We start from the raw sequence: 50,406 nt of genomic DNA, 5'->3' as shown, positions 1-50,406 counted from the left end.
CCTGTATCGGGATCTGTCTTTAATAAACTCGAAGGATCTTCTTTTACGAGTCGCTGTAATCCCTCAAGCATTTTTGTTTGATCGGCAGAGGACTTGGCTTCGACAACTGTAGAAATCACGGGCTCTGGGAATGTGATCGACTCAAGAACAACTTCCCGAGAGGGGTCTGTGAGAGTATCGCCCGTCACCGTAAATTTGAGACCGATAATCGCGCCGATATCACCGGCTTTGATTTCGTTCACTTCCATGCGGCTGTTGGCATGCATCTTTACGATTTTTTGTACGCGTTCTTTCTTCTTCTCTCGAGGATTGGTGAGAGTCATTCCCGCGGAGATCACTCCGGAATAAACTCGCACATAGCAAAGGTTACCCGCAAAGGCATCAGTGGCGAGTTTAAATGCGAGTGCGGCAGTAGGCTCTTTAAAATCAGGCTTACAAACCACAGACTTCTCTAAATCATGAGCTAACTTAGCTTCGACAACTCCACGATCCAAAGGGCTTGGGAGATAATCGGTAATTGCGTCGAGGAGAGGTTGCACCCCTTTATTCTTAAAAGCAGATCCACAGAGAATGGGGTGGAGTTTTCTTTCCAGTGTGCACTTTCGAATGGATGCTTTTAGTATTTCGGGAGTGATGGTTTCTCCCGAGAGAAACTTATCCGCGAGAGAATCATCATAATCGGCAACGATTTCGATCAAGCGCTCGCGCGCCTTTGTGGCCTCTTCCTTATAGTCGCTGGGAATTTCGGTCGTTTGAAAACTATCGCCTTTGTCGTCTTTGATTCTCCAAACAAAGGCTTGTTCGCGAACTAAGTCGATCATTCCGGTAAATTGATCTTCGCTACCAATGGGCATTTGTATCGGTGCCGCCACCGCATTGAGACGCTCGCGAATGGTCTCGATCGTCATATTGAAGTCCGCACCGGTGCGATCCATTTTATTCACAAAGCAAATCGTCGGTACTTTATATTTATCGGCCTGTCGCCAAACGGTTTCTGTTTGAGATTCAACGCCGCTGACCGCATCGAAAACCGCGACAGCTCCGTCGAGAACGCGAAGGGAGCGCTCAACTTCGATGGTGAAATCCACGTGTCCGGGAGTGTCGATAATATTGATGCGATGGTTATTCCAAGCACAGGTCGTGGCGGCGGCAGTGATCGTGATCCCGCGCTCTTGCTCTTGCTCCATCCAGTCCATGACGGTGTTACCCTCATGAACCTCACCGATCTTGTGACTTTTCCCGGTGTAAAATAGAATACGCTCGGTGGTTGTCGTCTTGCCCGCATCGATATGAGCCATAATCCCGATATTTCGAGTCCAGATTAAGTCTTCAACTTTTTTGGGTTCACCGATGCTCATGCTAAATTCCTGTAAAACCTAAGGTTATAATGATTAATTTGGGGGTTGTCGAGATCCTTCGCTGCGTTCAGGATGACCTATTCGCAGGATGACCGAGTCTCGGGATGACATATGCAAGAGGGGCTCAAATGAAAAAGGCCGTTCGATGACGGCCCTTTTTTGAGATTCTTCGCTTTCGCTCAGAATGACGTTCTAACTCTCAAAGCAATGATATTACCAGTTGTAGTGAGAGAACGCGCGGTTGGCTTCTGCCATTCTGTGCACGTCTTCTTTTTTCTTAATGGAGTTTCCGCGGTTATTGTACGCATCCATTAACTCGTTCGCTAGACGAAGTGACATTTCCTTTTCACCACGCTCACGAGCGTAAGTTACAATCCATGTTAAAGCTAAAGCGATACGACGAGCTGGTCGCACATCCACAGGAACTTGGTAAGTGGCTCCACCGACACGGCGAGAACGAACTTCAAGTTGTGGTTTTACGTTTTCTACAGCTTTTTTGAAAATCTGAAGAGGTTCTTCGTTTGCTACTTTGCCTTTGAGTTCATCAAGAGCTGAATAAAGCATACGATATGCGGTCGATTTTTTTCCACTCAACATGATGCGGTTTGCGAATTTAGCCACCAATGTATCATTGAAGATTGGATCTGGAACTGTTTCTCTTTTTACACTGCCTTTACGACGAGACATTTACTTTTCTCCGTTACCGATTAAGTTTTCTTAGGACGTTTAGTGCCATATTTAGAACGAGATCTGAGACGGTTTTGTACACCTTGTGTATCAAGAACGCCGCGGACGATGTGATAACGACAACCTGGAAGATCCTTTACACGACCTCCACGAATCAAGACCACACTGTGCTCTTGAAGGTTGTGACCGATACCAGGAATGTAAGAGATAACTTCGTATCCGTTAGACAAGCGAACTTTCGCCACTTTTCTAAGAGCTGAGTTTGGCTTCTTTGGTGTTGTCGTATACACGCGAGTACAAACGCCACGACGTTGGGGGCAGCTTGTGAGCGCAGGTGATTTACTACGATATCGTTTATCTTTACGTTCTTTACGAATTAACTGGTTAATTGTAGGCATCAAGTCCTCTGTAAAATTATCGCGACCAAAATCGCGTCTCTAGCTCTTAAAGGCGGTCAAACTAACCGCCTTTTTTTAAACCGTCAAGCCTATATTCCCCCCAAAAAAACTAACTGCAATAAGGGTTTTTAAGGCCTTTCGGTGTGGTTTCTAATAGCTCTGCTGAGTGGTCTGAGTTGGACGTATAAGACCAGGGGCTCCGGCGACGGCTGGCTCCTCGACTTGGACTTTCCACTTCTTATAAGCCGTTAACCCTGTTCCCGCTGGAATCAAGCGACCCATAATAATGTTCTCTTTTAGACCTCTTAAGCTGTCTGTTTTCGAATTAATAGCGGCTTCCGTAAGTACTTTCGTGGTCTCTTGGAACGAAGCTGCTGAAATCCAGCTGTCCGTGCTCAAAGAAACTTTCGTAATACCCAAAAGAAGAGGTTCACTCGTCGCTGGGCGCCCGCCCTCTTTCACGACGCGATCATTTTCTTCCTCTAAGGCGTACTTCTCTGTTTGCTCACCAGCGAGGTAAAGTGTGTCACCCGAATCGGCGATGGTTACTTTTCTTAACATCTGACGAACAATCACTTCGATGTGCTTATCGTTAATACCCACCCCTTGGAGGCGGTACACTTCTTGGATTTCATTCACAAGATAAGCCGCCAACGCTTTTTCACCCAACACTTTTAAGATGTCGTGGGGATTGGTTGGACCGTCCATCAAAGGTTCACCGGCTTTTACAAATTCGCCTTCGCGAACCGCAACGTGTTTCCCTTTAGGAATGAGATATTCTTTCTGCTCACCCACATCCGGAGTTACGATCACGCGCTGTTTGCCTTTAACGTCTTTTCCAAAGGCCACATAACCGTCGATTTCGGAGATGATCGCCGCTTCTTTAGGTTTACGAGCTTCGAACAATTCGGCCACTCGAGGAAGACCCCCAGTGATATCTTTTGTTTTACTCGTCTCTCTATGGATCTTCGCCACGATATCACCGGCGTGAATCTCTTGCCCCTCGTTCACGAGAAGCTGAGCGCCCACAGGAATGACGTAACGAACATCGGCATCGCGGCCCACTTGTTTGAGGGAGTTGCCTTTAGCATCAACGATGTAAACTGTCGGCTTTTTAGCGCCGCCCGAAGATTTGCTGTCGGTGATCACTTTTGTCGAGAAACCTGTCACTGGATCGACTTGTTCCGTGACCGTTACACCTTCTTCGATATCTTCGTACTTAATAACACCAGTGACATCGGCGATGATTGGATTTGAGTAAGGATCCCATTCTGCGAATGTGGCCCCTTTTTCAATCTTTTGACCATCACGAACGGTGAGAACTGAACCGTAATAGAGAGAAAATTTTTCTCTTTCACGACCGTTTTCGTCGAAGACAGACATCGTTCCGCTACGATTCATGATCGTAAGCTTCTTATCTCGGTTTTCTACGAACACGACATTGTTAAACTTAACGGTACCTTCGTAACGAGAAGTATAAACTGACTGCTCTACTGAACGAGATGCTGTTCCACCCAAGTGGAACGTTCTCATCGTTAACTGAGTTCCAGGTTCACCGATCGACTGCGCGGCGATAATACCGACAGTTTCACCGTGGTTCACAAGGTTACCGCGCGATAAATCGCGACCGTAACAAGCGACGCACACGCCACGACGAGTTTTACAAACGAGAGTCGAACGAATCTTAACTCTTTCAACACCCGCTTTATCAATCGCGAGCACATGATCTTCGTTGATCTCTTGTCCCTTACGAACGATCACTGCGTCGGTGTTTGGATCTAGAACTTCTTCAAGAGTAATACGACCGAGAACACGCTCACCCACAGGTTGAATAATTTCACCCGCTTCGATGGTCGCTTCGATCGTAATACCATCTGTCGTTCCGCAATCGTTTTCGGAAATAATCACATCCTGAGCCACGTCGACGAGACGGCGAGTCAGGTATCCTGAGTTTGCAGTCTTAAGAGCGGTATCGGCCAAACCTTTACGAGCTCCGTGAGTCGAAATGAAGTACTGAAGAACTGATAAACCTTCACGGAAGTTGGCCGTAATCGGTGTCTCGATGATCTCGCCTGAAGGTTTCGCCATCAAACCACGCATACCTGCAAGCTGTCTCAACTGAGCCGCGGATCCCCGCGCTCCAGAGTCTGCCATGATGTAAATTGAGTTGAAGGAGCTACCGACGACTTTCTCGCCGTTCACATCAAATTCTTGCTTCTCAAGAGAAGATAACATTTGCTTAGCAAGACGATCCGCAGCCTGAGCCCAGATATCCACAACTTTGTTGTAGCGCTCACCATCAGTAATGAGACCTTCATCATACTGACCTTGAATTTCTTTAACTTGTTTTTCGCAATCTTTGATCAAATCGACCTTAGAAGCTGGAATTTTCATGTCATCAAGACAGATCGAAATCCCCGCTTTTGTCGAATATTCGAATCCAAGATTCTTCACACGATCCGCCATGATGGCAGTGGCTTTAGCACCCGCCAAGCGGAAACAGGTATCGATCATCTTCGCGAGTTCTTTCTTAGTCATGATAACGTTCACGCTTTCGAAAGGAACTTCTTTGGGAATTTGTGCACTTAAGATCGCGCGACCTACAGTGGTCTCACGAGTTTTGCCATCAATACGAACTTTACAAGCTGCTTGAAGGTCGATGCTTCCTGATTCGTAAGCCAGGAGAGCGTCTTCAACGCTACCGAAAGCTTTACCAGACCCTTTGGCACCAGGGCGAAGACGTGTCATCCAGTACAATCCCAAGACGATATCTTGAGTGGGGTTGATGATCGGTTTTCCGTTCGCCGGGCTCAAGATGTTGTTGGTCGACATCATCAGAACGCGCGCTTCCACTTGTGCTTCTACAGAAAGTGGAACGTGAACTGCCATCTGATCTCCATCGAAATCCGCGTTAAACGCAGTACAAACGAGGGGATGGAGTTGAATCGCTTTACCTTCGTGAAGAACAGGTTCGAAAGCCTGAATTCCAAGTCTGTGAAGAGTTGGCGCACGATTGAGAAGAACCGGATGTTCCTTCACCACGTCGGCGAGGATATCCCAGACTTCTACGGTTTCCATTTCTACAGTTTTCTTGGCTTGTTTGATCGTGGATGTAAATCCACGCTCTTCTAATTTGTTATAAATAAATGGCTTAAACAGCTCGAGGGCCATCTTCTTAGGGATACCGCACTGATGAAGTTTAAGATTTGGACCAACAACGATCACAGAACGACCGGAGTAATCCACACGTTTACCGAGGAGATTCTGACGGAAACGACCTTGTTTACCTTTAAGCATATCGCTTAATGAACGAAGAGGACGTTTGTTTGGACCTGTGAAGGTCTTTCCGCGACGACCGTTATCCAAGAGAGCATCAACTGCTTCTTGCAACATCCGTTTTTCGTTACGGATAATGATGTCCGGAGCGTTAAGCTCTTGCAGACGCTTCAAACGGTTGTTTCTGTTGATCACGCGACGATAAAGATCGTTAAGATCTGAAGTTGCGAAACGACCGCCATCGAGAGGAACGAGAGGGCGAAGATCCGGAGGAATCACCGGAAGCGCTTCGAGCATCATCCACTCAGGCTTGTTCGTAGAGCCTTTAAAAGCCTCTACAACTTTAAGTCTTTTCACTAATTTTTTGATCGAAGCGTCGGATTTGGCATCTTTCAAATCCATACGAAGTTTACGAGACAAATACTCTGGATCCACTTTACGAAGAATTTCACGAACGGCTTCGCCGCCCATTCCGCTCTTAAAGTTAGGTCCAAATTCGTCTAATGCATTTTGGTAAGCTTCCTCAGAAAGAACTTGTCCTTCTAAAAGCTTCGTTTCCATAGGATCGATCACGATGTAAGCTTCGCAATAAAGAACTTTTTCAAGTTCCTTAAGGGAAAGATCAAGCATGTTGGCGATACGGCTTGGAAGCGAGCGAAGGAACCAAATGTGAGCGACAGGAGACGACAATTCAATGTGTCCCATGCGTTCACGGCGCACTTTACTCTGCGTGACTTCGACGCCGCACTTTTCGCAGACAACGCCGCGATACTTCATCCGCTTGTACTTACCGCAGAGGCATTCGTAATCTTTAATAGGCCCGAAGATCTTTGCACAGAAAAGACCGTCGCGCTCCGGTTTAAAAGTTCTATAGTTGATGGTTTCTGGTTTTTTAACTTCACCATGAGACCAAGAACGAATCATTTCGGGGGATGCCAAAGAAATTCTTACGGCATCAAACGAAAGTGGATCTTTGGGTTTATCAAAAAAGTTTAATAAATCTTTCAAGGTCTACTCCTTATTGCTCTAGGAAATCTTCGTCTACAGTCATTTCTTCGTTATCGGAATCCGACAACAATCCTGACTCGACGAGTTCTACGTTTAAGCCCAAGCTCTGTAATTCTTTAACGAGAACGTTAAAGGACTCCGGTAACCCTGGCTCGAGGACATTCTCACCCTTAACAATGCTCTCATACATACGTGTTCTTCCAGCGACGTCATCCGACTTCACCGTGAGGAACTCTTGGAGTGAGTAAGCAGCACCGTAAGCTTCAATCGCCCACACTTCCATCTCTCCTAAACGCTGACCACCGAACTGCGCTTTACCACCCAGCGGCTGCTGAGAAACAAGCGAGTATGGACCGATCGAACGTGCGTGAATTTTTTCTTCCACCAAGTGATGCAGTTTGAGCATGTACATGATTCCGACAGTGACCGGATTTTCGAATCTTTCACCGGTACGACCATCGTGAAGGATCATCTGTCCAGTGTCAGGTACATTGGCTTTAGTCAGTAAGCGCTTAACATCAATCTCTCGGGCTCCATCGAATACTGGAGTGGCCAAGTGAACACCGTTAGAGACAGCGCCGATCATTTTCTTTAAAGAAGCTTCATCGGCTCCATCAATCTTTTTAGAGATTTCTGGATCATTCTCGAAAGCGTCTTTGAGAGCTTTACGAGCATCGTCTTCTTTGTACTTTTCGATATGCGTTTGTAATTGAACACCGAGATTTCTCGCCGCCCAACCTAAATGCACTTCCAGAATCTGACCGATGTTCATACGAGAAGGAACCCCAAGTGGGTTCAAAACCATGTCCACAGGTGTACCGTCAGCGAGATAAGGCATGCTCTCGACCGGTAGGATCTTAGAGACAACCCCTTTGTTTCCGTGACGTCCCGCGAACTTATCACCCACTTGAAGGCGACGTTTGATGGCCACATAAACTTTCACCATCTTGATCACGCCTGGAGGAAGTTCATCCCCCTTCTTTAAGCGGTCTGTTTTTTCGTCGAACACGAGTTTTACAGCTTCTAATTGATTGCGTGAACGATCGATAATTTTAGAAACTTGGAATTCGAGTTCCGAATCTAACGGAATATAAGAAAGTAATTCGAAAGGAACTGTTTCGAGATCTTCAGACGTAATCAACGCACCTTTATCAAGGAGCTTCTTAGTTCCATCTTCGTTAAGAAGAGCGCCCGTGGTTTTCTTACCAACGATGATCTTCTTAAGCTCTTCGAGAGCGTTGTTTTTAATAACGTTCTGCTCGACTGAGAAATCTTTTTCGATTTTCTTGCGTTTTTCTTCGAGAATGATTTGTAAACGTTCGTCGCGGTCAGAACCTTCGCGGCTATACACCTGCGCATCGATCACTGTTCCGTAAACGCCGGATGGCACACGGAGAGAGGTGTCTTTCACATCGCCGGCTTTTTCACCGAAGATGGCGCGGAGAAGTTTCTCTTCTGGAGAAAGCTGCGTCTCACCTTTAGGAGTGACTTTACCGACAAGGATTGAACCAGGGCGAACGTCCGCACCAATACGGATAATACCGCTCGTGTCGAGATCTTTGAGGGCTTCCTCGCCCACATTGGCGATATCACGAGTGATTTCTTCTTTACCCAGCTTGGTATCGCGCGCCACGCACTCGAACTCTTCGATATGAATCGAAGTGTAAACATCTTCGCGAAGAAGACGCTCAGAGATCAAGATCGAATCTTCAAAGTTGTATCCCATCCAAGGAGTGAACGCGACCAGGATGTTTTGACCAAGGGCCAATTCACCGTATTCTGTCGATGGACCGTCGGCGATGATATCGCCTTTTTTAACGATGTCGCCAGTGATAACGATGGGCTTTTGGTTAAAACATGTGTTTTGGTTCGTCCGTTGATATTTCGTCAGGTTGTAGATGTCGACGTTAGCTCCGAGCTCACCGGCTTTAGCAAAACGGCGAACCACGATACGAGCCGCATCCACTTCCTCAACGATACCGTCGTTTTGTACAACAACGCTTGTTCCTGAGTCTTGAGCCACGAGTTTTTCAACCCCTGTTCCCACGAGAGGAGCTTTTGATCGTAAGAGTGGAACCGCTTGACGTTGCATGTTCGATCCCATGAGAGCGCGGTTCGCATCATCATGCTCAAGGAAAGGAATCAATGAAGCAGCAATCGATACGAGCTGGCTTGGCGAAACGTCCATCAACGATACTTTTTCGGAATCGATACCGATGTATTCACCATCGATACGTACAGTTGTGTTTTCGTTCAGAGTTTTTACAGGCTCACGGGTCGCCGGAGCGATGTAGTGACCTGCTTCTTCGAGAGCTGATAAATAAACCACATCTTTACTTACCGTCTTCGCGTCGACTTTTAAGTACGGAGTCTCGATGAATCCATAGTTATTGATTCGAGCGTAAGTCGCAAGTGAAGCAATTAGGCCGATGTTTGGTCCTTCCGGAGTTTCAATCGGGCAAATACGACCGTAATGCGTAGGATGTACGTCACGAACTTCGAAACCCGCACGATCACGAGTTAAACCGCCCGGTCCAAGAGCCGAAAGACGACGTTTGTGCGTAATTTCCGAAAGTGGGTTGGTTTGATCCATGAACTGAGAAAGCTGAGAAGCGCCGAAGAATTCTTTAACGACAGCGTTTACAGGTTTCGCGTTGATCAGATCGTGCGGCATCATGGTTTCAACATCTTGAAGACTCATGCGCTCGCGAATCGCTCTTTCCATACGGACAAGACCGATACGATATTGGTTTTCTAACAATTCACCGACAGAACGAACACGACGGTTACCTAAGTGATCGATATCGTCCACTTTACCGTTACCGTTACGAAGATCCATGAGAGTGCGAACCACTTCCATGATGTCTCGTTGAGTGAGTGTGCGGTGAGAAACCGGAGTCTCTTCGAAAGGAATATTGAATCTGTGATTGATCTTAAGACGACCGACCTCAGAGAGATCATAAGTCTCAGGATCGAAGAACAAGCGATTAAAGAAACCTTCAGCCGCTTCTGGCGTTGGTGGCTCACCAGGACGCAAGCGCTTATAGATTTCGAGCTTAGCTTCTTCCATCGTGGTCACTTTATCGATCAACAATGTATTGCGAAGGTAAGGACCGACAGCAAGACCATCAAAGAAGATCAAGTTCATCTCACGGATGCCGGCAGCGATAATACGGTTAACTGAGTCGAGAGAAAGCTCTGCGTTCACATCCGCGATAATTTCGCCAGTGGAATCATCGATGATCGGATTGGCTACGACTTTACCGATCAGATCTTCTTTAGAGAGAGCCACTTCTTTAATTTCGAGCTCTTTCGCGCGCTTAATGGCTGCGCGAGTAATACGACGACCACCCTTAACGATCACTTCACCCGTTTTCGGATCGATGATGTCTGAAAGCGCTCTTTGACCCGACATTTTTTCAACGTCGAAGTCACGGAAGATATCGCCTTTTTTAGTAATGCGAACAGTATCGATGTCATAGAAATAATCTAAGAGTTGCTCGTCGTTATAACCGAGGGCTTTAAGGACGATGGTCGCCGGGAATTTACGACGACGATCGATACGAACGTAGATCAAATCTTTTTGATCGAATTCGAAATCGAGCCAAGATCCACGGTATGGGATCACGCGAGCCGAGAAAAGAATTTTGCCCGAGGTGCTGTTTTTACCACCGTCATCATCAAAGAAGATACCTGGAGAACGATGGAGCTGACTCACGACAACTCGCTCTGTTCCGTTGATGATGAAAGATCCGCTCTTTGTCATCAATGGGATTTCGCCGAGGTAAACCTCTTGCTCTTTCACCGCAGTAATACTGCGTGCGCCTGTTTCCTCTTCGACTTCGAAGACGATCAAGCGAAGAGTGACCTTGATGGGAGCTGCATACGTCATTCCTCTTTGGCGACATTCATCAACGTCGTATTTTGAGGGCTCAAGTACATAGCTCACGAACTCAAGACTTGCAGTGTTGTTAAAGTCGCTGATTGGAAAGACCGACTTGAAAACACCGTTTAATCCATCACTATTTCGTTTGTCTGGATCTGTGTCTTTGAGAAGAAAACTCTCGTAAGATTTTTTTTGTAGTTCAATCAGATTGGGGATTTCGATCGCGACTTTGTTTTTTGCAAAAGTTTTGCGAATTCGAATATTTGAAGCAGTAATCGGAGTGGTAGCCATTCCGTCTCCTTGTCAATAAGAGTGGTGTGTTGACCAATGCAAAATTCTAGGGGCAAACAACCCCTAGAACAACTAATACTAACTAATACTTAACGCGATGTGCGTAGAAACTGCGCGGAGCAATTATTTCACTTCTACTTTAGCGCCCGCTTTTTCTAAAACTTCTTTCATTTTAGCAGCTTCTTCTTTAGTTACGCCGGTCTTAACAGCTTTAGGAGCTCCTTCAACGAGATCCTTCGCTTCTTTAAGGCCAAGACCTGTAAGAGTACGAACTTCTTTGATCACGTTAATTTTTTGAGCGCCGCCATCCATTAACATCACGTCGAACTCAGTCTTTTCTTCAGCAGCAGCTGCAGGAGCTCCGCCGCCACCAGCAACCATTGCAACAGGTGCAGCAGCTGAAACGCCCCATTTTTCTTCGAGTTCTTTTACAAGACCCGCGATTTCAAGGACAGACATGTTAGATAGAAAATCGATTACATCATTTTTACTTAAAGCCATTTTAGCCTCCGAATATTTATTTAAATTAAATTAAAAATTAACCTTTATCTTTTTTTGCATTCATTACGTTCAAGAAACTTCTTGGTGCCGCGCTCATGAGGCGTACCATTTGTGTCGCTGGTGCGTTCATCACACTCAGTAACTGACCACGTAGAGCATCTTTGGATGGAAGAGTCGAAAGATACTTGATCTTTGCTTTATCAAGCTTTTCGCCTTCCATAACACCCGTCTTGAGCTTGAGATTCTCGATCTCGTCGCTCAATTGCGAAAGAGCCTTGGCAGAAGCACTGATGTCTTCGTATACGAAAACGAAAGCGTTCGTACCCACCAACTCATTAGCGATAGCAGTCTCACTTTTGGGGTGGTTTTTAAGGGCTCGGATTGCGAGGGTGTTTCTGACAACTTTCACTTCACACTGAAGTGCCGTCAGTTTTTTTCTGACGTTTGTCACTTGCTCCACATTCATGCCTTTGTAGTCGACAACAAATGTAGCCTTAGCGCGTCCCATTTTATCTGAAAGTGACGAGATTTCTTCGTCCTTTTGGGCGCGTGTAGTTAACATTCTTTTCCTCCTTCTAGCTTGGCCGTGTTTAATAACGCCGAGCTGGATTTCTGCGATCAGTTGTTTTACGGAGGCTTCTTACGAAAAAAGCTTTTACCGTCTCCATAGGCCCTGCGATTTCACCCGCTGGTTTAAACGATCTCCTTAAAAGAGATCGCACCTAATTTCATCGACCGCGCGATTTTTATAAACTTTTATAGATTAAGGTTGAGCGAGTAAGCCCTGAGCTTGTTGCATATCCATGGTCACGCCGGGGCCCATTGTGGAGGACACAGCGATCTTCTTAAGATACACACCTTTGCTCGTAGCAGGTTTAGCTTTTAGAACAGCTCCAAGCAGAGACATAAAATTCTCTTTTAGCTTTTGAGCGCCCATAGATTTTTTGCCAATTCCCGCGTGCACGATGCCAGCCTTATCAATTCTAAAACTCAATTTACCCTTCTTTTCAGAAGAAACAGCTTCACCGACGTTCATCGTTACTGTTCCTACTTTAGGGTTAGGCATAAGGCCACGAGGCCCTAAAACCTTTGCCACTTTAGAAACCGTCGCCATCATGTCTGGAGTGGCAATCGCTTTATCGAATTCCATCCAACCACCGTTGATTTTTTCAACGAGATCATCGGATCCAACAAAGTCGGCACCGGCATCTCTGGCTTCTTTTTCTTTAGGGCCTTTGGCGAACACCACAACGCGAACTGTTTTACCGATACCGTTGGGTACCGCAACAGCGCCACGAACTTGCTGGTCACCCTGTTTTGGGTCAACACCAAGTTGAAAAGCTGCTTCGATGGTCTCATCGAATTTTGCAGTTGAGGTTTTCATCAATAGTTCGAAAGCCGCATCGACAGTATACTTCTTGCCGGCTTCGACTTCTTTTTTCGCATTCTTATATCTTTTTCCTGCTGCCATTTTTTATCCCTGTTCTTAAAATAACAAAATTTAATCGATAACTTCTACGCCCATGCTCTTACAAGTCCCGATGACTTGATTGACGGCGCTTTGAACTTCGAGACAGTTCAAATCTGGAAGTTTTTGCTCAGCGATTTTTTTGATATCAGCCATTTTGATTTTGCCGACTTTATCCTTCTGAGGCATTTTTGATCCACTCGTGAGCTTGATTGCTTTTTTAATCAAGATCGAAACCGGTGGCGTCTTGGTGATAAATGTGAATGAACGATCTTGATAAATCGTAATTAAAACAGGAATAACCGTATCGCCTTCTTTTGCAGTACGAGCGTTAAACTGTTTGCAGAATTCCATGATGTTAACACCATGTTGTCCCAGTGCGGGACCTACTGGAGGTGCTGGGTTTGCTTTTCCTGCAGGGATTTGTAACTTGACCATTCCGGTTACTTTTTTTGCCATGGCCTGGAGCTCCTTAAATAATAATGTAGAACCTGCAGTATATAGACCACTTGACTTAGTGGTGCAAGCTTATTGGCTACGTTTTTTCGTAGTTTTTTCTGAGATTTCGAAGGGTTCCTCGGACGCGGGCTCCTGCCCTCGCCCGTTTCGCTGGGCAGGAGTCCCAGCGAGCGCTTCACGCTAACGGGAGGTCCTCGGAACCCTTCGAAATCTCAGAAAAAACTACGAAAAAATGAGCGGCAATATGTGACCGTGGGTCAGTGGTGCTGGATTGGGGTCGTTTTATTTTTCGTCGAATATATTGGGAAATATTACAGGCTTGGGGCGTGGCGTTGTTTTTGGGATTGGGGGGAATTAGTATTTTGTGGAAGGATTTTTACGTATGTGGGTTGTTCGAATCTATTTCTTTTGTTTGGTTTTGGGCTTTTCGTCTTTGGGACAGGCTCAGCCAGAAACTGTGGATTTGAATCGCGTGGTTTTAATGGGTGGAATCGAGATCACTCTTCCCCTACTGCCCTCCGATCCTGTTGAGCTTGAGGCCTTCCAGGCGCTCACTCCTGAGGAAAAAGCGTCATTCTATTTTAAACGTAAATTCTTGGTCGAAAAGCTCGCTGCGGGCGTGGCGAAAAAAGGGGTGGGAAGCTCCATTCGTTGGACAAAAGATAAGGTAATGACGGCCGTCCATGCGATCAAAAACCTTTCGTCCCATGCCGAAACTGTGACGACTCCCTCAGAGGCGGCCAATTCTCCTCTGGAACTCAACACCCAAGAAACTGAACTTCGCTTTGATCGTGTGCCCGAAAATATGTCGGAGAAATCTAAGGCTTATGTCGAAGCGACGATCACGAGTTTAGTGAACAACATGTGGAGTAACTCGGTCGGAATCGCGAAGTCTTCGGGGGTGGGAATCACTCTCGTGGGGGGCGTGATCTGGAATACCACTCTCGGAAATTACGGTTATATCATTGGACGAAGCTTATCTATAGATATCGGGGTCGATTTTAGTAAAAACACGGGTTATATGAATTTTTATTACGACAAACAATCCAAAGCTCGAGGAGGTTTCTCCATCGATGTGGGATTGATGTTTGATTTTATGATTCATATGACGGAAGCCGAAAGTGTGCGTGGAGAAATTCGCGAAGCCATCCATCAGAAACTTCCATTGATCGGTTGCTTTCGCTCTGGCCCCAACTACAAAGCCTGGGGCGCACAAATAGGGATCCACGTCGTGGAAATGGCAGGCGCGGTCGCTACTGTTTTTGGCTTTCCGGAGATCGGTCTTACCGTGATCCCGGCCATTCGCGCTTTGGGGATGGCGACGATATATAAAACTTCACTCGAACGAAAAGCCTTAGGAAGTGTAACACTTGCTTCTAATAGCTTGATCCTAAGGAAGTTAGGTCTCAGCGAACTCCAACGTGCGGCGACTCGCCCGAACACCTCAGGCGCCTACGGAAGTTGTCTTCAGCTTTTTTCTCGTTAAGCCTGATCTCACTTTATAAATTTACGGAGAGCAGCTTCATCCATTCTCTGTGTGGTCCACCCGTCCATACCGATGGCACCGACTCTTCTATAAAACTTGATGGCGCCTTCGTTCCAATCCAATACCGCCCATTCCAGACGGCCGTAACTTCTCTCCAAACAGAGATTCGCTAGATATTTGAGAAGAGCTTCGCCGATCCCTCGGCTGCGAAACTGAGGTCGCACGTACAGGTCCTCGAGATAAATCCCTGGTTTGGCTAAAAATGTCGAGTAGCTCTTAAAAAACAAGGCATAACCTGCGGGCTGTCCGTCGAATTCGGCGATAATCACCTCTACACCGTTATTCTCTTCGAACAATGTGCGACGAAGTTGAGACTCATCGGCTTGAACCTCGTGGAGAAGCTTCTCAAATTCCGCGAGCTCGCGAATAAATAAAAGTATGGTCGCTACGTCGGATGTAACGGCAGGACGAATTTTTAACATATTTTTCTTTAAATTTAGTTCTTTTCGACTTGGATAAAGTCGAGCTCTACCGGCGTCGGACGGCCGAAAATGCTCACAGAGACTTTAACCTTGGCTTTTTCGTCATTAATCTCTTCAACTGTTCCGTTAAAGTTGCTGAACGGACCGTCCACAACCATCACAGAATCACCGACAGAGAATGTCGCTTTGGCCTTAGGCTTCTCAGCGCCTTGAACCATTTGCTGAGTGACTTTAAGAACTTCGGAATCAGGAACTGGTTTAGGCTTATCGCCCCCAATGAATCCAGTCACCTTTGCAGCACTCTTTACCAAGTGCCAGTTTTTTTCGTTCATGTTCATTTGAACAAAGATGTAGCCAGGGAAAAACTTTTTAGCGCGAGTCGCTTTTTTGCCCTTAACGAGCTCGACAACGTTTTCAGCGGGAATCAAAATTTCACCAAAAGAATCCTGCATGTTTAATGCGTTTATTCTTTCTTGAATGGCTGTTTTAGCAATGGCCTCACAGCTGGTCTGGACGTTGACAATGTACCATTTTTTATCTGCTGACACGTTACACCTATTTAACCCTAAATTATAAATCTAAAATAAAATCTATCACATTGCCCGAAACTACGTCGAAAATCGACAAGATCAGAGCCGCCACGAAAATGATAATACAAACAACGATAGTTAAAGAACGAGTATCCTTGATGGAGGGCCATACGATCTTACTGATTTCTAGTGTAACGTCTGCCGCCCAAGTCCGAATCTTAGGATTTAAAACCATCACGAAAAAGAAAATAGCACCTACACCGATCGGTAATCCGTGCTGAACCCAAGTTTCGTTAGAGATCCGTGCGAACGTTCCCCAAGTGTTGGATAAAACACCGATGATTGTTTTAGTGACGTATGCCGCAAGCAACGCCCCAATAACAAAACTAATCGTGATAACCTTATTATAACTTTTTTCCATAACTCTCACTGTTTCTCAGTTTTCACGTGCAAGACCTCAAGGTCACGCACCAAAAAACAAATGGCAGGGCAGGAGGGACTCGAACCCCCAACCAATCGATTTGGAGTCGATTACTCTACCAATTGAGCCACTGCCCTATGCACGAACCAATCTCTTGGCTCTTCGGCACGTCACTTTCGTCACGCGCCTAAAAACGAATGCGGAGGTCATCATCCTCCGCACATCAAAGTCTAAATTAATCTGGAAGAACGTCGATAACAACACCGGCGCCGACAGTCTTACCGCCCTCGCGAATCGCGAAGCGTAATTCTTTGTCCATCGCTACAGGCACGATGAGTTCAACAGTCAACTCAACGCGATCGCCAGGCATGACCATCTCAGTTCCTTCTTTCAATGAGCAAACACCGGTAACGTCAGTTGTACGGAAGTAAAACTGAGGACGGTAGTTTGTGAAGAAAGGAGTGTGACGTCCGCCTTCCTCTTTAGTGAGGATGTACGCTTCGCACTTGAATTTCTTGTGAGGCTTGATTGTTCCAGGAGCCGCAAGAACTTGTCCGCGCTCAACTTCTTCTTTCTTAGTACCGCGAAGTAAGCAACCGCAGTTGTCGCCGGCCATACCTTCATCAAGAAGTTTACGGAACATTTCGATTCCAGTCACAGTCGTTTTCACAGTAGGACGGATACCCACGATTTCGATATCTTCGCCCACTTTTACCTTACCGCGCTCTACGCGACCAGTAACAACAGTTCCACGACCAGAGATCGAGAACACGTCTTCCACAGGCATAAGGAAAGGCTTGTCGATAGGACGAGGAGGCTCAGGGATGAATGCATCCACTTGCTCCATCAATTTAAGAATAGCTTGGTAACCGAGTTCACCTTTGTCGCCATCAAGAGCTGCTTTTGCAGAACCTGGTACAACTGGGATTTTGTCGCCGTCGAATTCGTACTTGTTCAAAAGATCGCGAATTTCAACTTCAACTAGCTCTAGTAATTCTTTGTCATCCACGAGATCCACTTTGTTCATGAAAACAACGATCTGAGGAACACCAACTTGACGAGCAAGAAGGATGTGTTCACGAGTTTGAGGCATAGGTCCGTCAGCCGCTGAAACCACAAGAATGGCTCCATCCATCTGAGCGGCACCCGTGATCATGTTTTTCACATAATCCGCGTGTCCTGGGCAATCCACGTGAGCGTAGTGACGATTTTTTGTCTCGTACTCAACGTGAGAAGTAGAGATCGTAATACCACGAGCTTTTTCTTCTGGTGCTTTATCGATCTGATCGTAAGCAAGAGCTGTAGCTCCGCCTGCTTCAGCAAGAACTTTTGTGATCGCCGCAGTCAATGATGTTTTACCGTGATCAACGTGACCAATGGTACCGATATTGACGTGAGGTTTACTTCTATTAAACTTCTCTTTTGACATGTCTATCGCCTCCTATAAGAGCTTGTTAATTATCAAATCCGTTACAAAAAAATTCTAAGCCAGCGTTAGGGCCTCTCGCCGTCACCACTTGAAGGTGTGGTGCCGATGGAGAGAATCGAACTCTCGATCTCGCCCTTACCAAGGGCGCGCTCTACCACTGAGCCACATCGGCCTATAAAGCGCCGGCAAAGTGGAGCGGGAGACGGGTCTCGAACCCGCAACCCTCAGCTTGGAAGGCTGATACTCTAGCCAATTGAGCTACTCCCGCTCAAAAAAATTTTTAAAACATCCGTTTTTTTATTTCGGAATACGACTTTAAGCAACAGAAAGGCGAAAAACGCCGTAATGCCGCTAGATGTTAGTGACCGCAATAAACCGTAATGTTCTGTCGAGTTTCTGCAAATTTCCCGGTTTTGAGATCCTTCGCATACGCTCGGGACGACAAAATTGGTGGAGAGAGAAGGATTCGAACCTTCGAAGGCATACGCCAACAGATTTACAGTCTGTCCCCTTTGGCCACTTGGGTATCCCTCCGCTCGGGAATCTTTAATGATGGTGCTGAATGAGGGACTCGAACCCCCAACCTACTGATTACAAATCAGTTGCTCTACCAATTGAGCTAATTCAGCGCGTATGCAAAAAAGACTTTGCTAACTTTAGACAGCAGGATTTACGGAACTTCGTGAAGTGAGTCAACAAACTTTCAATCAAGTCCACGAAGTTATTTTGATTTCTTGGACCAACGCTGCTGCCGCTGAAACTCACCCAACGCTACACCGACCGAAACAGAGACATTGTAGCTCGCATCAGCAGAGGTTTGCGGAATGCTTAAAACTTCGTCACAGGCCGACAAAACGGTGCTGCGAATTCCCTTTTCTTCGCTCCCGAAGACAAAAATGGATTTCTCCGCAAATTCTGTTTGATATAGAGTCTTCGTTCCCTTTTCGGAGAACCCGTAAACCCAATAGCCTTGCTTTTTAACGTCTTCGAGAAAATTCACAAAATGAATTTCTTGCACGGGGACATGCTCGCAACCGCCTGACGCCACTTTGCTTGCGGCCGGGGTGACTTTTGTGGACCGGTGCTCCGTAATTCCCACACCATTAACGCCCATCAGCCACGACGTTCGGATAATCGCACCCAAATTGTGCGGATCTTCGACGCCGTCGAGCAATACAAATGAGGACGTGCCTTCGCGCTCGGTATTCCATTCGGGAGTGGCCGCCACCGACACCGCCACGCCCTGGTGGCCAAAATCAGTGAGACTATTAAAAAATTTGGCTCCTCGAGCCTGCGGTTTCCCTTTAAATTTTTTGAGCAAGTCGCTCCAAGGAGCTTTTTCGGCTTGATCGGTATTGATAAAACAAACCTCGCGCACATCCTGAGGGAACACTCGGAGCGCTTCCGCGCACGCGTGATCGCCGACAACCCATCTCAATTGTTCGGAAGATTGTTTTCTCATAAGGACTTCTTTGTCTGGGAGCTAGGTTTAAAAAAATTCCGACAAGTTTCGACCATAAATGCACCGGCCTGCTCGATGGGAATCATTTTTTGCTCTTTGGTTTTACGAATAGCAAACTCCACGGATCCCGCCTGTTGAGTTTTCTTACCCATGGTCACCCGTAGTGGAGAACCCAAAAGGTCCGCATCTTTAAATTTCACCCCGGGCCGCTCGTCCCGATCGTCAATAAAATAATCGATATGGTTGTCGTCCAAGATCTGAGTGAGCTGATCAACGGTGCTTAGAATGTCTTCGTCCTTATCTAACAAACAGAAATGCACCACAAAGGGCGCAATGCTCGCCGGCCAGATGATGCCATCTTTGTCGTGAGACTGCTCAATAGCGGCCTGTACCGTGCGTGTCACACCGATTCCGTAGCAACCCATTTCTGTGATTTGAGTATTCCCCGCTTGATCGAGAAATTTGACTCCCATGGGCTCGGCGTACTTCTTCCCGAGATAAAAAATGTGGCCGACTTCACTGCCGCGCACAGATTTGAGTTTGTTGCCGCAGTTCGGGCACGTATCTCCCGAGACGGCCAGGCCGACGTCACCGGTGAACGCGGCTTTAAAATCGCGCCCGATGCACGTGTTTTTGTAGTGAAAGCCATCCTGGTTCGCACCGACGATAAAATTCTTGCGATGAGTTAAGGCGCTGTCGAGAACCACCGGAATAGTGAGCCCGACGGGACCACAACTTCCGGGATGAGCTTTTGAAACCTGGAAAACTTCTTCGTCCGTGGCCAAGATCGGCTCTACAGTTTCTCCGACGACCTTTTTGACCTTAATCAAATTCACTTCGCGATCCCCGGGGCATAAAACGGCCATAAACTGCACATCGCCACCGTGAACGAATTTAACAAAAAATGTTTTCACTAACTCATTCTCTGGAATATTTAAACCCTTCGATAGGGTCGAGATTTTCTTCATTCCAGGAGTGGCAAATTTCTCGAGAGGTAGCTCAGACTCGTTATTTGTTGATGCCGAAGTTACAATCGGAGTGATCTCTTCGTTCGATGCATAATTACAGGATTCGCAGGTCATCAGCTTATCCATCCCCGATTCGGCCAACACCTGAAACTCGTGAGAAAGATTTCCACCGATAGCGCCTGTATCCGCTTCGACGGCGCGAAACTCTAAACCTAAACGCTCGAAGATGCGATGATAAGCACCCCGCATTTTTTCGTAACTTTCGAGGGCTTGCTCTTTGGTCTCATCAAAAGTGTAAGCATCTTTCATTAAGAATTCACGGCCGCGCATAAGCCCAAACCGGGGGCGAATCTCGTCGCGGTATTTCGTTTGGATTTGATAAAGGCTAATCGGGAGATCTCGATAGCTGCGCAAATCTTTACGGACGTAATCGCTGACCACTTCCTCGTGCGTCGCCCCCAAACAGAAATCATGATCGTTCTTATTTTTAAACTTAAGAAGCTCTCCCATGTGCGGCCAACGACCGGACTCGTCCCACAGAGTTCGGGGCTGGACCATCGGCATCAGTATTTCTTGGCAAGAAATACGCGCCAACTCCTCGCGGATGATGTTTTCGAGCTTACGAATCGCTCGTAATCCAAAAACGGAATATGTGAAAATACCTGGGGCGACCTTTTTCATAAACCCAGCTCTCATTAAGAGCTGATGGCTGATAATCTCGGCGTCACTGGGCGCATCTTTAGTAGTAAACTGGAAAGTTTTTGACCATTTCATATGAATTAAAACTACATGGAAAATGGATAGGGGGCAAGGCTTTCAAACTGCCGTTTTCGCTGAGAAAAACTGCTCGAACTCTCCCCGAAACCGGGAAGATTCAGCGGAATCCTGCCGGAACCGGGTTGACTGAAAACTAGGTGTGGGGGATGTTTTGAAGATATGAGCAACACCATCAAAAAAGCGATTTATGCCGGAAGCTTCGATCCTCTCACATTAGGCCACCTCTGGGTGATCAAGAAGGGGGCCGAACTATTTGACGAGCTCGTGGTCGCCATCGGTGAGAATCCGAGCAAGAAATATATGTTTTCAGTCAAACAGCGAAAAAAACATATTGAAGAGGCTCTTAAAAATCATCGCCTCTACAAAAAAATCCGCATCGAAGTCATTAATAATAAATTTCTAGTGAAATATGCGGAAGAGTCCAAAATAGGATACTTGGTCCGCGGAATTCGCAGTAACAAAGATTTCGATTATGAATTGATGATGAACCAGGTGAATCGAGAAATCGCTCCACGAGTGGAAACGGTTTATCTCATCCCACCGAATGATCTCGCTCAGGTAAGTTCAAGCATGGCTAAGGGGCTAGTGGGCCCTGAGGGCTGGGAAAAGGCCATTCAAAAATATGTGCCTGAGAGTGTACGTGCCGATCTTAAAAAAGCCCTTAAGGCCTAGCCTATTAACGACGGAGCTGAGACTTTAGCCTTTTCGAAAGACGATCTAGCTGAAACTGACCGTCAGCAGATTCAATATACTCTTTCTGAAAATCCACACCCACCGATTGCCAAAGTTGAAGAAGCCCGTCGAACGCGCGACGAGCATCCTCGCAGGTCTTTACCTGATCGAGGGATTTGACGTAAATATTAAATCGACCGAGGGGTGGACCGTCATCTCGGTAGGCAATCTCAAAAAAAATAATTCCGTGGGTAAATTTCGCAAGAAGCATCCCCGAGGTGTCGCAATCGTAAATCACCTGCGCGTAATCGGAGATGGTATTGTCGTCGGCCTGGGTCGTAGCTCCAAAAAAAGAAAATGCAAATCCAATGAAGAGAATTTTGAGCATCATACTTAAAGCGCCGGAAGTTGAGTTTTAACAAAAAGATTTACAAAGAATTCCAAGGCTTTTGCCGCATCTGACTGATTGATCGTGGCCATGCAATGTTTAGGACCAAACGAGGTCATAGAGCGGATGACCGAACTCTCTCCCTCGCGATAAACTTTAAATGTTCCGTAAGCTCCGTTGTCGCGATACAGACAGGTTCGAGATTCTGAAGATGCCACCATGGCCTTAGCGATGTAATCCTTGAGCACAATCAGGTCGCTCTTTTCGATATTTCCCGAGGGGATCACTGAGTCCACATCCTTCACGCGCTCCACATGTTCCACAGTTCCGTCGGCTTTCACCGCAAATCGGCTGCCTTGGCCGGCATTTCCAAAACTATATTCTAAAATGGTTTCGTCAGACTTTGCCGATACGGAAAGCGATAGGAGAATCAGAGTCAAAAATGCGATAACCTTCATTATTTTGTCCTTTGGAAGATATCGAAAATTTGCCAGCTTCAAGGGTAAATATCCACTAACTCTAGAAAGTTTGTGGATTTTACAGGTTTGAACAAAATTTAGACGCTGACTATTCGATCTCGATGCCAAAAGATTTTATTTTTCGATGAAGATAACTGCGCTCAAGCCCAATGGCCTCAGCCGTTTTACTGATATTCCCGTTATATTCGCTAATTTTAGCAAGGATATATTCTTTTTCGAATTGGGCCCGAGCATCTCGGAAATTTCCGATTTCGTTGTAAGCCGAGGATGACATTCCTTGAAGTCCAGCGAACTTGATATCATGCACATCGATGGTCTCTTCCGGAGTCAGAATATAAATTCGTTCGATAAAATTTTTGAGTTCCTTTACGTTCCCGGGCCACTCGTAACTCATTAAGAGTTCCAAAGCCGGAGCGGTCCACTTTTTAAGCTCATATCCACTCGATGAAGCAAACTTAGAACTATAATAGTTAAGGAGGGATTCGATATCCGTCTTGCGCGAGCGCAGTGGAGTCAATTTGAGGGGGACGAGATTCAATCGGGCATAGAGATCGGCGTGGAAGCGCCCCTCAGCGACCTCTTTACTTAAGTTTTTAGTGGTGCCGGCGATCACTCGCACATCGAGTTCGATGTTGTGCGATCCGTCCTTGCGTTGAATCTTTCCGGACTGCAAATAGCGATAAATTTTGTCTTGAATCGAAAGATCAAGAGCATCGATATCGTCGAAAAATAAAGTGCCTCGGTGAGCTAAATCAAAACGGCCGCGACGTTCTTCATTCGTTCCGACCAGTGTGCCCTCTTCGTAACCGAATAGCTCACCTTCGATGAGATCCTCTGGAACCTGCGCGCATTTAACATCCACAAATGAATAACTCGCCCGAGGACTCAGATAGTGAATATTATTAGCGACTAACTCTTTGCCCGTACCTCGCTCACCCTCTACTAAAACCCAGTGAGCCGAAGGCGCTAGTTTTACAACCAATTGCTTCAGTTGTTTGAGCTCGTTACTGTTACCTACAATGGCAATATTTTCTCGCAATTTGTAGAGGAGATTTTTCTTTTCAGAGCGTTCTTTTTGAAACGATAAAATATTTTTAAGAAGAATCGAGATTTTATCAAAAGAAATGGGTTTTTCGATAAAATCCCACGCTCCCAACTTTACCGCCTGCACTGCGGTCTCAATGGTTCCGTGGCCCGACATCACGATGAAGTCCACATTTGGAAATTTCTCGCGAGCGATTTTAAGGACGCCGATTCCATCGTACTTCCCTGGCATCCAGACATCAAGTAAGGCGACGTCCGGCTTAAAGGATTGAATTTTAGCGACGCCATCTTCACCGTCTTTGGCTGTTTCTACAATATACCCTTCATCACTTAGGGAGGCGCTTAGCACCTCACGAATCGGTTGTTCGTCGTCGATAATTAAAATCTTTTGTTCGCTAGATTCATTATACATTTTTTTCTTTCTCGCTCATGGTGAGTTTATAAGGCAGCTCGATAATAATATTTAATCCATTGGGTTCGTTAGCACAAGCGCGCACCACGCCACCATGGTCTTCAATAACTTTACTGACAATCGCAAGTCCTAAACCCGACCCCGACGGTTTCGTGCTAAAGTAAGGTTCAAATAACTTAGCATAATTCTCCTCAGGGACGCCGATCCCGTTATCTTTGACGGAAATCTGAACGATCTGCCTCGCAGGGTCCATCATCGTAGTAATTGCAATGAGCGGCGAGGCTTTTTCGGCAACAGCCATCGTCGCGTTTTCGATGAGATTGATCAGGACTCTCTTCACCTGCTCTTTATCAAAGAAGAAGCTGAGCAACTGGGCGTCGGGCTGAATCTCAAAGTGAATTTTTTTGTAAGCCTCTTTGTAAAAGACCGTAACCTGATTAATGAGCTCATTCATATCGTTGAGTTCGCGATTGACCACCGGCATCCGGGCGTAATCCGCAAAAGCATTCACCAGATTCTTCATCTCGTCGGTCTGCTGGATAATCATGTCAATACAGGCCTTAAAAGCTTCGTCATTAATCTGGTGGCCAAACTTTTTTTGCAGCCGTTGCGCTGAAAGCTTGATGGGAGTCAGCGGATTCTTAATTTCGTGAGCGATTCTTCGCGCCACTTCTTTCCAGGCCTCAACTTTTTGCGACTTAAGGACATCCGTGAGGTCATCGATACTCAGGACTTTGCCCACTTCCTCCCCCTTATCATCGGTCAACTTGGAAATTGTAAACAGGGCGGGGAACTCTAAGCCGTTGATCTCAAAGTCCATCTGACGAGTCATCTTGCTCAATTCGTACCGAGACATACTGCTAAAAAGCTGACGATAAAGTCGATAGTAGGTCTCGCCGATGACGTCTTTGAGCGCCCGCCCCAAATAGTCTTTCACTTTGAGTTTAAATAATCTCGAAGCTCGCTCATTGATGGTTGTGATATTATCGTCGGCATCCAGTGAAATCACCGCCGTACTCACGTTAGAGAGCACCACTTCGATATATCGACTACGTTCATCCAAGCGCGCCAGGGTTTGCTGCAAGCTGGTGGTGGCCTGGTTGATCTCGATCTGTGAGGACTCCAGCTGCGCGACCATGGCATTAAAGTTTTTCGCCAGGTCTATCACTTCCGTTTCGCCAAAATTCACTTCCACACGCTCGTAGTTTCCTTGGGCCACTCTTTTGGTCGCTTTGCCTAGCTCGGATAGAGCCTTTGAGAGATGCTGGGCCATATAGAATCCAAACCAAGAGGAACAAAACAAAATGACCAGGGTCATTAATATGAGAATGATGATAAATATCGATCTTAGATTATTCTGAATTGGGCTTCGATCCCCTTTGATATCCTCATAGACCGACCCAATCGTATTCATGTTGGAGATCAGCGACAGCGGAACGTAGGAAGACGCAATGACAACGGCCCGTCGACCCTTTACAGGAACCATCGCGCGAATCAGGTTTCCACGAGTGTATTCGTGGACCGTGCTGGCCTCGGCATTTTGCTTGATGCCTTTTTCTAAAAACTCAATGGAGGCTCGGGGAACTTCGGGAAAGGCCTGGTCGCCCGACATCACTAAAAGCCGTTCATCGACCAAATCATCATAGTACTCCACCGAATCTAGATTATAGATCTGCTGCTGCTGACGAAGTACGTAAAGAATGTCTTGATTGGTTCCTGCATATTGAACCTTCTGGGCGATCATGTGGGCGGCGTAGAAGTTTTTCTTTTTGCTGTCCGCATAGAAATGGGTGGTGACTTCCAAGGCCCCCTTCATCACATCTGTCATCTTTTCGCTAAACCACTTATCGAAACTGGTGTTGATATAAATCACTGAGACGACAAACATCAGAAGCGTTGGAACCGAAGAGAAAACAAAAAAGCTAAGAATAAGCCGCGATCGGAGCGAACTGCCCCCCACGCCGCGCTTCTGCTCAATAAACGCCTTAAAGAGATTTCGAAAAATAAGGAAGAATAACCAAAGTAAAAGAACGAGGTTAAAGTTCACCAGTCCAAAGAAGAAAATGGAGTACTCAAAAGGAAGGTCTTTACTGGTGAAAAAGACTCGGAACTCAAACCACGCGATAATGATGAATAAAAACGTGAGCGCCAGAATGCTAAAGATTTCTCTTTTGCGCTTTCGTTTTTCGGGTTTCGGGAGTTCTCGTGAGAGCACTGGATTATCTCTTAAGCTCTCTGGAAAGAGCGAGCATCTCCAGAGCAACTTGAGCACATTCCTTGCCCTTATTCCCTTTGGCTCCGCCAGCGCGAGCTAAGGCCTGCGGGCCATTCTCCGTCGTGAGAACACCAAAGACCACCGGGATGTTAAACTTTAATTGTAACTCGGTACAGCCGCGCTCCACAGAGTTACAAACATAGTCGAAATGAGATGTCTCGCCGCGAATCACGGCCCCTAAGGTAATGACCGCATCGCACTTTTTACTTTCAATCAACCACTGAGCGGCTAAGGGAATCTCTACCGCTCCGGGAACCGAAACATCAAAGTAAGTGACGCCCACATCGTTCAGTTCCTGCAAGGCGCCTTCGCGAAGCTTGGAGGTGACGACCTCGTTAAAGCGCGAGGTCACTACGCCGACCACGTACTCGTCGGAATGCTTTTTAATTGTTTCGATCTGCCCTTTAATCATATCTTCACCATTTCGTCATTTTGGTATTCGTACACTCCATCGGGAGTGACCACTTTTTCGATTTCTAGTCCGAACCCTTTGAGTCCCACCACCTTGGCGGTGCCTTTGCTCGCGAGCAAGTGGATGCGCTTGATTCCGAGCTTGCGCAGAATCTGCGCTCCAATTCCGTAATCTCGAGGATCCATTTTAGGGGCCGCCGAATTATTTTGTAACGTTCCAGCAAGAAGCGACGAGGCTCCTTCTTTTCGCAAGTACAACAAAACTCCTGACTCAACTTGGCTGATCGACTCAAGAGCCTGGCTAAGCCCTAAACCGGACTGCATGTAGTGGGAATCAAAAACGTCGGCAAGAATATTTTCGACGTGGACACGAACCAAAGTCGGTTCGTCGGGTTGAATTTCTCCCTTCTGAATCACGATACTTTGCGAGTTATCGAGAAGGTTCTTAAAAACTTTAACGGTGCACCCCTTAAGCGTTTCGCTTTGAAAAGGAGTTTGAGCAATTTGCTCCACCAGAGTTTCGTTGTGAACGCGGTAACGAATAAGGTCCTCGATCGTTCCAATCTTAATGTTAAAGCGATGAGCAAATTCAACAAGATCAGGCATGCGCGCCATGGTGCCATCGGGCTTCATAATTTCGCAAATCACGGCAGCGGGATTGAGACCGGCAAGCCGCGCGAGATCGACACTGGCTTCGGTATGGCCTGCGCGCTTAAGCACGCCGCCGTTTTGTGCGCGGATCGGAAACACATGACCTGGCATAATCACATCGGCGGAACGTGCGCGAGGATTAGAGGCGACACGAATCGTATGGGCCCGGTCGGAGGCCGAAATTCCGGTGGAGACACCGGTGGCGGCTTCGATACTCACGGTAAATGCGGTTTTGTTGGGAGAGTTGTTATAATCTTCACCCACCATCAACGGCAATCCTAAGCGATCAATTTGTTGCGCTTCGAGAGCCAAACAAACCAATCCTCGAGCCTCACAAACCATAAAATTGACGGCCGCTGGTGTTACAAAGTCCGCGGCAAGAATGATATCGCCTTCGTTTTCGCGATCTTCGTCATCGATAAGAATAACCATTTTACCATTTCGAATATCGTCGATGATTTCACCGATGGGATTCATCTTCATACATTAACCTCTGCAAGCTTTTGCTCTTGGTAATTCACTACTGCTTTTGCGAAAACATCATACTCTACAGTGACGCGATCTCCGGCTCTCAACCGACCAAGATTCGTTCGCTCAATCGTTTCGGGTATCAAGCACACTTGGAGATCATTTTGAAAAAGTTTATTCACGGTCAGGCTGACACCGTTCAAAGTGACGCTGCCTTTATGCCAGATCAATTTGCGATTAAGATTCTCGACCTTAAAATCAATCACCCAACTTTGGCCTTCATCAACGGCGCTCACTTGAGCCATGGTTTCAACGTGGCCGGTCACCATGTGGCCGTGAATGCGATCACCCATGCGTAAGGATCTCTCAAGATTGATCGAACGATCTCTAAAAGTCTCCGCAGTCCAACCGGTCACCTGAAGAGTTTCGAGGCCTAAAGTAAACTGCATAGAATTTTGATCGAAGTTTTCCACCGTGAGACAAACGCCGTTGCAGCAAATACTATCACCGGGCTTGATATCCGAAAAATCAGAAGGACGTTCCACGGTGAGGCGTAAATTAGATCCTTGATCGACCACTTGAATCACTGGGCTCAATGCCTCGACAATTCCAGAAAACACGCTGACCTCGCTTTGGTCGGAAATCTAGAGTTTCTGGCTCGTTATGTCAAGAAACGCCCCTCTCAAACCCTTTAAATTTGAGATGATTTTTAGGAGTGAAAAAATCACAGGGAGAATTCGATAAAATGCGCCACCACCGCATACATCCCACAGAGAGTAATGAGTAATGTGGCCACTTTTCTTTGGCGGGAGGGAGCCTGGGACACCGCTTGCCTCAAGATGAGGGAGGACCCGGTCAATGCAGGCAAACCACTGAGCCAGAATAAAAATAACACCAGGCTTCCGGTCCATGGGCTTTGTGTCGCCGCGGCCGCCGCCATAAAATAATACAGCCAGCTGCAGGGCAAGAAGACGCTACTGAATCCTAAGATCATTTTTGATGTGTCTCGATGAAAATGGATCTGCGACCATATCCATTTTTGCCAAGCCGAAGTCGTGCCCTTCCACTGATGGACAGTCATCCACAGGAGAGTTCCGCAGAGAAAAAATGCACCGGCCCAACGAAGTTCAGGAGAACGTTGGGTCGAAAGAAAACTACCCATAGCTCCAGAAATCGCACCGGCCAGTGAGTAGCTGAGGCCTCGGCCTAGATGATAACTCCACAGAGACCCTTTGGCAGAGAGCGTGACGCAGATCGGACCGCACATCACAGCACAGTGCCAGCTTCCCATAAATCCGGCCGCCAGAATACTAAGAATTAAAGGCACACTATTCATTGAGTTTCCGATCTGGTCCGATGATCTGAATGGGAATTTCGTAAAGATCATCGGGGCTGCTCACGGACTTCAAGCGAATTTGGGATAAATAAAAACTTCCTACGAATTCGGGCTTCATGCTGACGAAAAAATGAATGGTCTTATCCTCAAAAGGCTTTAATGTGATTGGATTTTGTGCCACCGTTAGCGAACTGCTGGGATCATCCACAGTCATCCCATAGTTTTGTGGTCTCGCCGTTTGATTTTTGAGATGTAAACGAAAGTGATTGGTGACGAGTTCTTCTCCGGATTCATTTCTTGTCACCGAAAACGAATTCGGCTCTCCTCGAAGCAACGAAAAACTGAGAGCTGGTCGATCAATAATATTCCAAGCGAGCGCGACGAAGGATGCCAGAATGATACCGACGTAAATCAAATTGCGCGGCCTCTTCCACCAGTTCTGACGCTGTTTTGAAACCGAATCATAACGAATGAGCCCTTTGGGCTTTTGAACTTTCTCCATGATCTCGTCACAGGCATCGATGCAAGCGGTGCACGCAATACATTCCATTTGTAAACCGTTTCGAATATCGATCTTTGTTGGACAGACTTGCACGCATCGGTTGCAATTCACACAATCACCCACCGACTCTCCGGCTCGCAGAGGTGAACCGCGACGTGGTTCTCCTCTCTGGGAATCATAGCAAATGGAAAGAGACTCGGCGTCGAGTAATACGCTTTGCACTCGCCCGTAAGGGCACATGATGATGCAAAACTGTTCTCTAAACCAACCGAAATCAAAAACAAGCAGTCCCGTCACGCTCATCACGAGCACAAAGTAACTCCAGTTTTCTGTGGGAGTTCTCTGCATCATCGCGATCAGCTCTTTCGATCCGACGAAATAAGCAATAAAGCTATGGGCAATGAAGGCCGAGACTATAAAAAACAAAAACCACTTTATTGTTTTCAATCTCAACTTGCGGAGAGACATCTCCTGTTTTTGAAGTTTTATTCTTTCCAACGCAGATCCCTCGATCCACTTTTCGATGCGCCGAAATATCCCATCAATGAATACCGTTTGGGGACACGCCCAGCCACACCAAACTCGTCCCCATACCGCGGTTAAAAATGCCAAGCCGACGGTAAGTATGGCTAAAATAAAAAATATCAGAGGAGCATCATGGGCAAAAAAACGAAGCCCGAAGATGGCGAACTCTCGGCGCGAGATATTGAGCAAGACGGCTTGGCTTCCGTTAATACTAACCCAGGGAAGCAGCAAGAACAGCAGCAGCAAAATCACTTGGGTCTGCGTTCTTCTCTTTTGCCAAACTCCCCGAACCTCGAGGGGAATGATCGGAACTCGCCCCCCAAATTCGTCGAGACTTTCCAATCTTTCGTAGTCGACCATAATTACCCTATTCTACAGCTTCACCCTGAGGCGCTTTAGGATTTTCAGGCTGACTTCCAATTTTACTTTTAACAAAGGCGGCGACAGCAAGGACTTCTTCCGTCTTGAGTGCCTCTTCCCAGGCCGGCATACCTTTCTCAGGAACTCCTTTACGAATGAGATGAACTAGGTCCACGCGAGTCCCTTTTCCATGCAACCAAAACTTATCTGTAAGATTGGGACCGATCATTCCTTGAAGATGGACTCCATGGCAGGCCGAGCACGTGGCCGCGTAAACTCGAGAACCCGTCTCGGAAACGCCCTCGAAGGACATCATTTTTTCGAGCTCCTCTTCCGTCTCGATGACCGCAGTCCCTTTAGACGTTTGCTTCAGGCCTTCGATTCGTGCCAGCGCGGCCTCCAACTCTTGATACTGATTGGTGCCAGGACTGAGTTCGTAATGAATATAATAAATAAAAGCGAAAAATATTGTCGCAAAGAAAGTGACTAGCCACCATAGAGGCAGCGGATTATTGTATTCGCGAATCCCATCGTATTCGGGCTCTCTGATTTCGTCTCTCATCTCACTCATGATCCTCTCCCTCGAATGGCATATTCTGAATCACCTCATAAATTTCCTTATTGGGTTTAAGTGATGTCCAAATCACCACCCCAAAAAAGTAACAGAGAAAAATTATCAGACCCAATGCGGTCCAATTCATATGTTCAAACTGTGCGAAGGCTAAGGCTTTCATTTCCCAACTCCTTTTTGACCTAAAGATTGGAGGTAAGCGATCAGGGCAATGATTTCTTTTTTCTCTAGGCCTGCCGGGCCTCCTTGCTCTTCGAGTTCCTTTGCAATTTCGAGCGCTTGTTTTTGGGCCACGATATCTGCATTGGCGACGGTGTCATCATCATAGGGAACTCCCAACATTTTCATCACCGACAATTCTTTGCGAAGCGGAAGAAATGGAGTGTCCTTCTCAAGAAGCCAAGGGTAACTCGGCATGATGGATTTTGCGGTGATGACTCGAGGATCATTCATGTGGCGGTAGTGCCAAAAGTGGGGATACTTTTTTCCGACCCGGGAAAGATCAGGCCCAGTTCGCTTGGATCCCCATTGAAAGGGTCGATCATACATCGACTCTTCGATGGTCGATGCGGGTCCATACCTGAGAACATCAAAGGCCAAGGGACGAATCTGTTGTGTGTGACAAACATAGCAGCCTTCTTTGATATAAATGCTTCGGCCAGCGAGCTCCAAAGGAGTGTACGGGTTGACCGCCATGTTGGGCCTTACATACTTATGGAGCGAAAGCGTTGGGTAGATTTCGATGATACTTCCAACTAAAATGGCAATCACCGAAAGCACGGTGAATACCGTGGCCATGCCCTCGAGTTTGCGATGACCTTCTTCAGACTCTGTCTCTTTTGAATAGAGGACATTCACCTCAATCGCCTCTTCTTTTTCCTGAGCCGGAGCCTGCTGAATAGTTTTGATAAAGTTATAGACCATGATGAAGAAACCAATAATGAATAGTCCTCCACCGAACGCTCGCACCCAATAGAGAGGAACAATTCTCATCACCGTCTCTACAAAGTCGGGATACATCAGTTTCCCTTGAGCCGTGATCCCCATCCACATTAAGCCTTGAGTGATCCCCGCCGCGGACATAGAAATGTAGTAGGCAAGTACGCCCAGTAGAGAAATCCAAAAATGCCAAGTGGCAAGTTTCAAACTATAGAGTTCCGTTTTCCAGAGTCGAGGGACAAGATAGTACATCATTCCAAACGTCAGCATTCCATTCCAACCCAAAGCGCCGCCGTGGACGTGACCAATAATCCAATCTGTATTGTGCGCCAAAGCACTCACCGATTTGATGGAGAGAAGAGGGCCCTCGAAAGTCGCCATACCGTAAAACGTGACGGCCGTGACTAAAAATTTGATGATCGGATCGGTTCGTAAAAGATGCCAAGCTCCACGGAGAGTGAGTAAGCCATTGATCATTCCTCCCCAACTGGGAGCCCAAAGCATTAAACTAAAGATCATTCCCAGTGTTTGCGCCCATTCCGGAAGCGATGTGTAGAGAAGGTGATGCGGACCGGCCCATATATAAATAAAAACGAGAGCCCAAAAATGAATGATCGATAATTGGTAAGAGTAGATCGGGCGATTTGCAGCTTTAGGAATGTAGTAATACATTAAACCTAAAAAAGGAGTCGTCAGAAAAAAAGCGACGGCATTGTGACCATACCACCACTGCACCATTGCATCTTGAATGCCCGCATAGACCGGGAAACTCTTCATCATGGCCACAGGGATTTCGATGGAGTTCACAATATGAAGGACGGCCACCGTCATGATCGTTGCGATATAAAACCAAAGGGCCACGTACATGTGTTTTTCTTTTCGTCGCGCCAGTGTCCCGAAAAAATTAACTGCGAACACCACCCAGATCAGAGCTATGGCGATATCAATGGGCCACTCGAGCTCCGCATACTCTTTCGATTGGGTATATCCGAGAGGTAGAGAAATGGCCGCAGCCACAATGATCAGCTGCCAACCCCAAAAGTGAATTTGGCTGAGCACATCGGAAAACATTCGAGTTTTCGTCAAGCGCTGGGTCGAATGGTAAATTCCGGCAAAAATCGCATTCCCTGCGAAGGCAAATATCGCGGCATTGGTATGAAGTGGCCGCAAACGACCAAAAGTGATCCACTCTAGATTCAAGTTCATTTTCCAATGAGCCAGTTGTAAGGCGGCGAGAAGACCAAATAGAAATGCGGCCCCTCCCCAGATCATGGTCACTATTAAAAACTTTTTAACGATCTTATCGTCGTACACAACTGCCGTTTTCATTGTATTCACTTTCCTTTCTCGTTGGTTTCATCAAAAAGAATCCGATGGGCTGGCGTTTCTAGATCATCAAACTGTCCATACTCCAGGGCAAAAAAGAAGGCGGCGAGAAACCCGAAGCCCATCACCAGAGCCATGGGTATCATTAAAGCAAGAATCGTCATTTCCAACCTCCCATCGTGGATATCAGCAAAGCTAAAGAACTGAGCGGCATAAGAACTGCGGCCGCTAAAGGATTAATAAAACCGAGGAGCGCGCAGGACCCAGCGACGATATTATAGGTCAGCGCAATCATAAAATTACGATGGAGAATCGCTCGGGCCTTGGCGCTGATTCTTAAAAAATCTTCGATACTTTTTAAGCCCGGCTTGAGCAAGTAGATGTCGGCCACTCTTAAGCTCATCTCCATACTTCCCTGAGCCGCAACGCTAATGAATGCATGTTTTAAAGCCGGAGCATCGTTAGCGCCGTCTCCGACAAGCATGGCGCGAGGATGAGCCTCGATGTATCTCAATTTATCAAAAGGCTTCTGGTTGGAAAAAGTACTGGAAGAGTCTATCCCCAACTGGCGAGCAACGTCTTCAACCCGAGACGCTTCATCCCCAGACACGATCGCTAACTTAAAGCCGGCATTGAGATTGTGAATCACTCTCTCTGCCTCGGGTTGTAATTCATCAGTAAAGAAGAACGTTGCGACGTGGTGGTTGTTCACTTTCAGATCAATAGTAAGATGTTGGGCTTTGGGTCCGGACTGTACGCTATATATTTTTCCATCTTTAAGACCGTAAACTTTTTCGCCAATGACCTCGTGGATGTCACTCACCTCATGGTCCATCACTTCGGTCTCTGGCCAAGCCGCGCGAAAAGCAAAGGCCACGGGATGAGACGAAGACCTTTCTAGAGCTAGAATAATGCGCTTATACTCAGGAGAAAGAATCTCTGGAGAGCTTCCGATCAACTTTAATCGTCCAGTAGTCAAAGTTCCTGTTTTATCAAAAACAATATCTGTTAAATGTTGTGCCTTCTCAAAAACATCTACACTTTTAAGGAGAAGACCCGCTTTGCGCGCCTCAAGTAAAGCTCGATGAAGTGTCAGTGGAGCCGCAAAAGCTAAAGCGCAGGGACAGGCCACAACCCAAAGAGCCAGTGCCCGTTGGAAACTTTCCTCGACGCTCACAAACGAATACGAAAGGATGAACAGAAATCCAATACCGATCACTGTGAGTATTAACTTTTGCGCGAAGGAATCCATCTTTTGCACAAAAGCACTTTTGTGAAGCGAATCTTTAGAAATCATCTCGAGCATTTGATGTAATTCACAATCCACGAGACGAGTTTTCACTTGGACTTTTGCGGAAGGACTGAGAAGTCTAAGGCCACCATTCACTTTCATTCCGCGGGTGTAGACCTGTGGATGACTTTCCCCAGTGACCAACGAACTGTCCCAAAGCGCTGATGATTCGACAATGGATCCGTCAAAAGGTAGGACTTGATTTTTTTGAATCTCGACAATTTCATCGACTACTAAATCTTCCGGGGATTTATAAACTTGGTTTTGCCCGTCCAGAACAAGATAGGATTTGTCCCAAATCGAATCCTGGGCTTTGAGTTTGTTTATTGTTTTGTGCTGTGCTTTTTTGACTCGGTAGCGACTCAGCAGAATGAGGAAAATAAAACTGGCCGTAGAATCGTAATAAACTGCACCCGATCCTCTCCAAAGATTGATCGTCGAAAAAACAAAACTACCGACCAAGGCCAGCGACATGGCAGAATCAATATTTACCGTCTTGGTTTTAAGGGCTCTCCACGCTCCGGCATAAAACACCTGAGCCGAATAGAACAGTATCGGTAAAAAAAGCAGTCCGCTGAGCCAGAGGAAGAGATGGCGATAAGGTTCTTCGACGCCGGCATAAACCGGTATCGTGAACATCATCATATTTCCCGTGCATGCTCCCGCCACGGCAATTTGTTTTAACCACCGACGATTCTCTTGGAGGAGATGATCGGTCGAGCTCTCTTTTGTTTTAAGAATTTGGGGGGAGTATCCTAAATCTTCGATTAAGGAACAAAGTTCCGAAAGCGGAAGAGTCCTTTGAGCTTTCACTTGGAGTTCGGAAGTTCCAAAATAGACGGTGGACTCAATGATAGAAGATTCGAAATGAGGAAGCTTCTCGAGCAAGTGGACGCAGGAAGAACACTGGAGATCGGAAACATAAAAACGATAAATCTTTAATCCCGCGGGATCCTCACGGAAATACTCCTTTTGGACAGAGGGCGAATCGAAATGAACCCATTTTTGTCGCAATTGGTTTTTCGCATTTTCTGCGATGGTATGGAATTGACCTTGGTACAGAATAGAACACGCCTGACAGCAGAAGGAAATCCCTGTGACGGTAGATTGTTGGCAATAGAGGCATCCCATTTCTCCAAAGTAGCTCTGAGCTCTTTAGAGAAATATGATGGCCGTCATACTTGCGCTTTTTCTTTGATTTTATTTTTATTGATGATCTGAATGCGACGTCCATCTTGTTGAATCCAGCCGCTTTTTTCAAACTGACCTAAGGTCCTCATCACCGTCTCCGGGGTCGTTCCGGCCCATTCGGCAATTTCACGCCGGGTCCACTCTTGGTCCTGAAAATGATCCATTAAAAAGAGAAGAGCCTCCGCCACTCGCTCCGGCGCTTCCTTATCGATTTGATACATCCATTTTTCTTCAGCCAGCCGCAAATCCTTTGCGAGATAGCTCATCAGGTTCAGAGCCGCTTGAGGCTGGGTGGTTGCGATTTTAAGAATATCGGATTTAGGAATAAAACAAAGCTGGGAATCTTCCACAGCAATGGCCGAAGCCTGATAAGGCTCATTGGCAAATAAGGATCGGTAGCCGAGGATGGATCCGGGACCCATTAACCTCAGTGTATGAGCAGACCCCTTGGGAGAATTGACTTCCAATTTCACCAGACCACTTTCGATGGTGTAGATCCCGACGGGACTATTTCCTGAGTAGAAAATATATTGATCGGTCTTGAAACTCACCATAGTTCTCACCTGGCTAATGGCTGAAACCACTTCGTCCAATGAGCAAAGAGGATTGAGATGCCGTGATTCGCAATGAATGCAATCGTCGGGCTGTGGGTTGCAATCTTTTTTCGTCATCCCTGCAATTTAGCCGGTTTCCGTCAGTTTGACTACCATTTTGGGCGCACCTCCTATTCCCCTGAAGAATTCGAAAAATCTTGAGTGGCTTCATCGATTGTGAGATCTTCCAAAAGAAGTACAAACTCAATTGAGGCCGATGTGGAGATACAAAACTTTTCTTTTACTCCCTGCGAAGACAACAAGGAACCGATATTCGCTCGCACTACAATTTCGATGTATCTGTTTAACTCGAAAAGCAGTGAACCATCGAGCGGCCTTGGCGAAGTTATGGTGGTGATGGCCCTCGCTTTTGAACCTGAGGTGGGCATCCCAATTGATCGTTTCGTTGTGAAAGTTGTTGCGATCGAATGCGCAGCTCCTTGCTACCTAAAACCCTCGCACATACCTGACGGAGCCCAACCTTCGAAGGTTCTCTTCGAGAAAAACTTTGGAACCATTGCCCTCCACGAAAAAGTTCACCTTGGATTGCGATGGCATTCCAAAATCAAGAAGGTCGAATACTTTCAAGATGGAAAACTTCTCGCGGATTTTATAATCCCTGTGGAAAAGAAGGGCGATTCGTTTTTTGGAACCTCTCAACTTGATATCGGAGAGTTTGTTCCATCGTGCGCAAAGCCCTCTTCTGTGAAGATGGTCTCCTCTTTTGACAACGTAGAGGTCTATTAAAGCCCAACGTCCACGGACCTACTGGAGAGTAAGCCCGTCCTTATTCGATTTCACTTCTACTGTGCTTCCACTCAAAATTTCACCGCCCAGAATTTTTTTGGACAGTGGATTCAACAAGTAGTCTTGAATCACTCGCTTTAAAGGTCGAGCCCCGAATGTGGGGTCGTAGCCTTTTTCGCTCAAGAATTTTAAAGCCGAGGCATCGAGATGAAGCGTGATCTTCCGATCCGCCAAGCGCTGCTGCACTCTTTGCACTTGGTAGGTGACGATGTTGCCAATCTGCTCGCGAGTTAATTGTTTAAAGATAATCGTTTCGTCAATTCGATTTAAAAACTCGGGTTTAAAGTGAAGGCGCAACTGCGATTTGACTTTATCTTCGCGCTGTTGATCACTCAGACTGTCGTCCGCAATCGCTTCCGAGGCTATGTTGGAAGTCATCACGATAACCGTGTTCTTAAAATCTACGGTGCGCCCCTGCCCATCAGTCAGACGACCTTCATCAAAAACCTGCAAGAGAACATTGAATACATCGGGGTGACCTTTTTCGACTTCATCTAAAAGTACAACGCTGTAGGGACGACGACGAACCTGCTCCGTCAGCTGTCCTCCCTCATCGTAACCCACATAGCCCGGAGGCGCTCCGATCAGGCGAGACACAGAATGTTTTTCCATGTATTCACTCATGTCGATACGGATAACACTCTCTTCAGTATCGAATAGAAATTCAGCTAAGGCTTTCACGGTCTCAGTTTTCCCGACGCCGGTTGGCCCTAAAAATAAAAAGGTCCCGATCGGCTTATTGGGATCGCCCACCTCGGCACGGGCCCGGCGAATCGCATCAGAAACCGAACGCAAGGCCTCTTCCTGACCGACTACTCGCTTCGCAAGAACCGATTCCATCTTAAGGAGCTTCTGAGATTCACTCTGAACCATTTTCTCCACCGGAATTCCGGTCCACTTTGCGACAACCTCAGCAACAATCTCCGGCCCCACGTTTTCGCGTAGGATGGTTTTTCCATCGCTGGCCTCGTGAGTCTTATTGTTCTCGGCAAGTTTTTTCTCAAGTTCAGGCAATTCGCCGTATTTAAGACGAGCGGCCGTTTCCAACTGCCCCTCTCGCTCAGCGATTTCGATCTGCTTTAAAGTATTCTCGATTTTTTGTTTGATGTCCTTAAGCCCAACGATCTGTTTTTTCTCTTTATTCCATTGATCTTCAAGAACCTTGAGCTCCTTATTAAGATCGGAAATTTTCGCATCGATATCGCCGATCCGTTGGGAGTCCTTCTTATCCTGGAGAACGGCATTGCGTTCGATTTGGAGCTGCATCACCTTACGTTTGATCTGATCGACTTCCGTCGGAACACTGTTGATGTCAATACTCAGCTTACTTGCCGCTTCGTCGATAAGATCAATCGCCTTATCTGGCAAAAAACGATTGGAGATATAACGATGGGACAGCTTGGCGGCGGCGATGATTGCATCGTCAGTGATCCGCACCCCATGATGGACTTCGTATTTATTTTTCAAGCCTCGCAGAATCGTGATTGTGTCCTCAACGGAAGGCTCTTCCACCAACACCACTTGAAAACGTCGTTCGAGCGCTTTGTCCTTTTCAATATATTCGCGATACTCATCCAGCGTGGTGGCTCCGATACAACGCAATTCTCCGCGAGCCAAGGCCGGCTTTAACAACTGCCCGGCATCCATCGCGCCATCGCCTTTTCCAGCTCCAACCAAAGTATGCAGCTCATCGATAAACAAAATGATTTCGCCATTACTCGCCGTGACCTCTTTAATCACCGCCTTGAGACGCTCCTCGAATTCACCGCGGTACTTCGCTCCCGCAATAAGGGCCCCCATGTCTAAACTTAAAATTCGTTTTCCAAAGAGAATTTCCGGAACGTCCCGATTTACAATACGGATCGCTAAACCTTCCGCAATCGCGGTTTTACCGACTCCAGGATCTCCGATGAGCACGGGATTGTTCTTTTTCCGACGAGACAACACCTGAATCGTTCGCCGAATCTCGTCATCACGACCTATCACCGGATCCAGTTTTCCCTGGCGAGCGACCTCGGTGAGATCACGGGCATATTTTTTAAGGGCTTCGTAATTCGCATCACCATCTTGTGAGTTCAATTTTTCTCCTCCGCGCATTTTTAAAAGTTCCTCTCTAAAGGCCGCCGCTGTTATCTTTAACTTTTTAAGCCCACTCTTCAATGACGAATCGGATTCGTTGAACAGCCCCGCCAAAAAGAAGTGCTCTTGAGCCATATACTGGTCACCCATATTTTGGGATAACTTTTCCGCATCTTGAAAAAGGCGGACGAGCCGGGGGCTGGCAGATACCTTATTGGCTCCACTGACTTGGGGCTGACGTTCGAGGTAGCCTTGAAGCCATTGGTCATACTCCGCAACATCGACTTTTAGATTTTGCAAAATATTGACCACGCTGCCGTCGACATCTCCTAGAATAGCGATAAATAAATGCTCAGGCTCCACCGCCGGATGCTTTTGAGCCTCGGCCATGCGAGCGGCCTCCTGCATAGCTTCCCGTGCTTTATGTGTCATTTTATCTAAATCGCTCAAGCGAACCTCTTTGTTGCTAAAATTATACTGACCTAGAATCCATTTTACAAAAATAGACTCTTTCCATAAGATGGCCCCGATTATGAAATTGTCAACGCCGGAAAAAAACACAATGAAAACTTCGTCTTCAAAACCACTCTCCTACGTTCCTACTCCAAAGCGGGCCAAAAAAAGTATTAAGTTAGACCGGGTAAATCCTGATGATTTAATAAATAAACACCTACTTTTTGCTTGCGAACATTGTTCTCACTTCGATCCAGCGTCTGAGAGTTGCACGATCGGTTATCGCGCCAACCTTCATTGTTACGATGTTCAAATGCAAAGATTCAACGCTCATGGCCATATGGCTTTTTGCCGGTTTCTCGAGATCGACTAATGGATTATTTCTTTATTGGACTTATTTTTGCGATTCCGTTTATAGCTCTGGGGCTTTTCGCCGGTTGGCAAAAAATAGAATCGCAAAAGTGGCCTGACGTTCTGGATTTTACTTACGAAGCGCATCTCACAGGCAAAATGAAGATGCCTTGGGGAGAGGTTTACTCTTTTGATAACCGATCTGTTTGTTCCGAGCCCGATGCCACGCCGATCGTTTTTGTCCATAGCTTTGGATCCTCTCTCTTTAGCTGGCGCTACCAGCTTTCACAATTTCGCAATTATCCTGTGTTTGCTTTTGATCACCCAGGACTGGGGCTGAGTGATAAGGTGGCCGACCTTTCCTACGATCTGGATGGATACACGGAGCGCACCTTAGCTGTGCTTGACCAAGCTGGCATTAAGGAGTGTTATTTGGTGGGCTGTTCCTTGGGAGGGGTTATCTCTCTATGGCTGAGCTCGCTTTACCCGGAAAGATTCCTCAAAACCGCGGCCATTGCCCCCGCGGTGACTCCCAATCTCCTACCATTAAAGAATTTCAATTATCTCTTGTTGGCAAAGTTCTCACGAATGGTCCCTCGACCGATTATTAAAAAAGCCCTGAGCAAAGCCGTCTATAATCAGAAGCTCGTCAATAAAGACGTCCTGGAGCGCTACTCGGAACCCTATAAGGACCCTTTGGCGCTTTACTGTTTTATGAAAACCGTAGACGTATTTAAAGATCAGCGAGTGTTCACGTCGCTGGCCCACAGAAAGAGCGATACTTTGATTCTCTGGGGATCCAATGATCGCGTAACAACTCTTTCCCATATGAGGTTGGTTCAAAAACAGCTCAAAGCCGCAAACTATGAGATTCATCCTTGGGGCGGGCATCATCTCATGGAAGACGATCCCACCTGGGTGAACGAAAAAATCGCCAAGTTCTTTAATATCGAGGAAAAAATCAGCGACTCATCATCCTAAGCGAAGCGAATAAACTCGCTTAGGATCTTTCGCTTCGCTCGATAAGGCACTCTATTAGTAAGTCTCAGTCATTTTTTTGCGTTTATTTCTGCGTTTTTTCCCGACTATAGTTTTGATTTCAATACCATCATCTTAAGACCAAAGGTTAAAAAACCACAACTTTAAGCACTTCTGTATTTTCGTCCTGTCAAGAATCTCCAGAGTGCTCCGAATAGTTAGGCGTAATTAATTTTACGGAAAAAAAAAGAACAATAACAGGAGCAATCAAATGAGTATGAGAGTTAACACCAACACATCTTCAATCAACGCGATGAAGAACCTTTACACGAACAACCGTGGTATCGATAGTAGCTTCGAAAAGCTGTCTAGTGGTAGCCGCATCAACCGCGCATCCGACGATGCTGCTGGATTGGCCATCTCTGAGAACTTAAAAGCTCAGATCAGATCCGCGAGCCAAGCTATGCGAAACGCAAACGACGGGGTCTCTTTAATCCAGACGGCTGAAGGCGGTTTGAATGAGATGAGCAACATCGTGATTCGTTTACGGGAACTCGGCATCCAAGCCGCTTCTGACACTGTGGGCGAAACCGAGCGCGGGTTCATCAACACAGAAGTTCAGGCTCTTAAAGAGGAGATGAATCGTATCGCTCAAAGTACTAAATGGGGTAAAACTAACCTCTTAGACGGTTCGACGCCGACATTCGACTTCCAAATCGGCCTCAACAATTCGTCCGAATCTGATCGCATTAGCTTCGATTCCTCTGGAAACGTAGCCACCCTGAGCGCCCTTGGCCTGACTGGAATCGACTTTTCGAGCAAAGACGGAGCCTCTGAAGCCTTAGAGGGCCTCGATGCTGCCCAGACCGAAGTGAACCGTATCCGCTCGAACCTCGGTGCTCTTCAGAACAGATTAGTATCAACTATCAACAACTTAGGGACTCAGCACGAGAACTTGTCTTCTGCCAACAGCCGTATCCGTGACACGGACATCGCTGAAACTTCAGCTGAATTGACTCGCAACCAGATTTTAATGCAAGCCAACACAGCCACGTTAGCTAACGCTAACCAGAAGAACCAGTTAGCGCTCAAATTATTATAAGTTTTAAAGTTACAGGTATCGTCAATTCCGTATTGATTGATTGCTCTTTGGGCGTGGTCCTCTTGGGACCACGCTTTTTTTATTTGTTTTTTATTTGACGTCTCCTAGCCATTTCAATAAATTTTCTCTGTCGAGAACACTGGAATCACTCCCGGAGGAAATATGGCTAAAAAGAAAAAACCAGCAAAAAAAGCGGCAAAAAAAGCAGCTCCAAAAAAAGCGAAAAAAGCGGCCCCTAAGAAGGCAGCAAAAAAAGCATCTAAACCTGCAAAGAAAGCGGCTCCAAAAAAAGCAGCGAAAAAAGCAGCCCCTAAAAAAGCAAAGACAGCTGCAAAAAAACCAGCAGCGAAAGCAGCTCCAAAAGCAGCAGCTAAACCTAAAGCCGCAAAAAAAGATGTCGTTAAAAAAGTAGCTCCGGCCACTTCTCTCAACGATCTTTTCCGTGCTCCAAAAAATCAAGACGATGACATGGGCGATGACGAGCTGATGTTGGACGAAGAAGCGGCTGATGATCTCGGCGCTTCCGTGGGTGCCGATGAAGACGAGGACGTTTTTGACGATCCAGATCTTACATCTTACAACGAACTCGACGAGGACGAAGAAGAAGCCTCTGAAGATCCAGACGACGAAGGTAACTACTTCTAATTCGTCAGAATCACGACGAGCGAATGGTAAAAAAAAAGCCGGCACAAGCCGGCTTTTTTTCTTTCTAAAGAAGGATTAACCCTTCTTTGGAACTTTCATGTGAATAGCGAAGTTCTCGAATTCGCCGTACTCATGGAGTTTATTATACAGAGTCTTAATGGTAATCCCCAAAGCGTTTGCAGCCTGAGTCTTGTTACCTTCAAAGTGTTTTAACGCTTCGACAATGTAACGTCTTTCCAACTCATGCAACGTCATTGATGGATCGTACTGACCAATCACAAGTTTGTTCTCTGGCTTTAAGATACTTTCAGGAAGATCCGAAGCTTGGATCGTCTGTGTATCCGCTAAAATTTGTAAGCGTTCACATAAGTTTTGAAGCTCACGAATATTTCCTGGCCATTCGTATTTCATTAAAGCTTGCATCGCTTCGGGGCTCATCTCTTGACCGCGGTTTAAGACGCGAGAGTGACCACGTGATAAGAAATGCTCCACAAGTAATGGAATATCTTCTTTACGGCGACGTAAAGGAGGTGAATGAATCGTGATTGTATTAATACGATAGTAAAGGTCTTCACGGAATGTTCCGTTGAGAACTTCAGCATCGAGTTCACGATTGGTCGCACTGATCAAACGAATATCGACCTTAATCGGCTCTTTACCACCGACTCGGTAAACTTCGCCCTCTTGGATAAATCGTAGAAGCTTCGCCTGGATTCCCGGGCTCAGTTCTCCAATTTCATCAAGGAAAAGAGTTCCGCCAGAAGCTGCTTCTGCGAGACCTATCTTTCTGTTGTAAGCGCCCGTAAAGGCACCCTTCTCATGACCGAAAAGTTCGGATTCAAGGAGTGTTTCCCGTAAAGCACCGCAGTTGATGGCTACGAAAGCCTTATCTGCGCGCTGACTGCGTTCATGCACTGAACGAGCGATCAGTTCTTTACCTGTACCGCTTTCTCCGAGAATTAGAACCGGAGCCGAAGATGGGGCTACCCGGTCGACCATCTTCATCACCTGATTCATGACCTCAGATTTATAGATGATCGGAGATTTCTTCAGTCTACTGTCCGATGAAAGTATGGACTTCTGAAGGTTAACTTCTTTCATTTGTGACATACGTACCGCCTTTTAATATACTTGTGATATGTGCCTAGTTTTGAAGCATGTATCAAAAGTGGACTGACTTTAATGCACCGCTGAATTAATTTCAAGAAGAATTTTCACTTTGCGTCATTTAGATTAAAAAGTGATAGAATTCAATAGGTTGGAACATGGTAAATATCGCTAAAATGGCCTGCGACCTCCTCTACGAGATGGACTTCCTTGAAAAAAAGTCATCCCACACCCTGGTGGCTTACAGTAACGACCTCCATCAGTGCTTCCAAAATAGCTTCAAAAATACGCAGTTCTCCGGCCCTAAACTCGATGGTGCTTCATCTTATTGCCTCAAAAGCGATCAGCTCATTGTGAGCGAAAAACTAGCAAATGTGGACGAACTCATCCGTGAGAGTTCTCACTTTTTGCATTCCATTTCTCATCTGGAGCCTGCCACTCGCGCGCGCAAGGTGGCCACGCTCCGTCGCTTTTTTAGATATCTCAAAGAACATAAAACCATCGAATCTCTCCCCCACTTTTTAGTCGCACCCAAAAAAGCACTCAAAATTCCCCATTTTATTTCGGTCGATGAAGCGATCGCGGTGTTTCAAACATTTTCGAGGCGGCCGCTGTCCCCCAAAGACGAGCAAAAGTTTTTACTATTTCTGTTGCTCTATGGCTGTGGTCTTCGGATCAGTGAAGCCTGTCAGCTGGAGTGGAGCCATGTGGATTTCCTGCGCCGCCAACTTCGGGTGATCGGCAAAGGAAATAAGATGCGGGCGATTTCTTTTCCATTGCTCCTGGCAAAGCATCTCCAATCTCATAAAGTTACGGGCTCTAATTACATCTGGGGAGCGCAAGCTCTTCAGGTGAGGACCGCCTACAATATGATTCGCCAATGTGGCGAGATGGCCCATCTCTCAAAGCCCCTCAATCCGCACGCGCTCAGACATAGCTTTGCCACTCACCTGCTCAACGACGGCGCTGATCTACGGATTATTCAAGAACTTTTGGGGCACAGTAGTTTGGCCGCGACCGAGAAATACACTCACATTCATCTCGAGCAACTGACACAAACTATGGAAAACTTCCATCCGCTCAATAAGAAAGTCGGATCGTAAACTAGGACAACATGGGACCGGGCATGAGTTCGCGGAAGTGGGCCTCGCTCAATCGCTTGAGATAATCGATCGGCTGAGAGTTTAAAATTTTAAAGTTCTGAATGGGCTCTCTAAGAACCGCATTGAAATCCCCGCTCTCATTATCGAGAAAACCGGAATAGAATAAAAGCTTGATTCTAAAGTGAAGCTGCAAAAGCCAAACTTCCTCGGTCTCCTCAAGAGCCTTTAGCGCGTTGCCCAATAAGTGAAACAGCTCGGGAGTATCATTGCCGCCCTCCACCGAAAAACGCAACATGTCCAAAGCCAGGCTCAGTGCGACTTCGAGCTTGTCGTAACTGCTGCGGAGTTTCTCAAATCCATGAAGCAGTCTTGCATCTGTAATCGGTACAAACTGGCTCTTCTCTTTTCGATTATCAATTTGAAGTTCCACATAGTTGAGAGGCTCTAGGAGGCCGCCACCGAAGCGTTTTTTGCTCTTGAGGGCTCCGCGAGCGAGAAAATGCTCTTTTCCACCCTGATTGTTTAGGGCGTAGATCACGAGATCTGACTCCTTAAATACGCTGGTTTTGAGAATGAAATACTTATTACCAACCATCCGGTCTTCCTCTGGGAGTAGGTTCCTTACTCAGCGTCTCTGAGGATCGCTCATTTGGGGACCAACTCCTTGTGTGCCTTTTTATCTCATGATAGGTGTAAATGACATTAAAGAATTAGAGAGTTGAGGTTTATTGCTATGAAAATCAGCATTGTTGGTACGGGCTATGTAGGTCTTGTCGCAGGAGTATGTTTCGCCGATGTTGGACACGATGTGATTTGTGTCGATAACAATGATGATAAAATCAACCAGCTTAAAGATGGCCTCATTCCCATTTACGAACCCGGATTGGGCGATATTCTTCGCAACTGCCGTCAACGTATTACCTTCACCAATGATCTAAAAATGGCCGTGTCTTCCACTGATGTCGTTTTCATCGCTGTCGGTACTCCAGAGAAAGCTGATGGCAGCGCGGATCTCGGGCCTACAATGAGCGTGGTCAAAGGTATTTGTGATGTCGCGACGACGAAGAAATACATTGTGCTTAAGAGCACGGTTCCCGTGGGTACAAGCAAAGACATCAAAGCTTTTATCGCCCAGAATTCTAAAATCCCTCACGAGATGATCAACAACCCGGAATTCTTAAAAGAAGGGGCCGCGGTTGAGGATTTTTTACGACCAGATCGCGTGATCATTGGTTGTGAATCTCAGCAGGCCGAGGAAATGATGAACGAGCTCTACGCTCCTTTCGTTAAAAACGGTCATCCTATTTATTTTATGTCCAATATTTCTGCCGAGATGACGAAGTATGCGGCCAATTCTTTTCTATCGGTGAAAATCAGCTTTATTAACGAGCTCGCAGCTCTTGCTGATAAAGTGGGAGCCGATATTAACGATGTCCGCAGAGGCTTTACTTCGGACCGTCGAATTAATCCTTCGTTCTTTCACCCTGGTGTCGGCTACGGCGGTAGCTGCTTCCCCAAAGACGTGCAGGCTCTGATTCACACTGCGAAAAAATTTAATTCGACAATGGAGATTGTTTCTGCGGCAGATAAGGTCAATGACCGGCAAAAATTAGTTCTTTTCGATAAAATAAAAGAGCGATTCGGTGGCAACCTTAAAGGCAAACATTTTGCCATGTGGGGTCTCAGCTTTAAACCCCGTACGGATGACGTTCGTGAAGCTCCGGCAGATTATATGATCAAAGCCTTAACGGATGAAGGCTGTAAGATTACGGCCTACGACCCTGTCGCCATGGATACAGCCAAAAAGCATTTCAAAGCTCCTTTTGAAATCACCGAAACGGCCATCGAGGCTACCGTCGGTGCCGATGCTCTGATCATCATGACGGAGTGGAATGAGTTCCGCAGTCCTGACTTTGTGAAGATCAAAGAAAATTTAAAGAATGCGCTCATTTTCGATGGAAGAAATGCGCTCAACATTCCTGATATCAAGAAGTACGATTTTGAATACCATTGTATTGGTCGTCAAATTGCCGCCCACCGAGGTGAAGCGTGAAGACGGCCGTTGTCGCTGGAGCCGCCGGCTTTATCGGAAGCCATCTTTGTGACTTCCTCTTGGCCAAGGGGTATTCCGTCATCGGCCTCGATAACTTTGTGACTGGTCTTGAAAAAAACCTGGAGCATCTCGAGGGAAATAAAAACTTTAAGCTTTACCGATGCGACATCTCTCAAAAGGAAGAGCTTCCTGCCCTTGAAGGACCCGTGCACGAGATCTACAACATGGCATCTCCCGCATCGCCCATCGATTTTAAGCGTATTCCTATTTTTATTCTTCAGACTTCGGCGATGGGTCAAACTCATCTTTTAGAAATCGCTCGCGAAAAGAAAGCGCGACTTTTGTTTGCGAGCACCAGTGAGGTTTACGGAGACCCACTCGTTCATCCACAAGTTGAAACCTATCTCGGCAACGTCAATCCCGTAGGAGAGCGGGGTTGCTACGACGAAGCCAAACGCTTCGGTGAAGCCATTGCCATGGCCTATTACCGTGAATACGGTGTTAACGTGGCCATTGCACGGATCTTTAATACTTACGGAACACGTATGCGCCCCGAAGACGGCCGCGTGATTCCCAATTTTTTTAGTCAGGGCTTGCTCAAGCAGGGCCTCACGATTTACGGATCAGGCCAACAGACGCGCAGTCTTTGCTATGTCACAGATCTGGTGGAAGGGCTCTATGCTCTCATGCAACACACCACTCACGAGCCCGTGAATATAGGCAATCCTTTAGAGATGACGATTCTGCAAATCGCAGACACTATCAATAAGATTACTCAAAACACAAAGGAACATCGTTTTATGGACCTTCCTCCGGATGATCCCAAACAACGATGTCCTGACATTTCAAAAGCGAAACGCTTGCTCAACTGGTCACCGAGAGTCAGTCTCGAAGAAGGATTACAGAAAACCTTCGAATACTTTCGCGACAATTCGATGTTGAAGTAAGTATTCCCGGACTTCGACACTCGGTGGCTGGGACGTCTTGCTGTGTGGTCGTCGAGGCCTGTGCCATTTCTTATCCGTTCCTCCGATAATAAAAGTACAACTCGGAGGTTCTGATGCTTAAATTTTTTATTTTATTTTTTCCAACACTTTTATTCCTAGCGATGGCTCAGGCGGAGGTCGATGCTCCGGGATCCTGCACACCCGTCTCTAAAGTAGGGGTTGGGATTGTCATCAGTCGAACCAGTTCCGGAGACGTCTTCATCGACAGAGTCCTCCAAGGAAAACCCGCAGAGAAACACGGATTAGCTCCTGGAGATCAGATCCTCGGCGTGGTATCGACCCCCGGAGGAGTTTTTGTTCCCGCGCAGGGCTCAAAGTTAGAGGAGCTCGTGGATCTCATACGCGGAGATGAAGGAACCCTGGTCGTTTTGGATGTCCTTCGCGGCACTCAACATTTGCATTTTCCCATTGTTCGCGAAAAATTCGATGTGATGTGCTAGTGGCAAAAATCCCTGCAAGTCCCCTTCTTTCCCCGCCGTCTTTGACGAGCGCAATCTCTATTGGTCTCCTCGCTGGCAAATAACGGTTTTAATTTTGCACAGTTGGAGATCAAGGAGATCATCATGAATACAAATAAAATGTTAGAAATGGTCAGCAATGTTGAGGGTCGAGTGGGCATTCCCATACTCATGTACTTTTTGGGAGTCCCGGGATTCGTTTGCGTCCTCGCTTGGCTGTTTTTCTTTAGAGGGTAATACAAAGGCACCCTAGGGTGCCTTTTTTCTGGATCAAAACTTAAAAACGGCTTTTGTTATTTAAGCTCGCGGACAATTCTCCATTTCGTCAAATGGCATTCTTCTTCGACATGCATCTCAGAGTAAGAAGGCGCATCTTCTCCGACATAGTAATAAACTTGAACAAACTCTTTTTGACCTTTATCTGAGAGACAAAGTTCATTTTGTCCATCAAAGAGAGAGTTGGTCGTGCGGACGAAATTATCTTGCACATAGCCGTCTGCAAATTCAGGAGCGTTCATCTGTGGTTGCGCCTTAGGAACTAAAAATGACTCTAACTCATCCTTGGTTAACAGTCGGTACGAAAAAGAGGGATCGAGACGACCCAAGATGCGAGCTAATGCGCGCATCTCTACTCCGTTCATCATACTGCCGTTTGAATAATAACCGCCACTATCCCCGTATGTAATCTCTTCGGCCACATAACTCGGAAGTTCCATCTTGGGGTCCATTTGACGAAGAAGGCGATAAACATCACGGCGATGGAGACGACCATTGCTCACATCATAAGTTTTCACAGGGGCTACCGCGGACGTCAGAGGTTTAAATTTGAGAGTCTCATTGAGTTTTAAAGAGACTGAGGCGTCCTTTGGGATCTCCTGAGTGGCTGCCGCAATTCGAGCGCGACCTCTCTCCATACATTTGCGCACAGCTCTCACAAGCTTGGGGCCGCCGTCGTAGTAACGGCGAACAATAAAGCCTTTCGTGTCGTAAGGGAGTTTGAACTGGTCAAGACCTTCTATGAATTCCGGTGTGACAACCCAGTTCCCGCCATTTTCCAAGTAGGCCAAAGTTTTATCCAATTTGGCAATCGCTTTCAAAATATCGGTTTTTGATTTTTTATAGTCCAATGTTTTTTGTGCGCCCCACTCCATCTCCCAGATGTACATCGGTAGAATAGAATCGCAAGTGTAGTTAACGAAGTACGGGTTGGAAACACTACGCGCTATGAATGAATAGAGAGTGTTGCGTTGGGGTTCAAGACAAAGGCTTTCGTTGTCACCAGGATTTGTATCACAAAACCCGTAAGGTATGGAGTCTCCACCATATGTTGGGATATAAAACGCGGAACTCAGTCGATCATAGATCTCAGCACCCATGTACTTGATCACATGCCAACTGTCCGCAATCACTCCATCGGCGATATCCTCGTCAGTCAATTGATCATAGTAATCATAATTTTGAAATCGAAATTCTCGAGGGAGAATTCGCGACTGGAAGTTCTTCCGATAATAGTATTCAAGGGTGGGAATATATTCCTGATCTACCTCTGGAAATAACTTCTTTATTCCCACGTAGGCAGGATCATCGCTTCCATCCATGACATCCATTGCAATCTGAAGACCTTGGGTATTCAGTTCAAACAGTTTTGGCGTCCACGAGTAGAACTCGGTAGAACTGGCGGCGTAAGTTAAACTTACAAACACGAATACACACAGAAATGAAATGAACTTCATATTCTCCCCTTTAAAATTTATGCCCTAAATATCCCCCAGCGAAGTGGAGAGAGAAACGGCAAATTCATCGCGTTAGCAAGAATTCCCTCATAAACAAAGTACGTATGACCCAATCTGCCCAAGAGGTACGCCTTACTCCGGAAGGTGCGCCGATACTTTTTGAGAACCCCCGCGTTGTTTTCAGAAAACAACGCGGGGGTTCTCAAAAA

At 46.5% G+C, this 50,406-nt stretch carries 45 protein-coding genes and 5 tRNA genes; 11 read left to right on the top strand and 39 right to left on the bottom strand.

The features are described 5' to 3' along the window. The 9 genes from K2Q26_01055 to rplK all read right to left on the bottom strand — a co-directional run. The coding region (locus K2Q26_01055) for a GTP-binding protein (GenBank protein ID MBY0314075.1) at nucleotides 1-1,358 on the bottom strand (1,358 nt) is incomplete at its 3' end. Nucleotides 1,359-1,571: 213 nt separating this feature from the next. Next, nucleotides 1,572-2,045, bottom strand: coding sequence for a 30S ribosomal protein S7 (rpsG, locus tag K2Q26_01050; GenBank protein MBY0314074.1), 474 nt, complete (start codon nucleotides 2,043-2,045; stop codon nucleotides 1,572-1,574). A 20-nt stretch (nucleotides 2,046-2,065) separates the two neighbouring features. Then, nucleotides 2,066-2,443, bottom strand: coding sequence for a 30S ribosomal protein S12 (rpsL, locus tag K2Q26_01045; protein MBY0314073.1), 378 nt, complete (start codon nucleotides 2,441-2,443; stop codon nucleotides 2,066-2,068). A 150-nt stretch (nucleotides 2,444-2,593) separates the two neighbouring features. Further along, on the bottom strand, nucleotides 2,594-6,727 hold the full coding sequence (gene rpoC, locus K2Q26_01040; protein ID MBY0314072.1) for a DNA-directed RNA polymerase subunit beta': 4,134 nt from the start codon (nucleotides 6,725-6,727) through the stop codon (nucleotides 2,594-2,596). A gap of 10 nt (nucleotides 6,728-6,737) precedes the next feature. Further along, complete coding sequence (rpoB, locus tag K2Q26_01035; GenBank protein ID MBY0314071.1) at nucleotides 6,738-10,904, bottom strand: DNA-directed RNA polymerase subunit beta; 4,167 nt, start codon at nucleotides 10,902-10,904, stop codon at nucleotides 6,738-6,740. A gap of 123 nt (nucleotides 10,905-11,027) precedes the next feature. Further along, nucleotides 11,028-11,405 carry a 50S ribosomal protein L7/L12 gene (gene rplL, locus K2Q26_01030; GenBank protein MBY0314070.1) on the bottom strand — a complete coding sequence of 126 codons (378 nt, stop codon included), beginning with the start codon at nucleotides 11,403-11,405 and terminating at the stop codon, nucleotides 11,028-11,030. A gap of 37 nt (nucleotides 11,406-11,442) precedes the next feature. Continuing rightward, nucleotides 11,443-11,967, bottom strand: a complete 525-nt coding sequence (gene rplJ / locus K2Q26_01025; GenBank protein ID MBY0314069.1) for a 50S ribosomal protein L10 — start codon at nucleotides 11,965-11,967, stop codon at nucleotides 11,443-11,445. Nucleotides 11,968-12,168: 201 nt separating this feature from the next. Further along, nucleotides 12,169-12,876 (bottom strand): 50S ribosomal protein L1, encoded by a 708-nt coding sequence (gene rplA / locus K2Q26_01020; GenBank protein MBY0314068.1) that lies wholly within the window; start codon nucleotides 12,874-12,876, stop codon nucleotides 12,169-12,171. A gap of 30 nt (nucleotides 12,877-12,906) precedes the next feature. Continuing rightward, a complete protein-coding gene (gene rplK, locus K2Q26_01015) occupies nucleotides 12,907-13,332 on the bottom strand; it encodes a 50S ribosomal protein L11 (GenBank protein MBY0314067.1) in 426 nt (141 codons plus the stop codon). Between the two features lie 364 nt (nucleotides 13,333-13,696). On the opposite strand from rplK, the gene K2Q26_01010 reads away from it, so the two are divergent. Continuing rightward, nucleotides 13,697-14,818 (top strand): hypothetical protein, encoded by a 1,122-nt coding sequence (locus K2Q26_01010; GenBank protein ID MBY0314066.1) that lies wholly within the window; start codon nucleotides 13,697-13,699, stop codon nucleotides 14,816-14,818. Nucleotides 14,819-14,826: 8 nt separating this feature from the next. Here the strand turns inward: K2Q26_01010 and K2Q26_01005 are convergent, their stop codons facing one another. The 11 genes from K2Q26_01005 to K2Q26_00955 all read right to left on the bottom strand — a co-directional run bounded on the left by K2Q26_01005 (nucleotide 14,827) and on the right by K2Q26_00955 (nucleotide 20,884). Further along, nucleotides 14,827-15,300 carry a GNAT family N-acetyltransferase gene (locus K2Q26_01005; protein ID MBY0314065.1) on the bottom strand — a complete coding sequence of 158 codons (474 nt, stop codon included), beginning with the start codon at nucleotides 15,298-15,300 and terminating at the stop codon, nucleotides 14,827-14,829. Between the two features lie 14 nt (nucleotides 15,301-15,314). Then, complete coding sequence (gene nusG / locus K2Q26_01000; protein ID MBY0314064.1) at nucleotides 15,315-15,848, bottom strand: transcription termination/antitermination protein NusG; 534 nt, start codon at nucleotides 15,846-15,848, stop codon at nucleotides 15,315-15,317. 22 nt (nucleotides 15,849-15,870) lie between these two features. Beyond that, nucleotides 15,871-16,251 carry a preprotein translocase subunit SecE gene (gene secE, locus K2Q26_00995; protein MBY0314063.1) on the bottom strand — a complete coding sequence of 127 codons (381 nt, stop codon included), beginning with the start codon at nucleotides 16,249-16,251 and terminating at the stop codon, nucleotides 15,871-15,873. 61 nt (nucleotides 16,252-16,312) lie between these two features. Beyond that, nucleotides 16,313-16,388: transfer RNA gene (locus K2Q26_00990), tRNA-Trp, on the bottom strand. 98 nt (nucleotides 16,389-16,486) lie between these two features. Further along, the gene (gene tuf / locus K2Q26_00985; protein MBY0314062.1) at nucleotides 16,487-17,680 is read right to left on the bottom strand and encodes an elongation factor Tu; all 1,194 of its coding nucleotides are present in this window, start codon (nucleotides 17,678-17,680) and stop codon (nucleotides 16,487-16,489) included. A gap of 97 nt (nucleotides 17,681-17,777) precedes the next feature. After that, a tRNA-Thr gene (locus K2Q26_00980) sits at nucleotides 17,778-17,852 on the bottom strand. A gap of 19 nt (nucleotides 17,853-17,871) precedes the next feature. Next, nucleotides 17,872-17,948: transfer RNA gene (locus K2Q26_00975), tRNA-Gly, on the bottom strand. 180 nt (nucleotides 17,949-18,128) lie between these two features. Next, nucleotides 18,129-18,214 (bottom strand) — tRNA-Tyr (locus K2Q26_00970). Nucleotides 18,215-18,233: 19 nt separating this feature from the next. Then, nucleotides 18,234-18,309, bottom strand: a tRNA-Thr gene (locus K2Q26_00965). A 92-nt stretch (nucleotides 18,310-18,401) separates the two neighbouring features. After that, complete coding sequence (locus K2Q26_00960; protein MBY0314061.1) at nucleotides 18,402-19,142, bottom strand: RNA methyltransferase; 741 nt, start codon at nucleotides 19,140-19,142, stop codon at nucleotides 18,402-18,404. Next, on the bottom strand, nucleotides 19,139-20,884 hold the full coding sequence (locus K2Q26_00955; GenBank protein ID MBY0314060.1) for a proline--tRNA ligase: 1,746 nt from the start codon (nucleotides 20,882-20,884) through the stop codon (nucleotides 19,139-19,141). The genes K2Q26_00960 and K2Q26_00955 overlap by 4 nt, the downstream gene beginning before the upstream one ends. 162 nt (nucleotides 20,885-21,046) lie before the next feature. Between K2Q26_00955 and coaD the strand changes: the two genes are divergently transcribed. Next, a complete protein-coding gene (gene coaD / locus K2Q26_00950) occupies nucleotides 21,047-21,559 on the top strand; it encodes a pantetheine-phosphate adenylyltransferase (protein MBY0314059.1) in 513 nt (170 codons plus the stop codon). 4 nt (nucleotides 21,560-21,563) lie between these two features. Here coaD and K2Q26_00945 read toward each other — a convergent pair whose 3' ends face one another. From K2Q26_00945 to K2Q26_00875, 15 genes are all read right to left on the bottom strand, one after another. Further along, nucleotides 21,564-21,950, bottom strand: a complete 387-nt coding sequence (locus K2Q26_00945) for a hypothetical protein (protein MBY0314058.1) — start codon at nucleotides 21,948-21,950, stop codon at nucleotides 21,564-21,566. A gap of 2 nt (nucleotides 21,951-21,952) precedes the next feature. Then, a complete protein-coding gene (locus tag K2Q26_00940; GenBank protein ID MBY0314057.1) occupies nucleotides 21,953-22,405 on the bottom strand; it encodes a hypothetical protein in 453 nt (150 codons plus the stop codon). Nucleotides 22,406-22,514: 109 nt separating this feature from the next. Then, nucleotides 22,515-23,882, bottom strand: coding sequence for a sigma-54 dependent transcriptional regulator (locus K2Q26_00935; protein MBY0314056.1), 1,368 nt, complete (start codon nucleotides 23,880-23,882; stop codon nucleotides 22,515-22,517). Further along, entirely contained in the window at nucleotides 23,875-26,097 is a 2,223-nt protein-coding gene (locus K2Q26_00930; protein MBY0314055.1) for a PAS domain-containing protein, read from the bottom strand. The genes K2Q26_00935 and K2Q26_00930 overlap by 8 nt, the downstream gene beginning before the upstream one ends. A gap of 4 nt (nucleotides 26,098-26,101) precedes the next feature. Further along, nucleotides 26,102-26,569, bottom strand: coding sequence for a 6,7-dimethyl-8-ribityllumazine synthase (gene ribH / locus K2Q26_00925; GenBank protein ID MBY0314054.1), 468 nt, complete (start codon nucleotides 26,567-26,569; stop codon nucleotides 26,102-26,104). Then, complete coding sequence (gene ribB, locus K2Q26_00920; GenBank protein ID MBY0314053.1) at nucleotides 26,566-27,702, bottom strand: 3,4-dihydroxy-2-butanone-4-phosphate synthase; 1,137 nt, start codon at nucleotides 27,700-27,702, stop codon at nucleotides 26,566-26,568. Before ribB ends, ribH begins: the two co-directional genes overlap by 4 nt. Then, a complete protein-coding gene (locus K2Q26_00915) occupies nucleotides 27,699-28,307 on the bottom strand; it encodes a riboflavin synthase (protein ID MBY0314052.1) in 609 nt (202 codons plus the stop codon). Before K2Q26_00915 ends, ribB begins: the two co-directional genes overlap by 4 nt. Nucleotides 28,308-28,411: 104 nt before the next feature. Further along, nucleotides 28,412-29,023, bottom strand: a complete 612-nt coding sequence (locus K2Q26_00910) for a sulfite exporter TauE/SafE family protein (protein ID MBY0314051.1) — start codon at nucleotides 29,021-29,023, stop codon at nucleotides 28,412-28,414. Further along, nucleotides 29,016-30,410: a cytochrome c oxidase accessory protein CcoG gene (ccoG, locus tag K2Q26_00905; GenBank protein MBY0314050.1), complete on the bottom strand. Its 1,395-nt coding sequence runs from the start codon at nucleotides 30,408-30,410 to the stop codon at nucleotides 29,016-29,018. The genes K2Q26_00910 and ccoG overlap by 8 nt, the downstream gene beginning before the upstream one ends. A gap of 7 nt (nucleotides 30,411-30,417) precedes the next feature. Further along, the gene (locus K2Q26_00900) at nucleotides 30,418-30,972 is read right to left on the bottom strand and encodes a c-type cytochrome (GenBank protein ID MBY0314049.1); all 555 of its coding nucleotides are present in this window, start codon (nucleotides 30,970-30,972) and stop codon (nucleotides 30,418-30,420) included. 1 nt (nucleotide 30,973) lies between these two features. Further along, the gene (locus tag K2Q26_00895; GenBank protein ID MBY0314048.1) at nucleotides 30,974-31,144 is read right to left on the bottom strand and encodes a hypothetical protein; all 171 of its coding nucleotides are present in this window, start codon (nucleotides 31,142-31,144) and stop codon (nucleotides 30,974-30,976) included. After that, nucleotides 31,141-33,249 (bottom strand): cytochrome-c oxidase, cbb3-type subunit I, encoded by a 2,109-nt coding sequence (ccoN, locus tag K2Q26_00890; protein MBY0314047.1) that lies wholly within the window; start codon nucleotides 33,247-33,249, stop codon nucleotides 31,141-31,143. The genes K2Q26_00895 and ccoN overlap by 4 nt, the downstream gene beginning before the upstream one ends. Nucleotides 33,250-33,254: 5 nt before the next feature. Beyond that, nucleotides 33,255-33,410 (bottom strand): cbb3-type cytochrome oxidase assembly protein CcoS, encoded by a 156-nt coding sequence (gene ccoS / locus K2Q26_00885; GenBank protein MBY0314046.1) that lies wholly within the window; start codon nucleotides 33,408-33,410, stop codon nucleotides 33,255-33,257. Beyond that, on the bottom strand, nucleotides 33,407-35,668 hold the full coding sequence (locus K2Q26_00880) for a heavy metal translocating P-type ATPase (GenBank protein ID MBY0314045.1): 2,262 nt from the start codon (nucleotides 35,666-35,668) through the stop codon (nucleotides 33,407-33,409). The genes ccoS and K2Q26_00880 overlap by 4 nt, the downstream gene beginning before the upstream one ends. 44 nt (nucleotides 35,669-35,712) lie before the next feature. After that, nucleotides 35,713-36,399: a Crp/Fnr family transcriptional regulator gene (locus K2Q26_00875; protein MBY0314044.1), complete on the bottom strand. Its 687-nt coding sequence runs from the start codon at nucleotides 36,397-36,399 to the stop codon at nucleotides 35,713-35,715. A gap of 84 nt (nucleotides 36,400-36,483) precedes the next feature. Between K2Q26_00875 and K2Q26_00870 the strand changes: the two genes are divergently transcribed. Further along, complete coding sequence (locus K2Q26_00870) at nucleotides 36,484-37,068, top strand: hypothetical protein (GenBank protein MBY0314043.1); 585 nt, start codon at nucleotides 36,484-36,486, stop codon at nucleotides 37,066-37,068. Nucleotides 37,069-37,086: 18 nt separating this feature from the next. On the opposite strand, the gene clpB is transcribed toward K2Q26_00870, so the two are convergent. Beyond that, entirely contained in the window at nucleotides 37,087-39,639 is a 2,553-nt protein-coding gene (gene clpB / locus K2Q26_00865) for an ATP-dependent chaperone ClpB (GenBank protein MBY0314042.1), read from the bottom strand. Between the two features lie 130 nt (nucleotides 39,640-39,769). Between clpB and K2Q26_00860 the strand changes: the two genes are divergently transcribed. From K2Q26_00860 to K2Q26_00845, 4 genes are all read left to right on the top strand, one after another. Continuing rightward, complete coding sequence (locus K2Q26_00860; GenBank protein ID MBY0314041.1) at nucleotides 39,770-40,033, top strand: hypothetical protein; 264 nt, start codon at nucleotides 39,770-39,772, stop codon at nucleotides 40,031-40,033. Then, nucleotides 40,033-40,992 (top strand): alpha/beta hydrolase, encoded by a 960-nt coding sequence (locus K2Q26_00855; GenBank protein MBY0314040.1) that lies wholly within the window; start codon nucleotides 40,033-40,035, stop codon nucleotides 40,990-40,992. The genes K2Q26_00860 and K2Q26_00855 overlap by 1 nt, the downstream gene beginning before the upstream one ends. A gap of 268 nt (nucleotides 40,993-41,260) precedes the next feature. Next, a complete protein-coding gene (locus tag K2Q26_00850; protein ID MBY0314039.1) occupies nucleotides 41,261-42,091 on the top strand; it encodes a flagellin FliC in 831 nt (276 codons plus the stop codon). Between the two features lie 162 nt (nucleotides 42,092-42,253). After that, the gene (locus tag K2Q26_00845; GenBank protein MBY0314038.1) at nucleotides 42,254-42,736 is read left to right on the top strand and encodes a hypothetical protein; all 483 of its coding nucleotides are present in this window, start codon (nucleotides 42,254-42,256) and stop codon (nucleotides 42,734-42,736) included. Nucleotides 42,737-42,811: 75 nt separating this feature from the next. Here the strand turns inward: K2Q26_00845 and K2Q26_00840 are convergent, their stop codons facing one another. Continuing rightward, nucleotides 42,812-43,846 (bottom strand): sigma-54 dependent transcriptional regulator, encoded by a 1,035-nt coding sequence (locus K2Q26_00840; protein MBY0314037.1) that lies wholly within the window; start codon nucleotides 43,844-43,846, stop codon nucleotides 42,812-42,814. Nucleotides 43,847-44,001: 155 nt separating this feature from the next. On the opposite strand from K2Q26_00840, the gene K2Q26_00835 reads away from it, so the two are divergent. Continuing rightward, entirely contained in the window at nucleotides 44,002-44,946 is a 945-nt protein-coding gene (locus tag K2Q26_00835) for a tyrosine-type recombinase/integrase (GenBank protein MBY0314036.1), read from the top strand. Nucleotide 44,947: 1 nt separating this feature from the next. Here the strand turns inward: K2Q26_00835 and recO are convergent, their stop codons facing one another. Continuing rightward, nucleotides 44,948-45,541: a DNA repair protein RecO gene (gene recO, locus K2Q26_00830; protein ID MBY0314035.1), complete on the bottom strand. Its 594-nt coding sequence runs from the start codon at nucleotides 45,539-45,541 to the stop codon at nucleotides 44,948-44,950. A 138-nt stretch (nucleotides 45,542-45,679) separates the two neighbouring features. On the opposite strand from recO, the gene K2Q26_00825 reads away from it, so the two are divergent. From K2Q26_00825 to K2Q26_00815, 3 genes are all read left to right on the top strand, one after another. Further along, nucleotides 45,680-46,999 (top strand): UDP-glucose/GDP-mannose dehydrogenase family protein, encoded by a 1,320-nt coding sequence (locus tag K2Q26_00825; GenBank protein MBY0314034.1) that lies wholly within the window; start codon nucleotides 45,680-45,682, stop codon nucleotides 46,997-46,999. Beyond that, on the top strand, nucleotides 46,996-47,946 hold the full coding sequence (locus K2Q26_00820) for an SDR family oxidoreductase (GenBank protein MBY0314033.1): 951 nt from the start codon (nucleotides 46,996-46,998) through the stop codon (nucleotides 47,944-47,946). Before K2Q26_00825 ends, K2Q26_00820 begins: the two co-directional genes overlap by 4 nt. 113 nt (nucleotides 47,947-48,059) lie before the next feature. After that, nucleotides 48,060-48,446 (top strand): PDZ domain-containing protein, encoded by a 387-nt coding sequence (locus K2Q26_00815; GenBank protein ID MBY0314032.1) that lies wholly within the window; start codon nucleotides 48,060-48,062, stop codon nucleotides 48,444-48,446. Nucleotides 48,447-48,757: 311 nt separating this feature from the next. Here K2Q26_00815 and K2Q26_00810 read toward each other — a convergent pair whose 3' ends face one another. Beyond that, nucleotides 48,758-50,197 carry a hypothetical protein gene (locus K2Q26_00810; protein MBY0314031.1) on the bottom strand — a complete coding sequence of 480 codons (1,440 nt, stop codon included), beginning with the start codon at nucleotides 50,195-50,197 and terminating at the stop codon, nucleotides 48,758-48,760. Nucleotides 50,198-50,406: the final 209 nt, after the last annotated feature.

Source organism: Bdellovibrionales bacterium (assembly GCA_019750295.1).
GTDB lineage: Bacteria > Bdellovibrionota > Bdellovibrionia > Bdellovibrionales > JAGQZY01 > JAIEOS01.
This window is presented reverse-complemented; position numbering and strand designations above follow the sequence as displayed.

What these genes read in the sequence shown, in the direction of transcription:
- rplK (MBY0314067.1), bottom strand. Translation starts at nt 13,332, where the DNA reads ATGGCAAAAAAAGTAACCGGAATGGTCAAGTTACAAATCCCTGCAGGA.
- K2Q26_00955 (MBY0314060.1), bottom strand. Translation starts at nt 20,884, where the DNA reads ATGAAATGGTCAAAAACTTTCCAGTTTACTACTAAAGATGCGCCCAGT.
- coaD (MBY0314059.1), top strand. Translation starts at nt 21,047, where the DNA reads ATGAGCAACACCATCAAAAAAGCGATTTATGCCGGAAGCTTCGATCCT.
- tuf (MBY0314062.1), bottom strand. Translation starts at nt 17,680, where the DNA reads ATGTCAAAAGAGAAGTTTAATAGAAGTAAACCTCACGTCAATATCGGT.
- K2Q26_00945 (MBY0314058.1), bottom strand. Translation starts at nt 21,950, where the DNA reads ATGATGCTCAAAATTCTCTTCATTGGATTTGCATTTTCTTTTTTTGGA.
- K2Q26_00840 (MBY0314037.1), bottom strand. Translation starts at nt 43,846, where the DNA reads ATGTCACAAATGAAAGAAGTTAACCTTCAGAAGTCCATACTTTCATCG.
- K2Q26_00835 (MBY0314036.1), top strand. Translation starts at nt 44,002, where the DNA reads ATGGTAAATATCGCTAAAATGGCCTGCGACCTCCTCTACGAGATGGAC.
- K2Q26_00880 (MBY0314045.1), bottom strand. Translation starts at nt 35,668, where the DNA reads ATGGGATGCCTCTATTGCCAACAATCTACCGTCACAGGGATTTCCTTC.
- K2Q26_00935 (MBY0314056.1), bottom strand. Translation starts at nt 23,882, where the DNA reads ATGTATAATGAATCTAGCGAACAAAAGATTTTAATTATCGACGACGAA.
- ribB (MBY0314053.1), bottom strand. Translation starts at nt 27,702, where the DNA reads ATGAAGATGAATCCCATCGGTGAAATCATCGACGATATTCGAAATGGT.
- K2Q26_00845 (MBY0314038.1), top strand. Translation starts at nt 42,254, where the DNA reads ATGGCTAAAAAGAAAAAACCAGCAAAAAAAGCGGCAAAAAAAGCAGCT.
- K2Q26_00940 (MBY0314057.1), bottom strand. Translation starts at nt 22,405, where the DNA reads ATGAAGGTTATCGCATTTTTGACTCTGATTCTCCTATCGCTTTCCGTA.
- ccoG (MBY0314050.1), bottom strand. Translation starts at nt 30,410, where the DNA reads ATGGTCGACTACGAAAGATTGGAAAGTCTCGACGAATTTGGGGGGCGA.
- K2Q26_00810 (MBY0314031.1), bottom strand. Translation starts at nt 50,197, where the DNA reads ATGAAGTTCATTTCATTTCTGTGTGTATTCGTGTTTGTAAGTTTAACT.
- rplL (MBY0314070.1), bottom strand. Translation starts at nt 11,405, where the DNA reads ATGGCTTTAAGTAAAAATGATGTAATCGATTTTCTATCTAACATGTCT.
- K2Q26_00960 (MBY0314061.1), bottom strand. Translation starts at nt 19,142, where the DNA reads ATGAGAAAACAATCTTCCGAACAATTGAGATGGGTTGTCGGCGATCAC.
- K2Q26_00860 (MBY0314041.1), top strand. Translation starts at nt 39,770, where the DNA reads ATGAAAACTTCGTCTTCAAAACCACTCTCCTACGTTCCTACTCCAAAG.
- recO (MBY0314035.1), bottom strand. Translation starts at nt 45,541, where the DNA reads ATGGTTGGTAATAAGTATTTCATTCTCAAAACCAGCGTATTTAAGGAG.
- ccoN (MBY0314047.1), bottom strand. Translation starts at nt 33,249, where the DNA reads ATGAAAACGGCAGTTGTGTACGACGATAAGATCGTTAAAAAGTTTTTA.
- ribH (MBY0314054.1), bottom strand. Translation starts at nt 26,569, where the DNA reads ATGATTAAAGGGCAGATCGAAACAATTAAAAAGCATTCCGACGAGTAC.
- K2Q26_00910 (MBY0314051.1), bottom strand. Translation starts at nt 29,023, where the DNA reads ATGAATAGTGTGCCTTTAATTCTTAGTATTCTGGCGGCCGGATTTATG.
- secE (MBY0314063.1), bottom strand. Translation starts at nt 16,251, where the DNA reads ATGGAAAAAAGTTATAATAAGGTTATCACGATTAGTTTTGTTATTGGG.
- K2Q26_01005 (MBY0314065.1), bottom strand. Translation starts at nt 15,300, where the DNA reads ATGTTAAAAATTCGTCCTGCCGTTACATCCGACGTAGCGACCATACTT.
- K2Q26_00815 (MBY0314032.1), top strand. Translation starts at nt 48,060, where the DNA reads ATGCTTAAATTTTTTATTTTATTTTTTCCAACACTTTTATTCCTAGCG.
- clpB (MBY0314042.1), bottom strand. Translation starts at nt 39,639, where the DNA reads ATGACACATAAAGCACGGGAAGCTATGCAGGAGGCCGCTCGCATGGCC.
- rplA (MBY0314068.1), bottom strand. Translation starts at nt 12,876, where the DNA reads ATGGCAGCAGGAAAAAGATATAAGAATGCGAAAAAAGAAGTCGAAGCC.
- rpsG (MBY0314074.1), bottom strand. Translation starts at nt 2,045, where the DNA reads ATGTCTCGTCGTAAAGGCAGTGTAAAAAGAGAAACAGTTCCAGATCCA.
- K2Q26_00855 (MBY0314040.1), top strand. Translation starts at nt 40,033, where the DNA reads ATGGATTATTTCTTTATTGGACTTATTTTTGCGATTCCGTTTATAGCT.
- K2Q26_00850 (MBY0314039.1), top strand. Translation starts at nt 41,261, where the DNA reads ATGAGTATGAGAGTTAACACCAACACATCTTCAATCAACGCGATGAAG.
- rplJ (MBY0314069.1), bottom strand. Translation starts at nt 11,967, where the DNA reads ATGTTAACTACACGCGCCCAAAAGGACGAAGAAATCTCGTCACTTTCA.
- K2Q26_00825 (MBY0314034.1), top strand. Translation starts at nt 45,680, where the DNA reads ATGAAAATCAGCATTGTTGGTACGGGCTATGTAGGTCTTGTCGCAGGA.
- K2Q26_00900 (MBY0314049.1), bottom strand. Translation starts at nt 30,972, where the DNA reads ATGAGAGACGAAATCAGAGAGCCCGAATACGATGGGATTCGCGAATAC.
- K2Q26_00895 (MBY0314048.1), bottom strand. Translation starts at nt 31,144, where the DNA reads ATGAAAGCCTTAGCCTTCGCACAGTTTGAACATATGAATTGGACCGCA.
- ccoS (MBY0314046.1), bottom strand. Translation starts at nt 33,410, where the DNA reads ATGACGATTCTTGCTTTAATGATACCCATGGCTCTGGTGATGGGCTTC.
- rpsL (MBY0314073.1), bottom strand. Translation starts at nt 2,443, where the DNA reads ATGCCTACAATTAACCAGTTAATTCGTAAAGAACGTAAAGATAAACGA.
- rpoB (MBY0314071.1), bottom strand. Translation starts at nt 10,904, where the DNA reads ATGGCTACCACTCCGATTACTGCTTCAAATATTCGAATTCGCAAAACT.
- K2Q26_00875 (MBY0314044.1), bottom strand. Translation starts at nt 36,399, where the DNA reads ATGACGAAAAAAGATTGCAACCCACAGCCCGACGATTGCATTCATTGC.